Genomic DNA, 57671 nt, shown 5'->3' on the forward strand with positions numbered 1-57671 from the left:
CACGATGAATCTCCTCAAAGCGCTTGATCAGCATGGAAAAGCTCCACAGGTCGATTCCTGCTTCAGGTTCATCAAAAATGCTTACTTTATGAGACTTCGCTAAAACTGTGGCAATCTCAATTCGCTTCATTTCACCGCCGGAAAGGGTTCCATCCAGCTGACGGTTCAGGTAATCTTCGGAACAAAGTCCTACAGCTGAGAGAAGGTCACAGCTCTCTTTTTCCGTTAAATTCTTTCCTGCTGCAAGAGATAACATTCTTGCCACGGTCATACCTTTAAAGCGGGGTGGCTGCTGAAATGCATAGCCAATTCCCGCATTTGCACGATGATCAATATCGTATCCTGTAATGTTCTCATCATCCAGATAAATTTCTCCGCTGTCTGCTTTCTCAATGCCAGCCAGTACCTTGGCCAGGGTGGATTTTCCACCTCCATTTGGTCCGGTGATTACCAGCATTTCCCCATCCTGAACATCAAAACTGATGTGATTTACCAGACAGCGCTTTTTCCCCTCTTCATTCACTTCAAAAGTCAGGTTCTTTACTTTCAGCATATTCATACCTCTTCTGTTAATTTTACATTACTGCTCCAATTGTGCCCAAAATTCCAGAAAAAAATTGCTTTTGAGCAGTAACGATTTTATCTCTTCTTGGACTGTACTCCAAATAAAAAAAATTGTCAACCACGACCTTCACAGCAACGCGCTTCGCGACGCACAGAAACACGAACCTTTTTGTGACAGGCACAAGAAATAGCGTTTGCTACGCAAACTTAGTTCTCTGGTTTTCTGTAAACTTTATCCACCAAAAACACCTCGCAGAGCGTTGCAAATGAATAGTAACAAAACTATACCATATTGGAGCAACTTTGAATAGCGCTCAGAAAATAATAGTATTGAATTTTCTCTTCTTCTGGTTTATAATCGACATATGTCGAAAACAAGGAGGTGACATATATGCCCAGACCGCCCAGATGCCGCAGAATCTGCCAGGCACCCCAATATGAAACTTTTTCTCCTGAAGAATGTCCCAGAGAGTCGGAAGCTGTCACTCTGACTCTGGATGAATATGAGGTCATCCGTCTGGTAGATCTTGAGAAGAAAACTCACGAACAATGTGCTTCCCAGATGGACATTTCCCGGACAACTGTCACAGAAATTTATGAAACTGCCCGAAAAAAAATTGCCCGATGTATCGTCCTTGGACAGCGCCTTGTCATAGCCGGGGGAAATTACCGGCTCTGCGAAGGACGGGAGCATACGCGCTGCGGGAAATGCTGTTGCCAAAAGGAATCTAAACAGACTCCGCTTACCAGCTTAGACCTTTCACAGAAACTGCCAGCCGCTGACCGATTTAATAGTTCACTTCCCAAATCAAATTTACAAAATGAAGGAGATATCATTATGAAGATTGCAGTTACTTATGAAAATGGAGAAATTTTTCAGCACTTTGGACACACAGAAACATTCAAGATCTATGACATTGCAGATGGCAAGGTTGTAAGTGCCGAAGTAGTCGATACCAATGGAAGCGGTCACGGCGCACTGGCTGGATTCCTGGTTGCACATGGCGTAGATACCCTGATCTGCGGCGGTATTGGCGGCGGTGCCCAGAATGCACTTGCCCAGGCTGGAATCCGTCTTTTCGGCGGTGTCAGCGGCAACGCTGATGAAGCTGTAAACGCATTACTCGCAGGAAATCTTGGCTATAACCCCAATGTACATTGCGATCACCATGATCATGAAGCAGGTCACAGCTGTGGCGATCATGGCTGCGGAAGTCATTCCTGCCATTAATATCTGACACAGATTTAACCTAACGGTTAATCAGCTGTATTTATAAAAAAGACTGATATAACATACCGGACTCCAACAACCTCCTGAAGTACAGTATCATTTATATCAGTCTTTTTTATTATTTCTTCATGGCCACAAGCTCTCTTCGTGCAAACAATATCGCCAATGATAATGCCGCTGCATCTGCGATCGGTCCAGCATACATCACCCCGTCAATTCCCATTATTAATGAGAAAACAACGATCAATGGCAAAAGAAATAGCACCTGTCTGGTCAGGGACATGACGATTCCAAGCTTTGCTTTTCCGATAGATGTAAAAAATCCTGAGGACATTGGCTGAATTCCATTTGCAAAAGTCATAAACATAAATATCTTCAGATAGCGTTCTGCGAACTGGAAATAAAGGTCACTTCCGGTTCCGAAAATACTTACAATCTGGTGGGGAAATAACTGAAAACAAAGGAAAAATACAGTTGCAATCGCGGTACATGCAATCATGGAATAACGATATGCAAGTCTTACCCTGTCGTATTTTTTTGCTCCATAATTAAAGCCCCAGATTGGCTGACAGCCCTGTGAAATTCCAATACAAATCGCCATAAACACCTGGTTTACTTTTGAAATAACTCCTACACAGGCGATTGGAATATCACTTCCATAGACAGATAAACCGCCGTAATAACGTAAAATATTGTTCAGCACAATCTGAACAATTGCCATAGCAATCTGATTAATACAGGATGCCATTCCGAGAGAAATAATAGCTTTCAGGCACTCTGAAGAAGGCTTTAACATGCTCATCTCCAGATACATTTTACGAAATTTTCCAAAGTAGATAACCACTAAAATTCCGGAAACAACCTGTCCGATCACCGTTGCCCAGGCAGCACCCTTGATTCCCCAGCCAAACCCAAAGATGAAAAGGGGATCCAAAATTGTGTTGATAATGGCACCTGTAAGAACACAGGTCATAGAATATGTGGGACTTCTGTCTGCACGGACAATATGATTTCCTCCAATGGATAATGCATAAAAAGGAAGTCCCACAGCTGTGATCCCAAGATAATCCACCGCATAAGGCATAACATCTGTCGTTGCACCAAATAAGCTTAGGAGCGGACGCAAAAACAGAAATACTGCCACTGCCAGAATCACACCTGTGATTACCAGTGTGGAAAGCGCCGTTCCGGCTATGGAGCTTGCCTTCTTCTCTCTTCCGGCGCCCATTTCCAGGTTATAGTTAGACGCACCTCCAATTCCCAGAAGCAGTGCCAACGCCGTTGCAATAGTTGTTACAGGAAACGCAACATTAGTAGCAGCATTTCCCAGCATTCCAACGCCTTGGCCAATAAAAATCTGATCCACTATATTGTACAAAGCACTGACCAGCATGCTGATAATAGCCGGAATTGCAAATTTCCCGATCAAACCACCTACCGGAGCCGTTCCCAATGGATTTTGCTCCTGACTGATGTTTGTTTCTTCCAAAAAATCTCCTCCCCTGTTTAAAAGTATTTCTGTTTATTTCTCATAAATTCTGATATGAATCATAACAAATTCTGAAAAACGATTCAAGAATTTTATGCTCAAAAAGCCCAGCTGCATACACAACTGGGCTTTTTGTATGAATATGGTTATTATTTCGCTATCTGCAGGCGCACCGCCATATACTCTTTCCCCGGCAGCTTTACTCGGAACTTTCCTTTATGAATTCCTCCATCTGTAACAGTCATTTCCCAGGTATCGATTATTTCCACCTGATACTCTGTAGTATCATCAAAGTAGAAGTCTCGGAAGCCCGGTCGCATGAAGGAATAATAGTAAATAAAATAATCTTTCCTTGCCGGGAAACCGGCAGCACGGCAGGCAACCTCATCCCATTTGCAGGGCATAGGTTCCACACCAAGCCCCGGTGTTTCTTCCATGATTTTTGCAAGAAATCTGATACGATCCGGTGAGGTTCCGTGAAGAACACCGCCATGAGACCACCAGAGAATACGATCCGGGCTGAGATAGGTTTCACCGTGTCCCGGATATCCTCCACGGCAGAATGCCTCCCAGAATCTTCTTGTCATTTCCTCACCGCTGATATTTCCCCAGCCAAACTGAATGTTGCCCTCATAGCAGATTTCATCCAGCACTACCGGCTTATGGTATTTCTCGCGCCACTCATTTACCAGCTCGGAGGAACGGTATGTCTCCGTTCTCTGGATGCTGCAATGGGTAATCCAGGGCAGGTTATAATCATAATACGCTTTGCAGTTATGAATGGATCTGAGATGATGGTAAGGATCCTTCTCACAGATAATGCTGGCATATCTTTCCCAGTCAGAAAGAGTCTTCTCATGCATCAGATCATATTCATTAGCCAGGGACCACCATACATTTCGATATGCGGAAAAACGTGCCAGCACATACTTCCAGTAACGGTCATCATCCTCTGCTTTCATCATAGAGAATCCCCATCTGTCATACGGATGCATAACAATCAGATCTGCCTCGATTCCCAAATTCATAAGTGCCTGAATACACTTTTCAATATGTTGAAAATGGGCTGGATTGAATCTGGTAAAATCCCAGTCATTGCCCGGAGCACAGCCATTATATTCCGCGAAATTATTCTCATTTAACACAGAGCTGTCGCAGGGTGTTCCCTCATAAGGATAGGTAATCGGCTCATGAAGATTGTAGTCATAGTGCTTGGGAAAAATACAGAAACGGATCTTATTAAACGCATTTTCTTCCAGGGTTTTCAGTGTCTGTTTCTGTAATTCTTCATTCTGCAGATTCCATACATAGCAGGTAGTTCCGATGCAGTGATAGGGTGTTCCATCCTCATAGGAAAGATAATAGGTACCCGCAACACGAACCGGACCATGGTTGTCTGCTGAAGGAGAAGTTACAGTAAAACTACCAGTCATCATATTTCTGACAGCACATTTTTCTACTTCCTTCCCACCATAAGCAATTCCAAGCTTATGTTCAGGCGCTTCTTCATCCGGCACTTCTTCCCCCGCGTTAATATCAAAGGAAGCCTCAATTTCAAAAGTATACTTGTCTGTAAAAGACGGCATAAATCTTACTTTATAAGCACCATCTCCATCATAAAAACCATCTACCGTTTTCTTCTCATTTTTACAACAAAAAGTACCTTTAATCCACTGGTCACAAAATGGATTTCCCTCCTTTGGACCGCTTATGGTCACTTCAAAAATGCCCCATTTTTCTATTGTTTTTGCATAATTTAATTTCATTATTCTTATCTCCTTCTCCATTTTAGATTTCTTATATTTTATATATCTCTCTTTCAAAACTCCAAATACGCGCTGCGGATTTGTCTCGATATCACTGCTGCATCTGACATCTTATGAGGACGCAGACTTTGATTTACTGCCCATATAAATAAAAATCCCCCATGCTTTCTACTATCATAATACGTCAGAAAACATGGGGTTTGCAATGTTACTTTATTAAGAAAATGTATGAATTTTTTATCTGTCCAATGCGTGTTTGAAAAAGTCTCTAAATGCCTTTTTTATTGTTCTTTATGCGCTTTGAAAATCTCAAAATAATCAAAATCCGCATACCGTCTCACCCCCGTCATATCGTGACAGTACATTCCGAAGTGAGCACCGGTGAATCCATCGCTTTGCTCGTCGGTGAGAATGTTGGTGGGGACTTCAGCCAGTTCCTGATAGTCTTTTCCATCCAGGGAGTAGAAGAATTTTGCGTAAAGTCCTTCCTGGGTGGTGGTCACGCGCAGGTATACGGGGCCTTCTTCCGGGATGGAGATTGCAGGAATCACATCTTCTACATCAAAGTGATCGCTCTTTATCAGGCGCAGCTTTGCAGGCTTTTTCAAATCAAGTGTCTGGGAGCCAAACTCTTCCTCTCTGGTCTTTACCAAAAGGTAGAAATTGCCAGTATCATACATATAGGCAAGTCCTGCCATCTGCTCTCTGCAGGTCGGGGCAAACTCTACACAGGTTTCTACCTGAACATAGCGGTCCTGCTGCCGCCGCGCCACCAGACTTACGTTATAGCAGGAATTCAGGGATTCCTGACCGTAGAGGCGGAGATAGCCAGGACGTTCTGTCAGGCTGGTGTAGCTGTCATAGGGCTGGCGCAGGGAAGTATAACGCACATCTAAAAGCGCAGAGGTCTTCTTCACTGGCATACTTAACTTTTTATCACATTCTTCGTCCACAGCATTCTTCTCATTCAGATACTCTTTTGTTTTCGAAAGAATTTCAGCAATGTCCGCATTCTTTGCAGTTTCATTATTTCCAGCACTGTCTGCAATTTCTAAATCAAAGTCTTCTTTTCCATAATCCTTCCCCTCTTCCTCCGGGAAAAGACACTCCGGGATTCCAGCTGGCTCCTCTGTCTCCCACTGTCCAAATCTTCCACCGCAGGCCAGTCTTAACCAACCCTCTTTGTTCCATACCATTTTCTGAATTGCAGTCTCACGACCAAGCACGCACTGTCTGCTCCCCTTCGGCGGTCTTGCACAAAGATGTACCATATACCACTCCCCGTTTTGAGTGCATACAAGATCTGCATGTCCGCATTTCTGCAGTTTCTCTGGATTATCCACATCAGAGGTAAGTACCGGATTGCCTGGATCTTCCTCGTATGGTCCCCAGATGGAACGGGATCTCGCCATAGTTACCATATGCTCATATCCGGTTCCGCCTTCTGCCATCAGCAGATAATAATATTCTCCAATATGGTAAATATGTGGACCTTCTGTATAGCCGCGTCCGGTTCCCGGGAAAACATTCTTCGCCTCTCCCACCAGACATTCCTTCTCAGGGTCATACTGCTGCACCAGAATTCCCTTGAAATTATTGATCATATTCACAATGTACATTTTCCCATCTGTATCATGGAAAACAGATGGGTCAAAACCTGAGCTGTTCAGATAAACCGGCTCAGACCAGCCGCCACGGATGTCCTTTGATTTTACAAGATAATTATGGGTATTAAAAAGTCCTCCGGTACGGGTTTTCACGTCCGTATAAATCAGCCAGAAGTATTCCCCGTCCCAGGAAATATCCGGTGCCCATACGCCACAGGAATCACCCTCACCAACCATATTAAGCTGGCTCATTCTGTTCAGCGGCGATGGCAGCTGTTCATAATGCTTCAGATCTTTAGAATGATAGATTTTCACACCAGGCCACCATTCAAAGCTTGAATTTGCAATATAATAATCTTCTCCAACACGTATAATACTTGGATCCGGGCAAAATCCCGGAAGAATCGGGTTCTGAATCATGTTTTTGCTCCTTTATCTGTTTCATTTTACAAAATAAACTTAAAACACATTCTAAGTATAAGCTTTCTGAATTTTTTTGTACACACTTTATTTCAGAAAGATGTTTTTTACCGGTCAAACCAAAAAAGGACTGCAAAATTCCACGTATTCTGCAATCCTTTTCCTGTATTTACTTACCTCACAGCAGAAAAATCTTATTATAACGATTGCTTTTCTGCCTGTTTTTCCAGCAGCTCTGGCAGACACATTGGTTTCTTTCCTTCCAGCTCATCTGCCATATTCAATGCTAGTATATTCCAGTTAATAAAGCCACCATTCATAACTGGTTCTCCATTAAATGGATTGTAATACTCATGAAGACATCCTGTTTTCTCCAGGTCCTCTCCCAGAAGGCGCATGGTGCGCTTATACATAATTTCCGCCTCCATGCGGTATCCGTAGTTCAAAAGTCCGCGGAATACCCCATAGTTTGCAACCAGCCAGATCGGGCCAAGCCAGTTGGACGGGTTATTGGTAACAGACAGGTCAAACATTTTTTCATCCTTTGAAAGCGTGGTCAGACCAAAGTCAGAACCAAAGGTATCGGGATCAAAAATATGTTTCACCATGTCTGCCGCCTGCTCCTTCGTGACAATTCCTGCATACATGGGAATAAATCCGGACCATACACGAATCTTGATGGGCAGTGTTTTCCAGAAAACTCCAAGCCCCTGGTGGAACCAGTCGTATTTCCTTGTCTTAATATCCACATCAACTGAATAGAAGAAATGATCACGTTTGTCCCAGCATTCCTGCTGAATAGCACCGATCAGTGCCTCGCGCTTATCCAGAAGTCTCTTTGCCGCTTCCTCCTTGCCAAACTGTCTGTATAATCTGGCACCAGCTTCCAGTTCTACACACATAAAGCTGTTCAGATAAATATTGGCAGTGGAAAATGGCGGACGGCCAAAAGTAGCCGGATCATTGTCCATACCGATCATAATATCATCCTGCCATACATACAGTCCGCTGTTTTCATGAAAATAATAGTGATCATAACATTCAAAATACTTCGCCACGCCTGAAAGAAATTCTTCCGTCCAGGCATAATCACCAGTATAATCACTGATCAGGCACATCTGACTGCAAAGAAAGGGCTTATGCATATTCATAATCTTGCCTTCCTTATGCCTCATATTCAGATAAGGCTCCGGCCAGTCTGCCACCTCGATCATCATGGGAATATATCCATCTTCCAGCTGATGGTCGAAGAAATTGCGGATATTTCCCTGTGCATGCTCTATAATTCTTGGCTTCACAGACGGATCCTGGTAGGAATCCGCCAGATTCAGAAAGCCATATACGGACCAGTAGGTATCCCAGTCCCATACATTTCCATCGTAAACAGAGCCCGGATCAATAAACGGATAACGGATAAAGCTTCGCGGATTCTTAAGCACATCCTCCGTATGAGACATTACAAATTCTTTTAATTCCTGTCTATACTGCTCTGTCCTTTTATCTTCCATAAAATCAACCCTTTACAGCTCCGGCTGTCATACCTTCCATCAGTTTCTTATTCAGTGCCATGTACAGAATCAGAAGCGGGAATACACTCATGGATACAGAAGCGAAAATTGCCCCCCAGTTCTTGGATCCAAACTCATCAGAGAAGTACAGAAGTCCTGTCTGAACAGTCTTCAGCGCAGAATCACTAATGAATGTCATGGAAAACAGAAGGTCGTTCCATTTAAAGAAGAACTGAAGAACCAGTACGGTTACAATAGAGTTCTTCATAAGTGGTGTTACAATATGCCACATCAGTCTGTAAATACCACAGCCATCAATAACGGCTGCCTCCATAATATCATCCGGGAAGGAACGAAGATATCCCTGAACCAGATAAATGGACAGCGACAGACCAAATGCTATGTACGTAATGATCAGACATGTTCTGGTATTTAACAGGTTTGATCTGCTGTAAATCTGGAACAGCGGGATCAAAGCAATTGCTACCGGAATCATGATACCGAAACGGAAATACTGTGCAACTGCATTTCTGAATTTCCATTTCATCTTTGTTACAGCAAATCCTACAGTTACTGAGAAAAATACAATAAATACAAGTGCTACTAATGTAGTGATCAAACTGTTCTTAAAGAAGGTGGACATATGTCCCCTTGTCCATGCATCAGAATAGTTCTGGAAATAAAAGCCATCATTTAACGCATAAGCTGGCTTCTCACTCCACTCAGCCTGTTTCTTGAAGGATGCAGTAAGCATCCAGAATAACGGATAGATCTCAATTACGCAAAGAAGGAAAATTACAATTCCTCGAAAAGCTGCTTTTACTTTTTTCATAATATTTCCTCCTTTCAGTCTTTCACATCAAATCTGTTGATAACAAGAGATCCAACTACACAGATCAGGAAGATCACGATTGCGATAACGCTGGCGTAACCAACCTTATTATAAGTAAATGCAACGTCATACATATACATGGACAGTGATTTTGTTGCACTTCCAGGTCCGCCCTTTGTAAGAGCCATAGCAGACTCGAACATTTTTACAGTTCCGGAGAAGCTGAATACAAGGCTGGTAATTACCATTGGACGAAGAAGCGGAAGAAGAATGTTTTTAAATAACTGCCATCCACCGCAGCCGTCGATTCTGGCTGCTTCCAGGATATCATCAGAGATATCAAGGAGTGCTCCATAGAAAATTACGGAATAGAATCCCATGGCTACCCAGATATCCATTACGCACAATGCCCAGAGAGCTGTACTGGACTGGCCGATCCATGGCTGAACAAGGTTCGTAAAACCAAGAGAGTCAAGCAATGAGTTTAACAGACCATAATTTGGCTGAATCTCATAGATCTTTGCAAACAGCTGACCTACTGCAACAGTAGGAAGTACTACCGGGAAGAAAACCAGAGTTCTTACGATAGTTTTGCATCTTCTCAGCCAGAATTTAAACATCAGGGAAAGTAAAAGTCCCATTCCAACCTGGCCAACGGTTACTACCAATACATATTTACAGTTTACTGTCAATGCATTTAAGAAGTTCTTGTCTCTGAAAAGTCTTGCATAATTGTCAAATCCGGCAAATTCCCACTGAAGTCCCGGGCTGCCGCTGAAGAATGAATAATACAACGACCAGATAACCGGTACCATTACAATAATGGTGTAAATAATCAGTGCCGGAACTACGAAAAGGGATATCGCTTTCTTATTACCTAATACCTTGTTCATAAAATTCCTTCCTTTCTGTGTCAAAAACCATTAAAATTTCGAATTTTTTCAACAAAAATGGGAGTGTCTGCTGGCAAACACTCCCATTTGAAGTTCAAAGCTTATATTGCCAAAGCTGTTACTTACTGCATGTCATATACATCCTGGATGGACTGCATATATTCTTCGCCAGTCATTTCGCCGTTTAACAGAGGCTGTACATTTTCCTGAGCTGTCTTGGAGATTTCGCTAGGCATTTTTGCTTCCCACCATGCAAATCCTTCTGTGGATTTGTCAATCTCGTCAAGAACAAGCTTGGTGTAGTTATCCATATCATCTGCTGCAACATCATATGTGTAGCCTTTAACAGTTCCCTGATCTTCCATAGCTACGTTTCCGATGTTCTCCATGAAGTATTTCAAGAACCAGCCAGTAGCCTCATCATATTTGTCATTGTCAAGTGCAAGAATGTTACCACAGTTCATAGAGTAAGAAGTAGCGGAGCTGATGGACTCATCTGCAACCGGAATGTTGAAGAATCCGATTCCGTCCTCACCTGCCGGGTTCTGTGCATCATCTGTCAGATTCTGTGTAAACCAGGAACCATTGTAGAAGATAGCTGCTTTTCCACTCATCAGCATGGAACCAGCTGTGTTCATATCAACTGTTGTGATACCTTCTCCGAAGTATCCTTTCTCTGCCCACTCTGCAATCTTATCAGCTGCTGCAACAAGCTTCTCATCTGTATAAGGAACTTCGCCGTCAGCTGCTTTTGTCATAATGTCGTTTCCTGCGGTTCTTACTGCGTATGCATTGATCAGACGGGTTGCACCCCATTTGTCAGATCCGCCGGTTGTAAGAGGCTGGATACCTGCATCGGAAAGTTTCTGAAGAACCTCTTCAAACTCATCCCATGTAGTAGGAACTTCGCATCCTGCCTGCTCGAACAGGGCTTTGTTGTACCAGAAGCCTTCTACGTTCAGTCCAAGAGGAAGATCATAAAGATCATCTGTTCCGGATAATCCTTTCAGAAGCTCAACAGCACCGCTGTTTAAATAATCTGCTGTTCCGATCTCGTCAACAGCTTCTGTAATATTTTTAACCTTTCCGGAATCGATGAGAACGCTGAGCGGAGCACCTGCTTCGTAAGCGAACAGATCCGGAAGATCATTGGATGCTGCAAGTGTAGCAATTTTCTGCTGAAGGTTGTCAGAAGCAACCATCTCATATTCCCATGTAAAATTCGGGTTTACATTTTTCTGATAGTCTTCGCAGATTTTATTTAACAGCATACCATTGTCATTATCTTCTGCCCAGATGGTAAGGATTTTGATGTTTTTCTCAAGCTGCGGATCCTCTCCTGAGTAATCTGCTGCAAATGTAGGAACTGCAAACATGGTACTTGCTGTTAATGCTGCCATTAAAATAGCTAATGCTCTCTTTTTCATTATAAATTCCTCCAGAATTTTCAAAATTATTGAACTTTGTTATAATTTACTCTTGATAGCCATTTACTTTTCGGTCATGTTTAATTTGTTTCTTTGTATCCCCGGGAAATATCTTATGGTTATATAATACCATTGTTCTGTTTTTTTACCAGTGCCTAATTTTTTTGGTAATGTACAGTTTTTTTAGACTGTTTTTTATAAAAAATTACGCTTGTCCAGGCGTTCAATTGTGCCAAATATATAAAATGCACATATTCAGCAATTTGAATATGTGCATTTTTGCAAATTCTGTTTTTATCATTCTGCTTTCCACACGTTTCCCTTATACTCATTGGGAGTCATGCCCTCGTGTTTTTTAAAAATATCACAGAAATATCTGTAATTATTATATCCCACCATTTCACTGACTTCATTAACCTTATATCCATCCTGCAACAGCTTCTTCGCCTTTTTTATGCGAAGGTCCGTCAGATATTTCACATAAGATGTGCCAACCTCTGTTTTAAAAAGAACACTTAAGTAAGCCGTGCTCATTCCGGCTCTGTCTGCAAGCTCACTAAGTCCGATATCCTGATCATAATGCTCATCCAGATAAGTAAGAAGCTCCAGGATAACTCTGTGTTTGCTTCCGGTCTGGTCTGCGGTCAGATGCTTGCTGATATCAGACAGAACGCTTTCCCCATAGGCCTGTACTGCTTCTATGCTCTGACATTTTTCCATCTCCTGAAAAGAGACAAGGGACCCTCGTTCCACCTGCTTCTGACTTTCGATCAGTACATCGCTGAGCACACAGAGATGCTTGTAAAATTCCCTGCGAAAATCCTGCAACTCCGGGTAAAGTTCCTGCAGGCATCTGATTGCCTGCCGGCATTCTTCCCGAAATGCTGCAGCATCACAGTCTGTAATACATTTTACACTTCTCTCAAAAGTTCTTTCCAATTCCTGAAATTTCTCGCGATTAGCCTGTGCCTTACGATTATCCTCATGACGAGTCTTCGCCCATTCATCTTCAATTCTGGTAAGGGCTTTTTTCAGTTTGTCTGCTGTAACCGGCTTATCAATATAATCTTTTACGCCAAGAGTAAGCGCCCTCTGCGCATACACAAATTCAGAATAGCCACTGATCACAATAAAATATGTATCCGGACATTCTTCCTTCGCCGCCTCGATCACAGACAGACCATCCAGCCCCGGAATTCGGATATCCGTAATTACTACATCCGGTTTCTCACTTCGGATCACTTCCAGTCCCTGGATTCCGTCATAAGCAGCCCCTACTACCTCATAATCCAGCTTCAGGCGGGAAATTAAAGCCTTAATTCCCTGCACAACTATATATTCATCATCAATTACCACTAAGCGATACATGAAAATCCTCCTTGTATCTGCATTTCCCTATCCCTTATCTTACCGGAACCACAATCGTTACCTTCGTTCCATTGCCTGGACTGCTTTCAAATGTTACGCCGTATTTTTCCCCGTAATTCAACTTTATACGCTCTATTACATTGCGCACTCCATAACCGTTCTCCAGTCTGGACATATCGTCAATTCCCACACCATCATCTTCAATAGTGAAAATCATATTATTCTGCTCCTGCCAGCCGCGAAGGGAAATCTTTCCTTTTCCAATCTTCGGCTCCAGACCGTGATACATGGCATTTTCAATAAATGGCTGAAAAATAAAGGTAATCGTTTCACGCTGAAGAATTTCCCTTCTGATATCCACGAACAGTTCAAAACGATTATTGTAGCGCATATTCTGAAGCTTCATATAGCCCTGCATCCATTTCACAGAATCCGCAACTTTAATATATTTGCTTCCATTATTCAGCGCCAGCTTAAAGTTATCAGAAAGTGCTTCTACCATTTCTGCCATCTGGTCATCCCCATGCATGATTGCAACAAAGTACAGGGAATCCAGTGTATTATAAAGAAAATGGGGATTGATCTGGGACTGAAGCAAAAGCAGCTCTGCTTCCCGTTCATTCAGCTTCACCGCCATAAGATGCTCGGAAAGCTCCAGGTTCGTATTGACCATTTCCTTGAATTTCCGTCCGATCCGGCCAACTTCACTGTAGTCAAACTCTTCTGTAATGTGACGCTCTCCTTCCCCAACCTGTGCAATGGTATTTTCCAGCTGCTTCAGAGGATGGCTGATGGTTCTGGAAATGATTCGTGCCATGAGAAAGCCCACTACAAGAACACAGCCGGCTACCAGAAACGAGGTCAGACGGATATTTTTGCTCTCTTCACTGATCTCATTTTTCTCCACTACGTTTACAATATGCCAGCCTGTAGTAGAATTGGTGACAGAAGAAAACAGATACAGATGGTTCTCTCCCGGATTAGAATAGGATTGCATAATTGCATTCTCCCCTTCCTCATTTCCCACAAAATAAACCAGCTGATCATCCTCATCTACAACCATAAAGTTACTGGAATCAAAGCTTTCATTGCCCATAACAAAGGATTTTCCCAACAGTTTCTGGCTCAGTCCCACCACCATATAGCCCATTCCCTGTCCATCAGAGGGATTGATCATATATTTCGCATAAGAAAATCCTTTCTTTGTTCCTGCTTTTAAAATACTGTCACGGAAAAAAATTTCCTTTCCCTGCGCAGCCTTTGCCTGTTTCACCCAGCTTTCTTCCAGAATATCCTTATCACTATAATAATTATAGAAATCATAAGTACCCTGGTTCACATTGTTCAGCTGATACACATGACCATAAAGATCCGTAAATACTATATAATTCACCCACACCTGCTGACTTGCCATTTCATTTGCAATCACACGAAGCTTCACACGGTCTGTGGACGTAAACTTGCTGCCTCCGTATTCATTGCCTTTTTCCAAAATCTGCTGAAGAGCTTCATCATTCAGAAAGCTTCGCCCTACGTCTACAATGTTCTTCAGATTCATATCCATAACGCGGCTGGAATTCTTCAGTGTAGACTGATAAGATGCCCTGTAATTCTGTTCAATCGCATCAATAGAGGTTTTGTATACAATATTCATCAAAACGCCCACACCCAAAAGGGTGATAAGAAACATGGATAAAAAAATCTGATTCTGAATACTCAGCTGTCTCCACGCTTTCTGTATTCCTGAAGGTTCCTTTTTCTTTTCCATATTCTCATCACCCTTTCGCATTTTGCGTTATGATTACTGTTCAAATGCGATATGGTATGTACCGCTTCCCGCTTCGGCAGCCATATAGTCTGCTTCCCTGGTAAATGTCAGTCCATCGCTTTCCAGAACAGCTTTCGCCTGATCCAGACGGATCTCTGCTGTTGTATTTACCGGAATCTGAACAGTTAAAGTAATCTGTTTTCCCTGGACTTCCCATTTTACACCAACATCACCATAAATGCTATGATATTTTCCTGCAGTGTACTTCAGATTTCCACCAATGCGCGGATAGAGTATCGCATGTTTAAAGCCCGGATGTTCCGAATCCGCTTCAATTCCGGCCATTGCACGGTACATCCACTCACCAATAGCCCCATAAGCATAATGGTTAAAGGAGTTCATATCTGCACTCCACATGCTTCCGTCATCCTTCATGCCATCCCAGTGCTCCCAGATCGTAGTGGCACCTTTTTTCACCTGATACAGCCAGGATGGGAAGTCTTCCTTCAGAAGCAGGTCATAGGCTTCCTTCAGAGCGTGGTTCTGACTTAGTGCATGGCAGAAATACGGAGTTCCCACAAATCCGGTAACCAGATGACCGTTTTCTTTGTCCAGAAGGCGTTTCAGACCTTCTACCGTTTTTGTGATATATTTCTCAGGAGTCAGCTGGAAATACAGTGCCACAATATGTGCGGTCTGTGTCTGTGCTGTCATATTTCCTTCTGCGTCGAAGAAGGTCTCCTGGAATTTCTTTACGATCTTATGATAAAGCTCCCCATACTCTGCTGCCACATCCTCTTTTCCAAGGGCTTTCGCCATCTGGACAAAAAGTCCGGTAGAGTATGCATAATAGGCAGTACAGGTCAGATCATTTGGTGTGGCTCCAAAGTAGCTGCCTTCTTCTGCATCAAGAGCTACCCAATCGCCAAACTGCAGCTTATAGTTCCAGATATAATCAACAGCATGGGCACGCATGAAGTCAATCCATCCCTTCATGCTGTTGTACTGTTTTTTCAGAATATCTTTATCCCCATACATCAGATACATGGTCCATGGATTGATGATGGCCGCATCAGCCCAGGCTGCTGCAGAGTGAGGTCCCTGGCGGAGAAGCCAGTTTCCATCTGTACGGCCTTCCTCAATATTCGGAACAACATGTGGTACACCGCCCTCTGGTGTCTGATCAACCTCCAGATCATGGAGCCATTTCTTATAGAACGTATAGGTATTCATCAGATAAGTGGCTGTACGGCAGAAAATCTGCGCATCACCAGTCCAGCCCAGGCGCTCATCACGCTGCGGGCAGTCTGTAGGTACATCAAGGAAATTACTCTTCAGTCCCCACAGGAAATTGTGATGCAGCTGGTTCAGCAGCGGATTCGAACACTCCAGACTTCCGTTTGAAGCCATGTTGGAGTGAAGGGTGCAGGCTGTGAAATTCTCAGCTTTCGGCTCACCTGGATAGGAAACAATCAACGCATACTGAAATCCCATGTAAGTAAAAGTCGGATGCCAGGTAACTGTCTCTTCTCTTGCAAAAGTATATTTCATCGTTGCCTTGGCTGCACGAAGATTGTCCAGATATACATTTCCATCTTTATCCAGAACCTCGAAGCAGTGAAGCTCGATCACATCGCCCGGTTTTCCTGCTGCAGTTACTTCAATTCGTCCTGCCATATTCTGGGCAAAATCAATAACCGTATCTCCTGCCGGGGTTTTGAAAATACGTTTTGCAGGAATACGATCCATTACACGAACCTTTGCAGCGTACTGCGCGCGCATAACCTGTGTATCAAAGAATACAAGCTGAACCGGCTTCCAGTCGCCTTTTGTGGTTTCTGCCTTTGACCAGTCCGGAATCTCAAGGGCTGCATCATAAGTCTCACCATCATAGATTTCTGCAAATACCACCGGTGAATCGCAGCCTTTCCAGGATGGATCCGTATAAACAGATTCTGTTGTTCCATCGGTGTAGCGAATCAGAAGTTCCATAGTAAAAGCCGTCTGATCACCATAGTTGTTGCGGGCCTTTGTCAGTCCCATAACTCCTTTATACCAGCCTGGAGCCAGCATTGCTCCGGCACCGTTAATGCCCTTCTGCAGATATTCCGTTACATCATAGGTCTGATAGAGGAGATGTCTTCTATAGGATGTCCAGCCCGGTGTCATCTCGTCCTCACCAACTTTTTTGCCATTCAGGTAAAACTGATACAGGCCAAGGGCTGTGGTAAAGGCATAGGCTTCTTTTATATCTTTTTTGATTTCAAAGGTTCCTCTTACATAGGTTCCTTTGGAAACGTTCTTATAGGAATCGTCAGTTTCGGCGGATACAAAAGGAGCTTTCCATGCTGGTGCGCCTTCCTCCCACTCACCATTTTTTCCTGCAAGGGCAGTTACAAAGGATGCGGTTTCGCTCCAGTCCGTTTCTTCCTGACCATCACTGGCTTTTGCACGGACAAAATAGCGCTTGCCGCTCTCCAGAGAAGCACCTTCTGCATAAACATGTGCAGATTCCTCAGACTCTGTTTTTCCACTGTTATAGATCAGATCTGTAAAATCAGCGTCTTTTGCAATCTGAAGTTCGTAGGATTTCTGTTTTACATTTTTCTTATCGCTTACAAGCTCCCAGGCAAACTGGGGCATATGGGAAACACCAACCGGGGCTGTTTCATAATCCATATATATTTTCTTGATTGCCAACATTTGTTTTAACCCATCCTTTCTGACATATATTTCTTTGGTATATCGTAACTGTTCAGTACCTTCATGGTCACACACTTCGCAGAATAACATCTACTGAATAATTACGATCCAACACTTTATATTTTTAAATCGTATTTTAGCGTTTTCTCAGATTCAACATCTGTCTTGCCTCATCCGGAGTCGCTGGCTCCAGACCCATAGCGCGGATCAGATTTACCAGTTTCTCAACCACCTGCCAGTTGTACTCGGCATCTACACCTTCTGCCAGATAGTGGCTGTCTTCAAAACCAACTCGTACTACCGTTGCTCCCATAGCAATTGCAGCGGCCAGGAATGTCCAGTTATCACGTCCAAAGTGTGTAACGCCCCAAAGTGCATCAGATGGAACAAAGGAACGGAAAGCTGCCAGCATCTCCGGAGTAGGCTGCATGCCGCCTTTGTGACCAAATACTAGGTTAAACAGCATTGGATTCGCAAATGGCTGCTCAGATTTTACCACTGCCATATTATGTAACATTCCAATATCAAAAACTTCTGTTTCCGGAAGGATTCCTCTCTTATAAACAGCGTCTGCGCAGTAGCGGATATCATCAAAAGAATTAATATAAACTGCTTCGCCAAGGTTTGTACTTCCGCCATTGAGAGATGCGCTCTCTACCTTGGGATAATCAAGCGGATTGCAGCGTTCCTGGATATTCATATCCGAAACACCGCCTGTAGACGCCTGAACTACCACATCTGTCCGTTTCAGAATCTCATCAAAACACTCAGACATATAAGAAATGTCAGGTGTAAGGCTTCCGTCTGGTTTACGGCAGTGAAGGTGACACATAGCAGCACCAAGTTTTACGCTTTTCTCTACATCCTCTGCAAGCTTTACTGCATCCACACTGGTTCCTGCCTGTACAGGTGCCAGGGATATAATTACTTTTCTCATTATGTAAACCTCCTATTTAAGCGAACCTCTTTCTAATAGACATCTTCCTAACATACAGAGTCTCCGTAAGCTGTTCAAAACAGACTAAAAATTTACTTGTTATGTCATTAAAACTCTTACGTAATTGAAATTTGCCACTCGCGTAAACGAAGACCTGCAATCATGCTATTTTTCAGATCAATTCCTCTACAATTTCCTTCAACGTACTTACTTCACCCACATTTCCCGGGAAAATAATGTATGGCATTCCAGGGAATTTGCTTTCTTCGCCGGTCATCCATACCGGGATTCCCTTCTTCACCTGTCCCATAACACGGGCTTTCTTTACCCGAAGTGCTTTCGTTCCTACGTCAGATGAAGTGATTCCGCCTTTTGCAATGATAAATTTCGGCTTCACAGAAAGCTTTCCGATAATACTGGTCACTGCGTTGGAAATCTTTACAGAAATCTGCAGTTTCTCCTCCGGAGTCATATTCTCCGGCGCAAGAAGCTGTCTGCTTGTATAAATTACAACGGTTCTTCCAGACAGGATTTTCTCCTCTGCTGCCTTCACCGTTCTCTCTACCTCTTTCTTCAGACCATTTTCTTCGAATACGGTATTTACCTGAAATTCCATAAAATCAGCCTGTCCGTCCAGTTCTTTCAGACAGTTCAGCTGGTCTGTGGTCTTCTTTACATGGGAACCGATCAGAACGATTCCTCCGTTCTTCGTGTCACCCTCCAACTGCTCTCTTCCAAGAAGAGGCTGGTCAGAAATCCTTCCCATTACTTTGGTGAAAGCTGCTGCTGTTCTTGCCATGTAATGCTTTCCTTCTTTCATTGCAAGCACCAGTGCTGCGCAGAAAACTTTCAAATCTGCATAAGATACTGCATTGACGATAATTTTCGCCATATTCTGTGCGGACATCAGCTTCTCCTTGATTCCCTGCACATCCAGAGCATTCAGTTCGTCCAGAGAAATGGTGATACAGTCCTCTTTATGGTACTTTCCTTCTGTTTTTTCCTCTACGTATTCCGTAAGATTCGAGGATTTGTAGCCGAAGGTTTTGTCCCTGGCAAATTCCGTCATACCGGCTGGAACCAGGTTGTCCTGCTCTTTTACATAATGGATATTGCCCATTGTGTAGCGGCCGCCTTCTGGAAAAAACGGGCAGATGATCTCACCGTCAACAGCTGTGCTCCCTGCAGAAGCTCCATTGTCTGCTGCCGTTTTCTCTGGTCCGGCTGTATTCCCGTCAGCCAGGCCTTCCGCCAGAAGCTGTGTTTCCAACGGATAATGACCTCTTAAAGTGGAATCTCCACGGGAAATGATCATGAAATCCTGTCCCAGTTCCCCTGCCACCTTTGCAACACGTGCGGCAATATCCTGGTGTACCTTTGTGGTCTCTTCCACAGAAAAGCTGCGGGAATTGGTGAGGATAAAAAACATGGATTCTTTTTCCTCAAAGCCCTTGCGGATGGATTCTTCCTCCCAGTCCGTATAAACAGACACATCATGAACCGTCTGCACACCAGTAGGATCATCATCCAGCACTACTAATTTTTTATGAAAACCTTCCATTGCCTGGGAAAGAAGGGCTTCTGCTTTATCCGCATCTGTTTTGCTTCTTTCCTCGATGGTATGGAAAGGAATTACTTTGCATTCCATAATTTCTATAGCTCTCCATTCTGTTCGTTCAAAGTATAATAAGAAATTGAGTGACATTTGCTATTCCACCGCCATCGGATTCTGCACGGCAGGATTTTTTACATTCATATCCCAGGTTGTGATAACTCAATTGTTACTGTTCACTCCGTTCACAGTAACACGCTTCGCGATGCACAGAAGGACGAACCTTCTTGTGACAAGCACAAGAAGTAGCGTTTGCTGCGCAAACTTAACTCTCGGGTTTTCTGTGAACTTTGTTCACAAAAAACACCTCGCGGAATGTTACCAGTGAACAGTAACACTCAATTTGTTATACGGTATATGCGACAGGGAACCAGATCCTCATTTCTCCATAATCACGGTTATCCCATGCATAATACGGAATCAGACGTACATGCTTTCTGCTCATGCCATGATATTTCAACGGCTGATAAAGCGCATTTCTGTCAAATTCAGAGCGGTCAATGGCATATTCCTCAGTTTCAAGAGCCATCATTCTTCTTCCCTGGATTTCAAACTCCACAGGAGTAAACTCTGCATTCAGATCCAGGTAAACATCATCCAGATCCGCCGCATGGGTATCCACACTCTCGCAGCAGTATACCAATGGTCCCCGCTCGATTGCAGCCTGTCCCACAGTTTCTTCCACCATATTGTTTGCAACAGTATAGCGAACCTTCATATCCAGGCTCAGCTGCACATCCATATTCTGAGGATCTTCCACCAGAATATCAAGGTAAGTTCCAGCATCCTCTTTCGTCAGTTCACGGTCTGCACCAGCGCCCTTAATGGAACCGCCCGCTGACCATCCCGGAACACGAAGTCTTAAATGGACCGGGGCATTTATTTTCACATCTTTTGCTGTAAAGCGGATTGTTCCGTCAAACGGATAATCTGTAGACTGCACAAGTGTAAATTCGCCACCGTTTTCCAGCTTCACCTGCGCCTCACTTGCACCGTACATACCAGTCCATACACTGTTATCCGATGTCAGATATGCATATTCACTGGACTGTGCAATGGTTCTTGCCAGGTTTGGCGGACAGCAGTAGCTGAGAATATATTCACTTCTTGTAAGAGGCCAGATCAGCTTATAGTCAAGCTTTTGGGCACGTCTTAACATGTTTTCATAGAAAAATCTCTTACCATCCAGACTCAGTGCAGCCAGGTTGGTATTCAGCATCATTCGTTCCAGAATGTCGAAGTACTCTGCCTTTGGCTCCAGCTGGAACATGCGGTACGCCCAGAAAACGCCGCCCAGAGATGCACAGGTCTCATTGTATGCAGTAATATTTGGAAGCTGGTATTCATAGCCATATGCCTGATGAACAAGCTGATGGTCAAAAAAGTATCCATACGGAGAAGCGCCATTATACAAGGCTCCACATCCGCCTGTTATATAAAGCTTTTTATCCACAAGACTTCTCCATACCTTGTGGAGAACCTTAATATAATCCGGATCTTCCTCTTCCAGACAAAGATCCGCCACACCTGCATAGAGATAATTGGCACGAACTGCATGTCCAAGAATTTTCTCATGCTGCTTCAGAGGAATTTTATCCTGATTGTCATCCAAGCCGTTCTTTACGCTGTCACGAAGCGCGATTGCCTGCTTCGCAAGCTTCAGATAACGCTCTTCGCCAGTGGTACGATACATTTCCACAAGTCCCATATAATGGGAAGGGCAAACTGCAGTCTGAACCTCTCCTGTGCGTTCTGCCTCTTCATACAGATGCTCCAGATAATCTGCTGTTCTGGCTGCAATTGCAAGAAAGCTGTCCTTGCCTGTAATTCTTTTATGTACACAGGCCGCTGTAAACATATGTCCGAAGTTGTATACCTCGAAATCGTTAATATCTCCCATTCTGGAAACGCCGTTCCCGCTTCTTTCTCCAATGATCTGCTTGGTGGAAAGATAGCCGTCCGGCTGCTGTGCTCTTCCGATAAGATCAATATATTTTTCAATCTCATCCTTCAGAAGCTGGTTATCTGTCTGATAAGCCGTATAAATGGCAGATTCCATCCATTTATAAAAGTCTCCGTCTCCAAAAACAGTTCCGTCAAAATCTCCCTGCGCATCTCCGGCGCAGATTTTGAAGTTCTCTACTACATGGCTGATATCCTTGCTGTCAAACATGTGCTTCAGCTGAGGCACAGTGCTGTTCGCACAGGTATCAAAGCGTTCCTTCCAAAGACCGCCTGTCCATTTTACTTTCATCCCGTCCAACGCATGTACCTTCGCGTAAGGGGATCTGGTTGTATCTGTCAGCATGATTTTTCTCCTTTAATTGTGCAGTTTTGTTCTCTATATGATTAATCTTATAATCCTTTAGCCTTCAATGCAGCTGCAAGTGCCTGTGCACCAAAACGTGGGCTGGAAAGTACAGGTTTGCCAATTTTCTCATGAATTGCATCTTCTGCATATGCCATAGATCCCTGAGCCAAAAGAATCACATCTACCTGATCTGCGATTTCTTCTGCCTTTGCACAAAGAAGAGCTTTAAATTTATCCTGGTCTGCGCCGAATGCATCTACAAGTCCATCAACCAGTTCTACATGGCTGTTCATTTCTCTTGCAACACGGGAGACTGTATTCTTGGTAGGCTCCAGGGTAGTAGGAAGAGTTGCGAGTACGCCTACTCTCTTGCCAAGGCGAGCTGCTTCACGGCACATTTCCTCATCAATACGAACAATCGGGATGCCTGTGTAGCGTCCAATATTCTGTGCGGCATCTGCAACTTCTCCAACAGAAGAGCAGCAGTTTAAAATTGCATCTGCCCCGTCAGAAACAGCCTGCATGTACATTCCCACAAGGCGAGCTGCTGCACCTGCAGTTACATAACCATGCTCTCTTACCTCTGCAAGAATAGACGGATCCTGATAGTTGAGAATTTCCGGGGTATCTCCAAGATTTTTTCTGATTTCTTCGTTTACACACTCAATAAGTTCTGGTGTTGTGCTAGTATAAACAATTCCTAATTTCATTTCAAATGTCTCCTTCTTTTTCTGTTTTAACAATCTTCAAACCCTTCCGATTTTTGAATTTTCTATTTTCACTTGTAAATTATACCCATTAAAGCCTATAAATTCATACCATCTTTTTTTGTAATCTATACAAAAATTTTACGATTACAAAGCAGTCATCGTCAAGTCCAATTTCTTTATTTAGTGTCACATTTATTATTGTTATGACTGTTTACAAATCACTGCCACATCATAAGCAGCTAGCGATAATGTTTCGTTAATATCTTCTCCTGTGAGCAAATTCCTACCTGTTACATTCTTTATCAGCGATTTTTCTTTGCCATGATTCAGATAGAATTCATAGGTAGTGTCTTCTCCCTGACGTTGATGGTATTCCACTTCTCCCGGAAGATCCTTAACTGCAATTCCGGCATTAGCAAGCATTGTTTCAAACAGACTTCCCATTTCTTCAGGCGCAACTCTTGCTGCTATGTAATAGGCACGACCATTTTCTCCGGTATGAGTATCGCTTTCCCATTCTTTTACAGTTAATGCGGCACTTCCCTCATAGAAATCAGTTCCATAGGAAGCCAGGATCTGTGCATCCTGAACCCGTAAGATTTCTGCGTAATCATATACAGTCCATTTTTTTCCATCAAGAAAACACAAGCTGTTTCTATCAGAGGGATATAAGGTGTCAATTTCCTCACTAATCACTCCGAACAACTCTGCCAGTCCGTCTCCTGGAAAACCGCCAAGATAACACAAGGTATCTTTATCCACATATCCGGTAAAATAAGTGGCTAGAAGCTGACCGCCGTTTTTCACAAATTTCTGCAGGTTTTCTGCGGTTCCCGACTGGAGAAGATAAAGCATAGGTGCTACAACTACTTTATAATCACTAAGATCATCATTGGAACTAACCACATCCATTTCTACTCCCAGCTTCTGAAATTCTTTCCAGATTCCAATGCAGGTTTTTTCATAATTTTTTGTGTTTTCACTTAATGCTTTTACATCCTGGATTGCCCAACGGTTGTCCCAGTCAAATAACAGAGCTGTTTTTGCTTTTACCAGTGTTCCTGCTGCAGGGGCAATTTTTTTGAGCAAAGCACCAACCTCTGCCACCTCCCTGAAAATTCTGGTATCATCCTTTCCAAGGTGATCTACAACAGCTCCATGATACTGCTCAAAGGAGCCGCGGCCTTTTCTCCACTGAAAATACTGAGCAGTATCGGAACCACAGGCAATTGCCTGCATACACGCAAGCTTGTGAACGCCAGGTCTTTTTACTTTATTATACGGATGCCAGTTTACCAGCCCAGGTGCACTTTCCATCAGCATAAAGGGCTTGTCCTTTTTCAACCCGCGCATCACTGCGTGATGAAACCCATTTTCTGTCATAGTTTCATACAAGCTTTCATAATCATTGTTGTATTGTGGATAGCTGTCCCAGGAGATCACATCCAGAAACGGTGCCATTTTTCGGTAATCAAGACCATTGTAAAGCATCATAAAATTTGCTGTCACAGGGATATCCGGGGTAATCTCTTTGAGGACTTGAATTTCAGAATTCATAAAATCATTCATATTCCAGGTAGTAAATCGTTTCCACTCCAGGTTCAGCCCCATAATACTGCCTTCACCATTTGCAAATGGCGGCTCAATCTGATCAAAATCATTGTAACGATGACTCCAGAAGGTTGTCCACCATGCCTGATTTAATTTGTCGATTTCATGATCAAACTGCTCGCTCAGGTACTTCTGAAAACGCTCTACGCACAGAGGACAATAGCACTCTCCGCCTAACTCATTGGAAACATGCCACATAATAAGACCAGGATGCTGTCCGAATTTTTCAGCCAGCAGTTTGTCCATAAGTGCTGTTTTTTTGCGATATTCCGGTGAGGACATGCAGTGATTGTGACGCACCCCATGATGATTTCGCTGGCCGTTTTTTCCAACTCGCATTGCTTCCGGATACTTTTTATCCAACCATGCAGGTCTTGCGCCGGATGGTGTGGCAAGGATCGTATAAATGCCGTTTTCATATAAACTGTCCATAATTTTTTTCAGCCACTCGAAGTGAAATTCGCCTTCCCTAGGCTCATATACGGACCAGGAAAAAACGCCAAGTGTAACACAGTTCACACCTGCTTTTTTCATCATTCTGATATCTTCTTCCAGAATGTCAGGACGATCCAGCCACTGTTCCGGATTATAGTCTCCACCATGGACGAAACCATTTAACTTGGGAAATAAAATATTCTTTTCCATTTCAACACTTCTCCATTTTCTTCCAAACTATTCCTCAACTATGGTTACAAATACGTCTCCTGGCTGAATCGTATTCTTCCCGGTAAATTTCCGCTCATCAATAAGGCTTTTCAGTTTATCTGTTCCAAAATCAACTTCTGCCTCTTTACTGTTATGATTAATCACAAAAACAATTCTACCTTTATCGGATTTTCTGACTGTCAGCTCCACACCTTCATCTGCGGAATATACGCTTTCGATATTGCAGTCTTTACAAATTTTTTCCATCAGTTCTTCCAGAAATTTCTGTTCTGGCTGAGTTCCAATATAGTAAGCTTTTCCTTTTCCGAAAGTATTGCAGGTCACGCATGGAATTCCTGCATAAAAGTCATCTTCATAGGTTGCAAGAACTTCCGCACCACCTTCTGGATGAATAATATCACACAAAAAGTCACAGGAATATTCTTCTCTTGAAACCATATCCGCCTTTTCGATTTTCATATGATTTTGTTCATACGGGCGAAGAGCGTCCGTTTCTTCTACCCAGATTCCAAGCATGTCCTTTAATTTTCCTGGATAAGCACCGAATACGCAACGGTCATTTTCATCTGCAAGTCCAGACATAACTGTAGTAACCAGAGTTCCGCCATTTTTCACATATGCATTTAACTTTTCGCCAATATTATTTTTTTCCATATAAATCATAGGTGCTATAACGAGATCATATTTCTCCAGCTCTGCCTCAAATGGCAGAAAATCTACTCCGATATTCTGTCGATACAGGGTTTCATAATAAAGAGAAACTGTTTTTAGATAATCCATATCCTTAGACGGACCGCTGGAAAGTTCCAATGCCCACCAGTTGTTCCAGTCAAAAAGGATTCCTACCCTTGCAGGTGTCCTTCCATTCAAAAAAGTATCTCCTATATGCGCTAGCTCAGCTCCCAATACACTTGATTCCCTGAAAACTCTTGTATCCTCTCTTCCTGAATGGCTAATAATTGCCCCGTGGAATTTTTCCTGTCCGGCAACAGACTGTCTCATCTGGAAAAACAGGCAGGTATCTGCTCCATGCGCCATTGCCTGATAGGATAATCTTCTCACTTCACCAGGACGTTTTAGCAGATTATAAGGCTGCCAGTTCTGCTGATTTGGAGACTGCTCTGTTAGAACAAAAGACTGGCCTCCTTTTAAGCCTCGCATAATATCATGCTTCATTGCCACGAAATACGCCGGATCATCTGGCCACGGATAGTTATCCCATCCTACTATGTCCAATTTCTTAGTCATGGTAAATTGATCTAATTTCTTGATAAAACCGGACATATTTGTCTGAATAGGAATCTCCGGATTATATTTTTTCAGAATATCATATTCATTCTGGAAACATTCCGCTGTTGAATCTGTTACAAAGCGCATATAGTCTAACTGAATTGCCGGATTAAACCGATAATCATCATTTAATTCTGTAGGTAGTGTTACTTCTTCAAAGCTACTGACAATTCTTCCCCAGAACGTGGTGTGCCATCTTTTATTCAGTTCATCCACTGTTCCATAACGTTTTCTTAACCATACACGAAACTTTGCCTGACAGGTCGGACAGTAACAATAGGTTCCATATTCATTGGAAACATGCCACATCGCAAGTGCTGGATGATGGGCGTAACGCATAGCCATTTGCTCTGCAATTGCAGCTGCTCTTTCTCGATATTTCAAGCTGTTTACGCAGAAGAACACGCGCATTCCATGAGTTCTTTTTCTTCCTGCAATATCAACAGGAAGTACTTCTGGATATCTGGTGGACAGCCAGGCCGGTTGTGCAGTAGTTGGAGTAGCAAGGCATACATGAATACCGTTTTCCCAAATTTTATCAATGATTCGGTCCAACCATTCGAAATTATAAACACCCTCGTCTGGCTCAAGCTTTGCCCATGAAAAAACTGGAAGAGTTAATAAATTAATTCCAGCTTTTTTAAACAAACGCATATCCTCATCTATTGTCTGATCATCCCACTGGTCAGGATTATAATCTCCGCCATAATATATTCTGTCTGCTTTCTTCATCTTAATTTTCCTCTCATATTGTTTCTGTAATTTACAGCATTCTCATGTTCCGCAAACTTCAAGTTTAACAGCATTTCAAACTCATCTAATTAATATCGCATATACGTCTCTATCACCGGTGCTTCTGTAATTCCGGTCGCAGGTATCTGCAAATGAGTGGATGCACCATCTTTCAACTTCCAGACAAGAGTAGTATCCACTTTTATTTCAAGATGATTTTCACCGTCCAGAAGTGCATCTGTAACCTCCACTTTCGCAGGGAAGCCAGCCAAATAGCCCACATCTTCTCCGTTTAATTTCACTCTCAGGCAATCCGCCGCTTCCGGGAATTTCAAGCTATAATGCTCTCCTTCGTTCTTCTTCCAGGTGAAGCTTCCTGTATATAGGTAGCTTCCCGTATAAGCAGGGAAATAGCCCCTTCCGTTCATGTTTGGAAGCTCTTTATCTGCTTTTAGCTGCAGAGTTTTTCCTTCTTTGGTTGTTACTTTCCACGGAATATAGAGGGTAGTCTGTTTCTCAAGACAAAGTATATCAGGCTCAATTTTTTGTCCTTCTTCTTTAATATGCTCTATTGATTCCAGGCACAAAAAGCAGCTCTCTCCAGGCTCCAGACTTCCCGGAATCTGATACGCATATCCTTCAGCCTGTGCCGGATAAGACTTCAAATCAAAGCTTTTAGCGCGATTAAACCAGGAATCATAAAGGGTCAGTCCATCCAATTTTTCAGCCTGTACAAGCAAAGCAAAATCAGCTCTTCTGAACACGCTTTCGTTAAATAGCATTGCGCAAAGCCCTTCCTCTGTCTGGTTCACGATCATACGAAGATCCTGAAGGTTTTCGGAAATTGTTCCCTGACCGTTATCTGTAACTGCAAGTTTACGCATCCTATGCTTTTCACTTTCTGCCACAGCTTTTTGGGCCAGATTATCTAATGTTACAATTTCCACCCACTTAGAAAATACTTCTGGCAGTTCTGTTCCTTTGGTAGTTTTTTCAGGCAATTTATCAATTATGTAAACCTTTAATTTATTTTTCTGATTGGCTTCTATAAACTGTACTACACGCTCATCCAAACACTGCACATATGGAATAATCAGACTTGCGTAGGTCTTGTCCAGAATCTTCAGAACTCCATTTTCTACAATAGCTTCTGCAAAAATATCTGCCGGAATCACATCATAATCCAGCTGTTTTTCCATAAGGGCACGGCCTGGTTTCTGGAAGTACATTGCTTCGCCGCACCACTCGCTTTCTCCGTGATAAAGGATTGCCGCATCTGCCAGATGGGTTCCACTGCTGAGAAAATGGGCACTCCTGTTCATGTATTGCATGAGCCAGGTGAAACACTCAAATCCCGGATTATTACCGCCTGCATAAAAATGCGGCGGACAATCAGGATCTGGATATTTCATGGAAAAAGCATGTGGCGTGAACTCATTAATTCCTCTTACAAGCATATGGTTAGTCAGCCATTTCATAAAGGAATTACCTTCTGCCCATCCATAGTTTCCGAAGATTTCACACAGCGCACGGTCTTTTTTGTTTTTCTGAATATGAGCTGCCGAGCTTCCTAATTTGGCCAGTCCGAAATGGAAAAATTCGCCGTCGCGGTCTCCTGCAATCCATTGATGAACCGGTTGTGTAAATCCCGGTACAATCTGATGATGAACAACATCAATGCCAGCCATATGCTGTCCTTCCATTTCCCTGAAATAATGTCCGATGCTGCAGCCCATCCGTGCATGTGCATTGTCATCTTCAATAATATGTCCGATATATTCTACACCATGTACCTGACACCAGCTTCCAATCTGACCGCTGAAGCAGGTATGTACCAAATGGGTCATTGCATCCATATATTCTGTACGAACCTTTGTGGTTTTTTCTTCAGAATCGTACCACAATGCAGGAAGATTGGTGAGAAATTCCTCTTTCCAGGTCTCTGTTAGTTTTCTTTCCAGCTCATCGCTCCAAGGCAATCTGATATCTTTCTGGCCTAACATGTTGTCAAAGGGATAGCCTTTTACGTTGCCAAGCTCTGGCTCATCAGAGAAGAAGCCAGCAATCACATTTCCGAAATATTTACTGTAGCGAGCGTAATGCTTTTCATAAACTTCATCCAACAATACCTTGACAGATGAGGAATCGATCAGATTCATATAATGATCTCTTCCGCCCCCGGTTCTGGTGGTAAATAAGATAAAAAGGCGATAAGCTCCTTCCGGAAGATCAAAGTACACAAAACCGTTTTCCATGGTATCTGTAAGATCCAAAATGTCGCTTCCTCTTACTGCCAAGGTCTGTCCATCTGGCTTTGGTACTGCCAGAATTCCCAGTAGTCTTCCATCTGAAGGAATAAAATTTTCCACCAGGACTGCACCGCTGCGGCAGGGACCCATAATGTCCATATGTCGCTCTCCAAGGTACAGCTTTGACTTTTCCGGGTGCTTTTCAAATCCGCCGTTAGCATATCCGGTTGGAAACTTTTTGTCATCCAGAATCCAGAGACGAAGCCCTCTTTTTTCAGCTTCTGCACAAATAAAATCCAGATTTTCCCACCACTTAGGACCACAGAAATCCGGATGTGGTCTGGATTCCAGACACACCTCACGGATACCGCATTTCTCTATTTTATCCAGCTCTTTTCCGATTGTTTCATTATCTTCCCCTTTCATCCAAAGGAATGGCAAAATGTGGCTGGTACACTTTCCCTGAAGCAAAGCTTGTAAATGTTTCATACGATCTCCTGTTTCTTTTGTATCATAATATTGGTTCGTTTATGTGCGATTATTTTTGTCAGAATCAGGTCAAAATTTCTTATTTGCTGCTACGCATATGGTTCTGTATTCACCGTATGCACTAGTTGGATCTCCCTCTTTCCAAGGGCAGGTTGCACAGTAAAAGTGATACAATGTGTCATCTTTTTTTACAATAGATGCCTTATGAACATGACCGCTGTAATAAGTTCCCTCCGGGCCAAAAGAGAGGATTGGTTCCCTTACTTTTTCCCAGTGAAGGAGATCAGCAGACAGGGCCAGTCCTTCCTGGGCGTGACTGTGTCCATCCTCATAAATCTTGCCATAGCCAAAGTAAAAATTTACCCAAATATCCCCATCCTTCACAATATATGGATCAGATACAAAGCGCTCATCCCAGGATTCCCGGTTTACCTTCATCACTGGATTTCCTTCATATCTTTCCCAGTGAAGAAGATCCTTTGAGGTTGCAACACCTGTCTGTTCCGTCCAGCGTTCTTCTTTGTCTTTTGCATTATAAAACATGTACCAAATGTCATTATTGCGGATAATGCAGGCTTTATAGAGTCCGCCTGCTTCCCAGTCGGCACCGTCTTTCCAGGAGAAGCAAGGCTTATCCGGAAAGTGCCAGTCCAGCAGCTCTTCGTCTTCTGTCCACGCCAGACCAATTTCAGCGGGGCCATTTTCATAGCCTGTGGAAGGATAAGAATGATAAACCATCCAATATTTTCCATCTACTTTTCCAAGCTTTGGAATCTGATTAAAATCATCACTTTCTTTAATCATCCAGGTGGCTGCACCGCCAATGCGATCCCAACGGTCGGAATCCAGATTTCGTTTGAGAATTACGCCTTTATGCTCCCAGTGAAGAAGATCATCACTGGTTGCTAAGGCTGACTGATATCCTTTGCCGTCGAAGCCTGTATACAACATATAATACTTGTTCTGATGCCAGAAAACAAATGGAATATCTACTGCTTTTTCATCAAATGCACCAAGAATTCCGGATCCATGAAGTACTGGTTTTTCATAACGGTAAGGAGTCAGATACTTCTGTATTTTCGGGTCTGTTAATTCGATCATTTTATGTATTCTCCTGTTTTATAATCTATTATTTATCAACCTGGCATGTTTTAGTGACTGTGCACAGCTTCATCTTAACAGTGCCACAGGTGCCATCTCTCATAACAAGCGGGGGCTTTCTCACATTTCCCCAGGATATATGCGGGTAGGAAAAATCCTGGTTTATCATCAGCTTAACGGGCTCTGTATGATTCCTTCCAAGTACTCGCAAATAGTCCAGAACTATGTAACAATCCGTGGCGTCTTCTGCTTTTTCCCCGCACACCTCAATACGAATCGTATGCTCTCCATAAGGCAGGTCTTTAATAGAAAAAATCGGCAAATGATAGCACTTATCGTAACCTGCAGAGCAGCAGGAGAAATCAACTCCGGCACTTCTCTGGCTGATATGGGATGCTTTCTTTTCCCCGTCTATATATACGTCTGCCATACCAAACGCAGGATCCTGAGGGCCGTACCATAGGATTCCGGTGCCCTGAAATTTACAGGTAAATGCGGCGCCTTTTTCCCTGCTCCACATCTCCGTTCCGTGGTCACTTTCCTTCTTATCCGTTACCTGATACCAGGTTCCGGTATAGGCAATTCGCGAATCAGATTCCAGAATTTTTTCTTCTTTCGGATCGAGCACTTCCAAACGGATATTAGCTTTGGAGACTTCCCGACTTTCATTCTGATCGGACTTCTTTTTGGCACCGAATATTTTCAGCATTCCGATTTTATCAGCATCTTTTTCCCTATTAAATGCATCCTGTATTTTAGTTCGGTTCTCATTATAAACATACGCTTCTGCAATATCCTCTTTGGTACTTTTGAAATCATTACTTCCATGATATTCTCCATCATAACGCCCAAAAAGAATATCATCTCGCATGTCTTCTCCCCAGGAAGTCACTGGCATTTCACCCCAGATATTGGATCTGGTAAAGCGCTTTGCAGTTCCCTGATTTCGTGAAATATGGTCCGTGGGATAAAGAGAAATTCGTCCCTCCTGATCTGGATCCAGATTTCTTCTCCAGGATAAAGTGTCCACAGATGGATCCAGAATATATGCTATTCCAAGCTCATCCAGCCCGCCGCAATCTACACCTACACGAAGCTTTATCTGCTTGGGGAGATGCTTTTCCAGGTGAAGAATCTCATATGTTGTGTAGAAGGTTCCGTCATTTTGAATCTCTATTATCCACTCTATAGATAGCGTTTTTTCATATCCGCCCTGAATTCGAACTTCTACAAAATTCTGTTTTTCTTTCACCGCAAAAGAGGTCATATACCAGGCTCCAAGCTTCAGGTATGGTACATTTAATATTGGACCGCCAACCAGAATTTTATTATTCCGCCTTGCCCAGCCGCCGGTCAGAAGACCAGTCTTAACATTGAAAGAAAACTTAAAATCATTTCCCGTTATGAAAACTTCCTGGTTTTCTTTATGAATCTTTAAAGCTTTTATATTTTCTGTTTCATCTGCACTTAACTCAAACAGCGGAGCTTCCACATAATCTCGGGAAAACACCTTCATTTCATCTATCTGGCAGTCATTTCCGTCCAGAAATTTCAGTGTCACCGGAGACTGATCCTCTGCATTTTCCAGTGATAGTAAAACCTTAATTACCTTTCCCGGCGCACATTCCGGAAGCTTCCAGATACCGCTTTCATCACCGCATTTCCACTTCACTTTGACCTCATTTAAATTAGTGTGACAGAACCGATTTTCTATAATCAACAGAACCTTTTTCTCCTGAGCCTTTACTTCGCTGTGAATAACTTTAATTGGAGAATAGGCTTTTCTGGTCATGTAAAACTCCGGTTTCTTTCTTCTCCAGACATCAATAATTCCCCATTCCATCTGTCCGTTCCCACCATCATAAAGATCCGTTTCATCGATTCCAGCCCAGATTGCACCGCCAAGAGCACCCTCTGTATTCCAGATATTATCCCAGAAAATACGGATGCTTTCGCCCCAGTAGCTTCTGATGTTTGGATCTCTTCGCATCTCCTCACGGTTGTAGCAGGCTACATGCACATATTCGTCATGAAGCACAGGCATATCTTTTCCAGGTGCACCTCCCACACTTAAATTGTCCTTTTTTCCTGCCAGATCAGCATTATATTCAGAGTAATGAATGCTCCAGATATCCGGCATTTCATGTTCTTCCCGAATAGTCATTGGATAGCTGAATTTTGTCATTCTGGTAGGATCCTTCAAATGCGCAAAGCGATTAAGAAGATCAAAGTTATGACCTCCAAAGGACTCATTACAAAGAGACCAGATAATTACGCAAGGATGATTGTAATCCCTCGCCATTGTTTCTGCAAAATGACTGAGATAACGGTTTGTTTCCTTAGGATCGCGCTGTGTATAGGGCAATGTCCTTGCAATAAATGCCAGTGCCAGTTCATCCTCCACATAAATTCCATGCTCATCACACTGGTCAAGAAAATATTCGCTTGGCGGATAATGGGAGGTTCGAATATAGTTGCAGTTTGCTTCTTTAAACAATGCTACATCCTGTTCAATCAGCTCATTGGTCAATGCACGTCCATTTCTTGGACTGATTTCATGGCGGCACACACCGCGTAATTTCACCTCGTTATGGTTTACAAATAGACGATTACCCTTGCGTTCCAGCTTTCTAAGTCCTACCTTTTTGTTTATCTGTTCCAGTGGTTCCCAGGTACCAGAGATAGAATCTAATTTATATAATATAAGTTCAAATCTGTATAGTCTTGGGTGCTCTGCATCCCAGAGAACCGGGTTGGCTACGTACAGCTGATCGGTGTAATAGCCTTTTATTTTATTGTCTAAAACCAGAGATTTCTCCTTTGTTTTTATACCGTTTGGATCATATAAAGCAAACTCAGCTTTATATACAGCAGCACTAGCAAGCCGACCTTTTTCCTTCCCGGCAGCCATTTCCGCAGACCGTATTTTCCCCTTCCCATCTATGCTTTCAGGCATATTTGCCAGGTCTATATCCACCCGCAGACTGCAGGTTTCCATGTCCTCATCAAACAATGGTGACAAGTAAAGTGCGTTCACATAAGCTTCCGGCAATACATACAGCCAGCTGCTGTGAAGCATCCCGCCATGGCTATAGGCACTGACAATATCTGATTCTTCATCCACATCGATAGCAAGTGAAAGCGTCTGTTTTCCACATACTTCCTCCGTAATGTCCACATTCCATGTAATAAATCCGTTTTCATGATATGCCACCTGTTTTCCATCCACATAGACTGTAGCAAAACCATTAATCCCCTGAAATTTCAGCACAATACGACTTTGTTCCTCTCTCTTTGGAAGCTGTATCTCCCTCTCATATCTGTAGTGCTGTGATAATCCCTTTTTGTGAAGAATTCCCATGTCAAAGGGCACCTGAACCTGTTGTACTGCACCATCTTTTTTGTCTGTTACTTTCCAGCTTCCATCCAGGCAGATTACTGAATTTTCTGCCGCTTTACTCCATTTTGGAAGGGGAATCACTCTTGGCATAGAATAATTTTTTAATTCATCTATAGTCATATTCATTTGTCTTCCTCCAACAGCATTTGTATTCTGAAAGACTCCCGCACGCCTGGAATCAGCTTTACATCAGGTCTTCGAACGCAGCCTCGTACCATTCTGGGATAATTAAAGTCTACTGCAATATTCATTTTGAATCCACCTGTATAACTGCTTCCTTCCAATACTGCATAATCAATCGAAGTGTATGTATTCTGCGCTTTTGCTTCTTTTGTTCCGGTTACCTCTATGCGAAGTGTATGTTTTTTTTCTTCCAGTCCATGTACCTCTGCCAGTATCTGTCTATAGCGTTTTTCATAGCCTCTGCTCATTCCCGGAAAATCCACTTTCGGTGGGTACTGACTCACATCTTTCTTCCAGAGTTCTCCGTCCAAATATACGTTACACATCCCATATAAAATATCCCATGGTCCATAAACAGTGATTCCTGTCCCTGTAAAACTCAGTTCCGCGTAATCTCCTGCTGTATTGCTTAATGTTTCAGATCCGTTAAGATTTCCACAGTAATCTTCCATTTTTATCCAATTACCTACATAATTTATTCGCGGATCCAAATTATTTACAATAGCTCCTTCTGTTAATTCAGGTGCCGGTTCTAACCGAACCTTACACCCCTGAGAAACCATTCGTACTCTATCCGGTTCTGTTACATAATAAGCTCCACCCTTCTCTCCTAAGCCATCACTTGAAATGCCGATTTCTGCTTTCACACGGTGTGACATATGGCGGAATAGTTTCTGAACTTCATATGCAGTTTCTAGTATTCCATTCTGAAAAAGAGTAAGATAAAAACAAATATCAAGGGTATTTTCATAGGTTCCGCTTATCTTTATCTGTACATTTTCCGCCTCATCCACAGAACAAATTTCAAGGCTTCTCCCTATCCATTTCCCAAGTAAGAATCCTGCTGTATTCAAAAACGGGCCGCCTTTTATCAGTACTTTTTTTCCTTGTTTTTGTATAAGCCCAGCTTCCTTTAATAGACATTTTTTTCTGGAAAAAATATAAAAAATATTGTCATTTTCTATGTGAAGGGCATCTTCTGTCCACTGAATTTTCCAGTTTATATTATGGATTTCATTCTGCCTTCTGAAACAATTTATCTTTGTTTCCACCACAGAATTCTCATTTTCCAACTCCGCATATGCTTCTTTTGAAGCTGCTCCATATGCATTTTTCAAGTGATAATATTCTGGCTTCGGATTATGATTCGCGTCCAGAATTCCCCATTCATAATCCATCAGCCCTTCAAAGCTGCCGTCCTCATCCACGCCAGCCAGCACTGCTCCACCGAGGCACCCTGGAGTCCGAGCTGATTTTTCTACAAAAGTACGAATACTTTTTCCCCAGAAATCACGGATTCCAGGATCTCTTTGAATTTCATCCCGGTTATGGCATACTACCGGTGACCAGACCTCGTGAAGTACAGGCACTGGATAGTCTGCATCTGCAATCATATATCCAATCTCATTTTCTGCCCCGGGTGTGTGAAAAATCACCATCTGATCATATGTCTTGTCAAAAGGAAGTCGCCAGTCAATATCATGAACCGGCCATACATCCATCTGTGGTTCTTCTTCTGGAATGGACATTGGCAAATGGAAGGTCATCAGGCGAATATCATCCAGTTCCCTGATGCGGTCACGAATGATTCCAAAATTTACTCCCCATGCGCAATCATGTCCCAGTGACCAGAGAAGCACACTGGTATGGCTTCCATTTGCAAGCAATTCTTTTGCTGCTGTTTCAAATTCTTTTTGCATATGTGGCAGCTCACTGATGTTTTTTGGGGTCTGTCCCAGTTCATAAAAAGGAGCTGTATTTTCCACCCAGAAGCCCATTTCATCACACAGCTCCAACATTTTTTCACTGAATGGATAGTAAATACTGCGGATAAAATTAACGTGTGCTGCCTTAAATAATTCCAGATCACGACGCAAAACCGTCTCCCAATTTTCCATCTTAAAATCTGGTTCACGGTAACAGATTCCCAGCAGCTTTACAGGCTTATGATTCCAAAAAACCTGCTGATTTTTCCGCTTCAAAGAACGAAATCCAAGCTTTTGTCCATGCCTTATATAGGTCTTCTCATTATTCTTATCTGATAACTCAAGCACTATATTCACCTGGTACAAAGCCGGATCTTCAGGTGTCCAGCACTGTACTCCCTGGCATTTAAATACAGCTATTTTCACCCTGGCAGTGTCTTGTCTGAGCTCACCTTTTTCTTTCAAAAGGACATTATTTTTATCTCTGATTTCCAGAAAGACTGCAGCATTTTCTTCATTTGTGCTCCCTCTGTATTTTATGATTAATTCCATCTGTCCCTCTGGATTTTCTACCGTATCCAGCCATATCAGCTCCTGTTTTCTCATTGCTTATTCCCCCGACACTCTGCGTTGTTACGCTTATAAATTAATGTTTCATATCCTTAGGTTTCCAGAATTTCTACCCGCGACAGAATTCCAAATGGTTTTAATTCCCAGCCTTCTATCCACTCAGATCCGCTTGTTCTGTAAGAATCCGGTCCATACCATTTAAATTCATCATTGCTATTATGAAGTGTTCCGAAACTATTAAAACGATTTCCGTATACTTTGATTTCTAACCTGTGAATGCCTGCTTCCAGCTCACCAACTTCAAGCTCATGCGGTGAAAATGCAATTAATCCTCTGGGCTTTTTATCCAATATTACCTGCATAACCGGAGCTGAAAAATGAGGTACTCTTATACAGATCTTCTGATTTTTCTTAAGCTCAAACTTCATAACATACACTATGTTTCCACCGTAAAATGGCATCCTCTGTCTGGTAATATCTCCAAAATACAAATGAGACAGCTTACTGGTAATACAGGCAAATGTCCCACTGACCTGCACCCCAAAATCTCCTAATATAAAAATGTTTTCCAGATTTGTTTTTCTCCCGTAAGGAATTTTCAAAAGCAACTTGTTTTTTCCTTTTTTCAAATTATGCATTGGTACTTTTTTTATAAAAGAATCCACAAAAAATCCACCATCTGTCTGCTTACAAGCTACTCCATTAAAATAAATTTCAGCTTTTTCCGGACATTCCATAGCAAGCGCAAAATTTTCTACATCTATCTCTGAATAAAGCTCATACTGCAGTTCCACCACATGATTTTCCGGAGCATTCTTGATTCTCCAAGGCTGTGTATAAGCATCCTGACGATGTGGAAAATGAAGAAGGGTGCGAATCTGATTATCCAGTCTGAGAATTTCCTGCTCTGGCTGCCACTCTGCTCCATCCAGTCTCCAGCTGCATTTATCAAGAAGCAGAACATTTGGTTCTTCCAGCAAATAGCTTTCCGGTTCATAAATGGTAAGCAAATTTTTCTTTCTGCAAGTATCACTGTTACGTGGCGGAGCTGCTGCCACCAGACCATAGGTTCCATGATTAATACCCGTTTTTATAGCAAAGCTTCCGGAAGGTTTTTCTTTTTTCCTATGTAAAGAAGCTGTTGTTTCTGCTTTTACCGGAATCAGTTTCCACAGCAGACTGTCTTCTCCATATATGGTCAGCGTTACCACCGTATCACCTTTTTTCTGACAGGTTTCCACTGGGCAAATGCTTCCGTCAAGTGCATAATAACTCTCAATTTCAAAGCTTCCCCGAATCCGTATGATCATCTGCTCCCCCTGATCTGCGCGGTTTCTTTTTCTGTTTACATGACACACAAATAACCATCTGCAGTCATGGTCCTGGCGCATCTGATAAAACAGATTGTCACTTCGCCTGCCATTCTGCAGACGAATTTCAATATCCCGGCAGTCTTCTGTAATATCCAGAAGTGCCTTTCTCTGAAACGGAATCTGCTCCACTTTCTGAGCAAATCGTCTCGCCTTATCTCCCGGGACTCCATCAATCAGCATGGGAATGCTGCCAAGAAAAACAACTCTTCCTCCATTTTTTACAAAACTATTTAAAATAGCAAGCGTACTGCTTCGAATCGTTTGCAGATTTGGAAGAATGACCATTTCATACGGTAATTGTTCTCCATCTGGATATTGTTCCGGCATCAGAGATTCTGAAAGAAAATCAAAATCCACCAGGCCAAATAACAACCATTGAATCACATTTTTAAAGTCTTCATCCATCTGCTCTCGAATCTCACCAGTTTGCACTGTATTTCCATATGCAGCCCAATAAGACTCGATCGGGTGCACCACAGCCACCCGCACCAGTGCTTTTCCTCTGGTCAGTGCAGTGTTTACTCTTTCAAAATAATTTTCTATATAGGAGTACTGCTCCCACCAGGGGGACTGATAGTTGATGGATGCGGGCCAGTCACGTTTCGCTTCCCCTTCCATGGACATGAACGCCAGATGAGGAACCCTTATCGTAACCCCAAGCGCAGTCTGCCAGTCTCCCTGCAGCTTATGCCCTTTAAAATCAAAATCCCAATGTGTTACTCCGTATAGCTCACTTACAACGCCCTCTCTGCCATTTTGTCTGGCAACGCTTACCGCCTGTTTGATTGTGGAATATTCCGGGTCTCCGCAGAGAATATCCACACCTGGAAGCTGCTGTTTTCGATAGCAGCGCATTGCTTCTCCAAGGCGCAGTGTCTGAGAGTATAAGGTTGGTTCTGACATGTAATGTCCTGTCATGGCAATATTATGAGCTTCACACCAATCTGCAATGGTATCACAGTAAGCAGACACAAAGCGTTCTGTAAGATGGTCATGATACAGCAAACGGTGTACACTGTACGCTCCATAAGTTGCCCCTGGCAGTTCCCACAAAAGCTCAGGAACAACTTCCAGAAGATTTACTCCATATTTCTCTTTATAGGTATCTCCCAGGTCATCTGTAAAGGAAAGGGTAATATCTTCCTCACAATCTCCGTTGTAAAATACCATACTTCCTTTCATCTGCGGTTCGTCTGTAAAAATGGCTGGGATGGACTTTCCAAATTCATCTCCCAGTGTCTCATAATAACGTTCATGAGTCACTTCTATAAACCGTTCTACTGCTTTTTTATTCAATACATCCACATAAGTCTGGTCGTTAAACCATGGACTTTCCGGCATTAATTCTATGTAAGCCAACCACAGTTTTCCCTGTTCCTGTTCTTCTTTTTTACTGTTGTATAAGGGACATGGACCATCTATTTTTTTATAAGATTTCAGAAATCCTTCCTGAATCAACACACGATAGGCACACACATAATAACCTGCAGGCTTTTTTCCATTGGCTGCTTCTCTTTGAAATTCTTCCCGGGAAGCACACATATTTTCCTTGCGTTCCCTGGTAAGAAGCAGATATCTGGCACGGTAATCCACATTCTCTGTGACGATTCCCCCTGCTGCTCCGGAAGGAAAACGATCCTCATCATACAGCCAGCAAAGCATGTTTCTCTTTTTCATTTCCTCATCCGTATAACGCACCAGATTCAGAAATTCTTCTCCCAGATAGTCCGTTTCAAGACCAGTTCTGGCATGCAGATGGGCGCCTCCAAATCCCATTTTTTCAAAGCAGTCCAGCTGACTGTCAATCAGCTCTTTTGTAATTTTACAGTTCCAGGCCCAGAAGGGAGTTCCCCTATATTCACTGGTTGGATTTTGAAATAATTCTTTCGTAAGCACAGGTTCTGTATTCTTTTTATATAATGTTTTCTCAGAATTCATACTCATAATATCCGCTTCCCACAGTCATGATTTCCTTCCCATCCGGTGATTCCAAATGCGCTGTAAGTCCCGGCGGAATCTGGCAGCAAACCCTGGTTTTCTCATTTTCCTTTTTCCACTTTACATTGATTTTTCCATACGGATGCATGGTCCAGGCATTTACCCAGTCCACGGCTTTTTCCAGGTGTGGCTGAATTCGGATTTCTTCAAATGAAAGCCCGTCGCGAACCAGTTCCATCCCTCCAAGAGATCCATAAAACCACTCTTCAATACTTCCCAGCATCAGGTGATTCTGGGAACCGTGAATGTTTCCAGGCTCTGGTCCGTCCCATTCCTCAGTAAGGGTTGTTGCTCCATTTACGACCTGATAGCCGTATCCTGGTTTATCTGTAATATTCGTCATCTCATTGAGCACATCTGACATGCCATATTTCATCAGTGCAGCAATCAAAAACGGATGTCCCACATCACCAGCTGTGATGGCATAGCCTCTTTTTACCACGTCATCCTTCAGCTGCGAAACCACTTTATCCTGATACTCCTCCGGCACCAGTCCCACGATCAGGCTCATGGCCTGTGCCGCCTGACTGCCGTTTGCATAACGTCCGGTCTGGTCATCCAGAAACTGCAGATTGTATTCCTCAAATACCAGTTTCATTTTCTTCTGATACGCTTCTGCAACCTCTTTTTTCCCGAGAAGCTGTGCTATTTTTGCCATAATCTGAAGGTCATAATAATAAATACAAGTCGCCACAACGGGAACCGGAGTGTTCTGGGAATGCGGGGTGCAAGGACCAATATCCAGCCAGTCTCCAAGCCCGTGATGAAGCACTTCATGGTGTGTTTTAGACGAAAGATACTCCACATATTTCTTCATTACCGGAAAATATTTTTCCAGCAATGGAAGATCTCCGTAGCGTTTATATGCATACCAGGGAGCCAGCACACAGGCACTTCCCCACTCAGGTGAATCCAGAAATCCCTTATGCCACTTATCAAATCCAGTCACATATTCCGGGCAAATATCCGGTATCAAACCATTCTCCCGTTGGGAATCTGCCATGTCTCCTTCAATTTTTGCATACAGATTATGCACATCCAGATTATACATAATGGAAGGTCCGATCAGGTGTGTCTGCTCCAGCCAGCCCAGCTTTTCCCTGTGCGGGCAATCTGTAAAATAGCTTTTTGTATTGCTTTTGATTGCCTGTAAAACAATCTCATGTATCTGATTAAACAGGGTATTCGAACAGGAAAAATCTCCCGCCTGGTCGATATCCGGATAAATAAATTCCCCCTGTAAAGTGATTTCTTTTTCTGGAACAGCACCTGTTATCTCCACATAACGGAACCCTGTATACGTAAAATCCGGTGCAAATTCCTGTTCTTTTTTGTCATTTAAAATGTATGTCCAGGCGTAATCTTTTCCTGTTACAGACTGATCAATCCGTCCGTTTTCATCTAACTTTTCTGCAGTTTTCAGCACCACCTTCTGTCCTGCTCTGCTGCCATCTGTTTTCAGGAAAATCCTTGCCCACCCGGAAAAATTTTTTCCCAGATCATACTGCCATACCCCTGTTTCCACTTCTCTCACATCAACCGGTTGATAGATTTCTTTTATCTTTAATGGTTCCATTGGTGCTGGTTTCAGTTCCCCTAAAGGTGGTTCCACACACACGGCAGCTTCCCAGATTTCCGACGCTTCTGATGTTAAATATTCCCTTGTCCACCGTCTTCCATCGAAATCCTCTCCACCGTAAATACAGCAGAATTCAATCGGACTTTTGGCTCTTTTCCAGGATTCATCTGTCACCACATATTCCCGTTTTCCATCCTCATAAACCAGCTCCAGCTGGCACAGAAGCTTGGCCTTTCCGTAGGAACGCTGGAAATACACATAACGTCCTCCCGGAACATTGAACATACAATCCCCCAGCTTTACCAGAATTACGTTCTCTGTATTTTCCCCTTCTGCAAAATATTCCGTCACATCATATGCCGTATAAAAGCAGGTCCTTCGAAAATCTGTCCAGCCCGGTTCCATTACATGATCAGACACTCTTTCTCCATTAATCCAGCACTCAAAAGCCCCCATTCCACACACATAAAGCTTGGCTAGCTTCACCGCCTTTTTACAGCCAAATTTCTTCCGGTACAGGTGATATTCATGGTCCTTTGTCTCGCCAATGAACTTCCCTTTCCAGTCCTCGCGATTATAATAGGCTGTCTCAAAGGAGCTCTCTTCGTCTGCAGTTATCACACCCTCATCGCTGGAAAATATACAGCTTACATGCCAGGTCATTCTTTTTCCTGACTGAAGCTCCTTTCCTTCATACTGAATTCCAGCCATCCGGGAAGCTTCTACAGTTCCGCTGTCCCAAACAGAATTTCCCTGCTCATCCCAGACCTGCACCCGATAGCTTTCCTGGCGCACATTCCTTTTTTCTGTCTCAACTCTCCAGCCAAATACAGGTTTTTTACTTCCTACCAGGATATTTTCCCGGCGATTATCTGTCATCAGATCGTACAGTTTCATTGCATATTCCTCCCTCTTTATGAATAATTTATTATAAAATTTACCTGATATATTTTGAATGGAAAAAACGTATATCTCCTATGTAGATTTTTCATATCCAGGCCTTAAAATTTTTTATGTATAGAGAAAGGATTCCTGATACCGGAATCCTTTCTCTATACCTTATTTCATTTAATCTGGATATACAATTGCCTTGCTGCATACCTTTTTACTCTGCTTTATTCTTAAGATACTCTTCAATTTGCTCTTTGTAAGCATCTATCACCTTTTCAAGCCCAGCCCCCTCAGCCTGGTCATTGAACTCCTGAAGAGTTGCATCTACATCTTCTATAAGACCAAGATCCAGAAGTGGTACATATTTTGTTTTTGCATTATTCAAATTAGAAAGTTCATTTTTTATACTGGAATCATCAAGTGTAAATCCTGTTAAAGATACACTCTCCTGTTTTGCTTTCCACTCTTTTGTAAGCTCAACCTCATCTACGAACTTGTCTTCTCTATCTCTTTCATACATGCTGTTCTTGAATGGCCAGGAAAGTGCAGAGCCAAATGGATAAGCAGTCTCACGGTCACCAGCTCTCCATGTCTTATGGCTTGTGTCTGCATCTGCTTCCCCATCTGGATTGATCCAGTTCTCGCCTTCAATTCCAAGTCTTACCAGGTTATAGCATTCTTCATCAAATTTCAGAAGATCAATTGCCATGAACGCTCTTTCCTGATTCTTGGAAGATGCCAGGACAGCAGCACCGTCACCTGTATAGGAACCAAGAAATTTTCTCTTATCCAGGTTGAAATCATAAATCTCAGGTTTCCAGTCCGGATGGCTTTTCTCTACTTCGCTTGCAACAGCTCCGCAGGTACCAAGGTTCCAAATCAGAGACGCACTTGTTCCATTTGTAAATGCGTCTCTTGGGCTTGTGTTGTTTGCAACTGCATTTTTGGACCAAAAGCCTTTATCAGACCACTCTTTCATTTTTGCAGCCCACTCTTTGTACTCATCTGTCTCATAAAGCCATACTACGTTATCTGCACCAGCTTCCTCATCTGCTCTGTAGTAGAACAGCTTATCATCTGTTCCATTTAATCCTAAGATATTATAGTTATTATCCAGCATCATAACACGCATCTGCTCATTGTTCTGGGATGCTGCATATGGAAAAATGCCCTGTTCATTTTCAGCTACTGCCTCATAATATTTCTCAAGATCGTCAAAGTTTTCCAGTTTGTCAATGTTGTATTTCTCGCGAAGGTCACCACGGATCAAAACTGTATTTCCAATTACTGCAGCATTATTTGCAGGAACAAAATATGCCTTTCCGCCAACCTGTGCCTGCTCAAATGCAATCTCCGGCTCGTTTTCCTTCGTAAGAGGCATATATTTTTCCAGAACCTCATCGGAAACCTCAGCAAACGCTCCCTTAGTAGCTTCTGTGGTATATCCTGCCCAGCTGGATGCGTAGATAATGTCGATTGCCTCTCCTGAAGCAATTGTCAGAGAATATTTCTGTGCGTAGTCGCTGAGAGACATATGCTTTACTGTCAAAGTAGCATTAATCTTTTCTTCCAATTTCTCATTAATCTTCCCCAAAACCTTCTGCTCATCCTCGGCTTCATCACCAATTACATACATAACAAGCTCAACCTTATCTGATACATCCTGTCCGTTGTACTCTTTTGCAGAAGAGGTTTCTGTATCTTTAGCGTCCTCAGAAGAAGTATTCTCTTCTGTCTCCTCTGCATTTGCCTCCGTTTTGGCTTCTTCTTTTGTTTCTTCCTTCTGTCCGCAACCTGCAAAGGTACTCATTCCCATAGCTGCTGTCAGGGCAATCGCCGCTGCTCTTTTCCACTTTCTCATTTTTGTTTTTTCCTTCCTTTATAATTTAATTTTTTTGTTTTCTTAATTATTGATATCACCCCTTGACTGCTCCAACAGTCAAGCCTTTTACAAAATATTTCTGTACAAATGGATACAGTAAAATGATCGGTCCGGTTACAACCACAGTCAATGCCATTTTCATAGATTCAACTGGGACTACATCCATATTCATTCCCGTTTCATCCATAATCCTGCGCATTTCCTGGGCACTTCCAACCAACTTATACAGCAGGTACTGCAAACTATATAAATTTTCATCTGTGATAAACAGCATGCTGTTATACCAGTCGTTCCAGTAAGTCAGCGCTGTAAAAAGTCCAATTGTTGCGATAACAGGTTTTGCAAGAGGCAGGATTAACTGAACAAAAATTCGAAAGTCTCCTGCCCCGTCAATTTTCCCCGATTCTGTAATCTCAAATGGAATTCCCGCCATAAACCCTTTTACCAGTAAAATATTCCACACAGAAACCATAGTCGGCAGAATCAGTGCCAGTAAAGAATTTCCAAGCTTCAGATATTTGATACACAAAATGTACCATGGGACCAATCCACCGCTGAACAATGTTGTGAAGAAAAAGTAAAATGAGAACTTATTTCGCCACGGAAAATCCTTTCTTTGTAAAACATATCCTGTCATTGTGTTAATAAAAATACCGCCGATTGTTCCAACTACTGTAACAACTGTTGTCACGCCATAAGCCCGAAATACAGAAGCCGGATTTTTAAAAATAGAAGCATAGCTTTCCAGTGTAAAATCCCCCGGAATCAACCCATATCCATGTTGGATAATGTAACTTTCACTTGAAAAGGAAGAGGCAATAATAATTAGAAACGGGATTAGGCAAAGAATTGCAAAGCCAGTAATCAGTGTGTATCCAACTGCCCGGAAGGTCTTTTCTTCTATAGACATTCTTTTCCATGTATGCATCGTAGTTCTTCCTTTCTAAAACAGAGCGTAATCCGGTTCTGTTCTTTTTATAATTCCATTTACTACCATAATAGTTACGAAACACAATACCGACTGATACAAACCAACTGCTGCTGTTTTTCCCACATCTCCGTCTGTGATCAACGATCGGAATACATAAGTATCAATTACATCTGTGGCATCAAAAAGTGCTCCGTTGTTTCCAATGAGCTGATAAAACAGATCTAGACTTCCCTTGAAAATCTTTCCAATTGCAAGAAGCGACATTGTAATGATGGTCGGCTTAATACTTGGAATCGTCACGTAAAGGATTCTCTGAAAAATGTTCGCCCCATCAATCTGAGCTGCTTCTATAAGCGAAGAATCCACCCCGGCAATGGATGCAAGATAAACAACCATTCCGTATCCAACACCTTTCCACGCAGAAAATCCTGTGATAATGAATTTCCACCAGCCAGCCTTTGCATATACATTTACACTTTCCATTCCAAGAAGATTCAGCAGTGCATTTAAACCACCGTTTTCATAGTTAAAAAGGCTGTATGCAATAGCACTTACAATTACCCAGGAAATAAAATATGGCAGAAAGATTACAGACTGTAAGGTTTTCTTTACTACCTTATTTACCATTTCGCTAAGCACGATTGCAAATCCAACCTCTAATGTGGTATTTACAATCAGAAATGCCAGGTTATACAACACTGTGTTTCTGGTAACATTCAGCGCATCCCCAGACTGAAAGAAAAATTTGAAGTTATCCCATCCCACAAACGGACTTCCAAAAATTCCAAGGTCGTAACGAAACTGCTTGAAAGCCAGAATCACACCGCCCATTGGAATATAAGCAAATATAAAAACCAACACCACTGCCGGCATAAGCATAAGCAGCAACGTACGGCTTTTTTTCATCTGCTGAAAAAAACCAATTTTACTCTTTGGATAGCTTCTCTTTGGTACAACTTTTTTCATTTCTACTCCATCCCCTTTTCTTGATGATATGATTATAGCAAAACCAACTCTCTCCAAAAATCGTAAGATATTACCATTTTATCGTATTATTTTATGCTGATGTACTTAAAAGTCTAAAATTCCACCATTCACCAAACTGCAACAGAAAAAGGAAGGCAGAAATCTGCATCTGCCTTCCTTTTTCTGTTCAATATTTATTAGAAAAGAATTCCTACAATACTTCTTTGCCCAGGTGAATTTCCACCATAGTCCCTTTGCCCGGTTCCGTATGATAAACCAGTCCGGCTTTTTCCCCGTATAAGATTTTCAGCCGTTTATGAATATTATAAATACCAAATCCACTGCCCCTTACTGAACTTCCATGACCTGTAAGAATTTTCTGCACCTGCTCCGGCTCCATACCGATCCCATCGTCTTCCAGATAAAGAATGGTCTCATCACCTTTACATTCCCCCGTAATTCGGATTATTCCTTCATCCGTTTTTTCCAGAATTCCATGAAGAATAGAATTTTCAATCAGCGGCTGAAGAGTGATCTTGGGTATGGACCGTGTCAGAACCTCTTCTGAAAAATCCGTAACAAGCTCAATGGTGCCCTCGAACCTGTAATTCTGAATACTCACATAAGCCTTGGAATGCACAATCTCATCTTCCACTGTCACAATTTCTTTCCCTCTATTCAGTGTCAGCTTATAAAATCTGGCAAGTTCTGTAACCACCTTATCAATATCCTCGTTCCTGCCGCTATAGCTGAACCACTTAATCATATCCAGAGTGTTATACAAAAAATGAGGATTGATCTGTGACTGCAGTGCTTTTAATTCTGCTGTCTTCGCCTGTTTACCGAGCTCGTATTTCTCATCCATTAGATTACGGGTTCCTCGAACCATTTCATTAAATGCCCTGTATAGGCTTCCTATTTCATCCTCTCCTGTATCTTCCTGAATCACTTCCAGATTCCCTTGTTGTACTTTCTGCATATGAGCTGCTAATTTTTCCACTCTGCTGGTAACAGAGTTTGCAATCACATAAATCAGTATTCCAACCAGAATCAGGGCAACGAGCGCCATCAAAATATATTTCTTCTGACTGCTGTAGACCTCCTGCATCACTCCTCTGTATGGAATCACAGTCACCATTACCCAGCCTGAATGATAGAGATAATTTTCAGAAATCAGATATTTCTGTCCCTCTGCTTCTACTTCCTTCATCTCATACGTATCATTCAGGTAGGCCTCCACTGCTGCCTCAAAGTCCGGCTTTACCATTGGATATTCCAATTCCTTGGACGATGCGATTACCTGTCCGCTGCTGTTGATAAGGCATGTCACACTATCTGGCGTAGGATCTGCTTTTAGAAGCATCTCCTGAATATTCTTTTTTCCAAAATCCACCCGCACATATCCAGTCACCTTCTGATAATCCACAATGCTTTTGATTTTCTGAACAAAAGCCAAAACCGGCTGACTGCTTGTATCTTCCAGCTCCTCACTGGAAAATGCACCCACATCTGCTGTACTATTTTGAAGCTCCTGCAGCCATTTCTGAGAAGAAACCTCTTCTACACTGAACAGATTGATCTTATCCGCTGAATACATGTGATCTCCATCCACATACAAGCGCACCCGCTGGATTTCTTCCCGGCTCTGGTAAGAGGTAAGTCTCTCTTTAATCTCTAGCATATCCCAGTATTCCTGTTTGATTTCCTGACGGCTGCTGTTGCTGGTAATTTCACGGATTCGGCTATCATTAGCAATCTGTGACAGACCATCCAACAGCTGAGAAAATTTATAATTCATAAAATCTCGTGTCTGAGAAATTCCATGCTCGGCAGAATACATGATTTTTGTCCGCAGATTATTACTGAAAACAGAAAACGCAAGTGCTGTCAAAGATACCATAAAAACAAGAATCAGCAAACAGTAAATCCACAAAAGCTTTGTTTTTAATTTGCTCTGCCTCCACAGCTTACTTATTGTCTTCATAACAGTCTCCGCTTCCACCTGTTGATGACAGTTTTATAATTTCTTTTTTGTATTCCGCCGGAGTAATACCTTCGCATTTCTTAAATACCTTTATAAAATAATTGCAGTCGCTATATCCTGTAAGCAATGCAGCCTCTTTCACCTTATAGTTTTCCTTCTGAAGATATTTCTTCGCCTGCTCTACCCGATATTCCATAATATAATTAGTAAGCGTGGTATTGGTCTCTTTTTTGAACGTGCTGCAAAGATAAGGACTGGTCAGTTCAAGCTTTTGAGCAATAGTTGCAAGGGACAGATCCGGTTCCCGAAAATGGCAGGAAACATAATACTTGATTTTGTCAGAAATTAATAATTTCTGCCCAGTCTGCACCTTACTGTCAAAATAGCTTTGCAGCTGCTCCACCACCAATGCTTCTAGCTGCGTCAAAAACTTCATTTCTCTTATAGAATCCCGGATATTCTCCCTGTTTTCCCGTTTTTCTCCAAAATCATCCAGTCCATTTGGAGTCTGGAAAAGAACATCTAACATTCTCGCAAAGAAATCCTTTACCTCATAAATAAAACTATCCGGATTTTCCCGCAGCCTGCTTACAATTCCTGTAACAAAATCCACAGTGCTCTCAAAGTCCTCATGTTTCACCAGCCTAGTAAACTGCTGCAGTTCTTCTTCTCCTAATTTATAAGCTCCTTCTTGTAGCCTTTCATAAACCAGGCGGCAGTTTTTCTCATAATAAAACGTCGTCATCAGGAGTGCCACTCCATCATTATAGGACTGGTAAATATGAAGTACATCTTCAACTAAGCTTCCTGCTGCCAAAACGTAAAAACAGTCTTCCTCCAAAATTTCTCCCAAAGTATCAGCAATCTGCTTCTGACGCTCTACTGATTTTTCTCCATTCATTTCATTCAGACCAACATAAACCAATAGAAGATTTTCATCTTTTCGCCCAATACAGGTGGCAATCCCGGCATTTTCCAGACCAGTTGCCAACTTCCCTGCAATCTTTTTTTGGAGATTGATCTCACCTTCGGAATTTTCATTTGTATATCCCAGAATTTCAATGAGACATACAAAATAGTCCTTTTTTCCAAATAATCCGGGAAAAGCGGCGTATACTTCTGACTCTCTATGCCAACTGCCAAAGCTTTTTTTCGTCAGATCCATCATCAGCTGGTTTTTGTAAGCATCCATGCTCTTTTTCAGCCGATCTGCCAGCTCTTCGCTTTCCTGTTTCTTCAGTTTCATTTCCTCCTGAAGCAGAACTGCTTTGGCAATAGCATCGGACAGTTCGTCCAGATTCATCGGCTTTTCCACATAACTGATAGCTTTCAATGCAATTGCGGACTTCAAATATTCTTTATCAGAATAACCACTCATAAATATAATGCAGCAGTCAAGCAGTTCTCTCCGGATTGCAAATGCCATTTCAACTCCATCCATGCAGGGCATCCTCACATCTGTCAGAACAATATCTGGCTTAAATTTGCGTGACAGCTCCAGACCCGCATAGCCATTTTTGGCAGTCCTTAATTCTGTAATTCTCAGTTTTTTCCAGGATATCCGGGCACAGATTCCTTCTCTCACATGTGCCTCATCATCCACCAATAATAACTTCATTTTTTCTCAACCTTTTCTCAAAACATTTACTTTGTTTTTCCAATATCCTTATCATAGCAGACTTTCCCACATGTGAAAAGCCCTCCCCAGCGAAAACACATAACCTGTGCCTTTCCGCTGAAGAGGGCTTCTCTTTATGAAAGCAGAATTTTTAAAGCTTTATTGTTTGTCTTATTTAACAGTTTTCTCATTCAGAGTTTCAAGGATTTCATCAAAGTCTTCATCTGTCTGGCTCTTGATGTCATCAATGTAATCTTCCCATGCATCGTCATCATTAATGTCGTTCTCACCTGTGATAAACTGAAGCGCAAGCTCTTTTACTCGTGTCTCGCAGGTTCCGCCATATCCAAGCTCTGCTTTTGCAGAAGACTCTTCAGCAGTCAGATAAGTAACCGGTGCTCTGTCGTATGGGGAAACAGAATCCTCTCCGCCGTTGGCATCAGACTCAACCCAGTATTTTCCTTCATAGTAACCTTTTTCAGCATTCCACCATGGCTCCGGATTACAAGCAACCTCAAGCATTGCGTTGAAATCAAGCGGGTTAAATGGAATACCGGTTCTGCAAACGCTAGAAGAGGTAAGTCCATACTCAGCGGATTTTGTTGCAGGTGTTGCATCGTTCAAAATATCATCTACGAAAGTCTTAGTTTCATCAGTTTCTGTATAGGTTTCGCCTTCAACACCCCAGTTCATAAGGTTTACCATCTCATCAGAATACTGATAGTCAATCATTGCTACTGCATATTCCGGATGCTCGGTTTCTGCACTGATATAAATACCCATATTTGCATTCAGAGATTTTGCAGCCTGTCTGGAACCCCATTTCCAGGCAGTACCATACTCTGTATTCTCCGGAAGATATGCAAGCCCCCATTCCATATTTTCATCTGTCTTAGCAGCATTCCAGCTCGCTACAGATCCAGACCAAAGTGTCGGGCAAATACCGCCAACATTTGTGGTAGCTTTTGTCTGACCCTGATTGAAGTCTGCTGTTGCAAACTCAGGATCAATATATCCTGCCTCATATAAGCTGTTCAGATATTTCAGGCACTCACGGAAGTTATCCTCAATCGGTCCGAATACCCATTCCTCACCGTTGTAGTACAGGCAATCCCATGTGTGGAAAATTCCAACAAATCCACGGTACAGGGAGTAATCCTTTGTGTTGTTGATAATAACATAATCAAGATCAAGTGATCCATCGTCAATCTTTGCCTGCATGTCAGAGCAAAGCTGTGTAAACTCATCCAGTGTAGCAGCCGGCTGCCAGCCGTTTTCCTTAAGAAGGTCAAAACGATACGCAAATGCTGTGAAGGACTGTGCTCCCTGGATATCATCCGGGTTATAGAAGCCGTCCATAAAGTAATACATGGATCCGTCCTCATTCTTTGCGAAATCCTCGCCACCGTTTGTCTCTTTCATATATTCCGGATAGTAAACCATATAATCGGAATAATCAGCAAGATTTAATAAGGTTCCGTCCTCGCCGTACTCATTGACAGCTGATCCCTTTGTTACAGTGGCAATATCCGGAACTGAACCGGACTGAAGTACAACCAGCTCATTTGCCGTATAGTCCGTTGCAGGTGTTCTTGTCCATGTGATGTCAAGCTTGCAGCCAAGGTAATTTTCCATAGCCTCCTGCCATTTTTCCTGAACCAGTGTTCCATCAGAAGACTGCTGATAATCTGCGATGCTTACTTCCAGATGTAAGGTTCCGTCCTCAAGCTCCGGAAGCTCAATGCCGTTATCTGCAGCTGTTGCTTTTGGTGCTGAATCCTCTGCCCATACAGCAGTTGTTCCTATGGTTGTGAAAAGTCCTGCAGCCATTGCTACTGACATTCCCATAGCGGTAAGTCTTTTGGTGGTTTCTCTCTTCATAATTTCCTCCATTTTCTTTTGTAGACATTGTTGAATAGTAAACGTGTGTCTTTTATTTATAAGGAAAGCTGTCCCCCAGCTTCCATATAATCTGAATATCAGCCCTTAACAGCTCCTACCTGTACGCCCTGTGCAAAGTATTTCTGGATGAACGGATATACCAGAAGGATTGGTCCTATGGTTGCGATTACGCAGGCATACTGTACATTCAGACTGTTTAGGTTACCATTACTGATCATCTGCTGTGCATCACTCATGTTTGCAGTACCGGATGTAAATACAATTTTTCTAAGAAGCATCTGAATCGGCTGTTTTGCAGGATCCTTAATGTAAAGAAGTGCTTCATAGTAGCTGTTCCATACGCCAACAACGGAAAACAGACCGAAGGTTGCGTACAATGCTTTTGAAAGGGGCACATAAATCTTTGTAAGAATCTGGAACTCACTGGCTCCGTCAATTCGGGCGGCTTCCCTGATCTCCGGGGAAATTCCCTGATAGAACGAACGATAAATGAAAATATTATAAGCACTTACCGCATTTGGCAAAATCAGTGACCACCAGCTGTCATACAAGCCCAGATTCTGAATCAACAGGTAAGCAGGAACTGTACCACCACTGAAAAACATAGTGATCAGCAGGATAATGGACAATGGTTTTCTCAGTACGAATTCCGGTGCCATCATAACGTAAGCCATAAGAGAATTCAAAACCAGGCTGACAATCATAGTTCCCACTGCAATTACAATCGTATTCCAGTAAGCTCCCAGTATATTCTCATCCTTGAATAAGGCTTTGTATCCGTCCAGATGAAATTCCTTTGGAAAGAAGGTAACCTGACCGGTTGTGATCATGCGGTTGCTAGACAGTGAAGTGGCAATTACATTCAGGAACGGATATAGAAATATAATCGCTACAATGATCATGAACACAATGAGGAACACGTCAAATGCTCTGCTGCCAATATGTATTTTGTTATTCTGTTTTTTTGCTTTTCCAAATGACATGAATTTTTCCTCCTACCACAAACTGTTTTCCGGGTTGATTTTTCTGGTAATCATGTTTGCTCCAAATACCAGAGCAAAACCAATGACTGAAATAAACAGGTTTACGGCTGTTGCATACGAGAATTTACCTTCCACGATACCTTTCTGGTAAACAAAGGTTCCGATTACTTCCAGCTGACTTCTGTTTGTGTCGTTCTGCATCAGAAGGATCTTGGTATAATCACTGTTCAGCACATTTCCAAGATTCATGATCAGAAGAATCGTAGTAGTTGGCTTAATAGTCGGCCAGATAATATTTTTGATTTTCTGCCAGCGGTTTGCACCGTCAATATTTGCTACATCATACAAGGTTACATCTACATTGGATAATGCAGACAAATACATGATGGAACTCCATCCTACTGTCTGCCATACCTGCGAACCGAGATATAAAGGAAGGAAATACTGACTTCCATTATTCATATCCACTCTCGCCATTCCCAAAAGATTTCTTATATCGTTGAAAAGTCCGCTGGTAGAACCAAATCCATTTAACATAGAGCAGATAACTACTACAGAAAGGAAATGAGGAATATAGGAAATTGTCTGTACTGCACTTTTAAATACCTTTCCTCTTAACTCATTCAGCAGAATAGCAAAGATAATTGCCGCCGGAAACGTAAATAACAAATTCAGAACTCCAATTTTCAGCGTATTCCATATAATCTGTCCACTGTTTACATTTTTAAAGAATTTGATAAAATTTTTCAGTACAGGCTCCAGCCAGTTACTGTCCCAGACACCTTTTGATGCTTTATAATTCTTAAATGCGATCAGAATTCCATACATTGGAACATATTTGAAAATGATCAGCATGATCAGCGGTGCCAGTGCCATAATGCAAAGGGCTTTCTGTTTCCATAGCAGTTGCCAGAATGTTTTTTTCTTTGCCGCATATGGAATGGATGTGGTGTTTGACCTTTTCGCCATATTTCTCTCTCCTTCCGGTCTTGTGTTTCTGATGTAATTATTGTATTGTATAAATCGCAGTGTTTGAATGGAAGATTCATAATTTTTTCATGTATATTTTACATTTTTTTCAGAGTTTTTCCGCTAAACATGGAATATTCTCAGGTTTGTCCAATAATTTTCCATGACACCCTGTAAAGAATTTATTGTAAAATATGATTAAGAAAGGACAGGCATTATATATGAAAAAGCACAAAACAATCCTGCTTCCCCTTGGACGGCAGTTTTCTATTATCTTAGTATTATTTATTGTCTGCACGGCAGGCATTACACTATACAACACTCAGGATTACGTTCGGGTACAGACCGACTTTCTTAGCAGCAGTCTGGACTCTTATTCCTCGCAGCTTGCCAAAAATACCCAGGAAGCCTACGATAGCTACGAAAACATATGCTATAGCGTTGCATACAGCTCTGTAGTTCAGGATTTTCTCAGCAGTAAGAACAGGCAGAGTTCCTATGAAGCTTATCAGGAGCTGCGAACACAGCTGGAAAACACCTTCCTTCTGAATCCATATATTTCTGATATTGCAGTTTACGGACAGGATGGTACCTTTGCCTCCCTTGGAGGATCTGCTTTCAGCTACAAGCCCTTTGCCGATAAGCTTGAGGAAACCTCGTTTCCCTACTGCACCGTTGGCACCTCCTTAATAAACGGAACCAACTGCCATATCCTTGCCATGCCGATCTGTACCTTAGGTACCGGACAGAGCCAGCGCCTTGGCATCCTTTTTCTGGCCATTGACATTAATCATCTGCTTAGCAACTCTATGACCAATATGAATAGCCAGAAGCTTTATGAACCGGAAATCCTGTTTGCAAATGCACAGCAAGAGCTGATTTATGGAACAAGAAGCCTTTACCGTACCGTTCTTAGCACCCCCGCACCTCAGTCTGAAACAGACACCTACGAAGTAAAAGCAAACAGCTCCCCGGTAACCTATATCGCAAAATGCTATTCCTTTCGCAAGCTTGGGCTTTCCCTTTATGTGCTTGTAGACAAAAGTCAGCTAACCAGCCAGATCCAAACTATTTCCCAGCGTCAGTTTCTCGCTACAGGTGCTATACTTCTGCTGGTTTTCCTCTTTGTAACCTTCCTTTACAAGCCATTTTTGGATTCGCTGAAACAGCTGATCGATTTTATGAAAAGTATTTCCGCCGGAAACAGAAAAGCAATCAGAAAAGGTGCCCAGATTCATCAGGGCTTAATTGGGTCTACTGAAATCAACGATATTTTTAACGCATTTAACGAAATGCTGATCAAAACCGAAGAACTGAATCATACCATTTTTGATTCCTATACCAGAATGTATGAATTGGAAGCCAACAACCGCAAAACAGAAATTGCATTTCTGCGAAGCCAGATTAATCCGCACTTTCTTTACAATACGCTTACCATGATCTGCGGTATGGCTGCAGAAGGCATGACTGATAAGATTATTCTGGTTACAGGTGCACTTTCCCAGATTTTTCGATACAGCATTAAAGGGAACGACTTGGTTTCTCTGCGGGAAGAGCTGGAAATCGTAAAATCTTATCTGATGATCCAAAAGGAACGCTTCGCAGACCGCTTCACCATTGAATATAATTTTTCTGATGATGCCTATGACTGCCTGATACCCAAAATGGTCATCCAGCCACTGGTAGAAAATGCAATTGTCCATGGACTGGAAAAAAGTCTGAAACCCGGTTCTATTCTGATCGGTGCCGGACGAAATCCCCGGCACGGTTATCTGGCCATCTGGATTTTTGATACCGGTGTGGGAATGCCTCCGGAAAAATTACAGGAACTGCGCCATTCCATTGCGGCTTCCGTTCATGACAAAACCGGAGATGCTTCTGCTGATCTGGCAAAAATGGATGCGCAAAATCACGACAGCATCGGAATTCTAAATGTCAATAGCCGTATGGTGCTTTATTATGGAGCTGACTACACTCTTCTCATTGACTCTGAGGAAGGTGTGGGAACTAATATTCAGCTGCGGGTCCCTTATCAGACAAATGATTTTCACAAACATCACAACAGTTCACCCCTTCATCAGGGCATCTAAAGGAGAATATTTATATGTATCAGGCAATTGTAATTGACGATGAAAAATGGGTTGTAAAAAGTCTGATTGCTACCATCAAAAATCAGGACTATTTTGAAATCACCACAGAATTTTATGACGGCCTTTCCGGTCTTGAATATATCCGTATTCATCAACCGGCCCTTGCATTTGTGGATGTAAGACTTCCTGGCATGGGTGGACTAGAAATTCTGCAGGCAGCTCATGCGGAAGGCTTATCAACTCTTTTCATTATGATAAGCGGACATGCTGAATTTGCATATGCTCAGAAAGCAATGTTTCACAATGCGATCGGATACTGTCTAAAGCCATTTTCCAGAAGTGAGCTTATGGATTCCATGCAAAAGGCTTATCAGCTTCTTCAGGAGCAGGAACAAAAAGCAGAAAATCAAGAAGTTTCTTTGGAAGAGCAGCCAAACATTTTTCATCCTCAGCATCTTGTTTCTTCCCACAAATCTGTGCAGATGATGATTGATTATACAGAAAAGCATTATCAGGAAGATATTTCCATACAAAATCTTGCAGAATACTGCAGTATCAATCCTAATTATGCCAGTCAGATTTTTCGTCAGGAAACAGGAGGAACCTTTGTCAGCTATCTGACCAGTCTGCGGATTGAACATGCTGCATGGCTTCTTGCACACAGTGACCAAACCGTATTTGCCATTGCCACTCAGGTTGGCTACAGTGACTATTTTTATTTTGCAAAGGTGTTCAAAAAAGTAAAAGGATGCACACCTACCGCTTATCGAAAGGATTCTGAAGAACATGTGTGATCTTATTTCTAAACAGTTATTGGGGGTTTCCATTGCAGCCGCTTTGATTTTCACAGCCACCGGCTGTGATTCCTCTTCAACTACTACAAAAATCAGCCGTCAGGCACTTCCTGAATCCATTCAGAATCTGTCCTTTGATAAACATTTAAATATCAGTGTTGGCTATTGGAATATTGAAGAGATGGAAAAAGCAGCCGAACCAGACGCTATGACTCAGTATATTGAAGATTTATTTAATATTACGCTGGAACCGATGGCTGTAACCTGGTCAAATTACAAAGAGCGTTATCAGATTTTGAGTGCTACCGGAAGCCTTCCTGATGTTTTTGCCACATTAACACTTTCTTCCAACGACAATAATGACTCCGCAACCTTTTCTGATTTTATCAATACCGGAGTCATCCGTGCTCTGCCTGAGGATCTGACAGACTATCCGCGCCTGAATGAGGTTTTGAATTCTGTATCCTATACCCGATATACAAATGGCAAGTATTATGCCATTCCCCGTGTTTCCTTTCTGGATCCAGTTCTTGGTGCTACAGATGCTGCTATGCTGGTTCGCCGGGAC

At 42.4% G+C, this 57671-nt stretch carries 35 protein-coding genes (2 of these 35 running past the window's edge); 4 read left to right on the top strand and 31 right to left on the bottom strand.

All coding sequences use genetic code 11. From position 1 onward, the window contains the following. A protein-coding gene (locus tag PGQ38_RS00695) for an ABC transporter ATP-binding protein (RefSeq protein WP_148461484.1) crosses the window boundary here: on the bottom strand, nucleotides 1-553 show its 5' portion. 179 nt of this gene lie to the left of the window's left edge; 553 of the gene's 732 nt are visible here — the first part of the coding sequence; its start codon is at nucleotides 551-553; its stop codon lies beyond the left edge, outside the window. 402 nt (nucleotides 554-955) lie between these two features. On the opposite strand from PGQ38_RS00695, the gene PGQ38_RS00700 reads away from it, so the two are divergent. Further along, the gene (locus PGQ38_RS00700) at nucleotides 956-1795 is read left to right on the top strand and encodes a DUF134 domain-containing protein (RefSeq protein ID WP_226855082.1); all 840 of its coding nucleotides are present in this window, start codon (nucleotides 956-958) and stop codon (nucleotides 1793-1795) included. 118 nt (nucleotides 1796-1913) lie between these two features. Here the strand turns inward: PGQ38_RS00700 and PGQ38_RS00705 are convergent, their stop codons facing one another. From PGQ38_RS00705 to PGQ38_RS00850, 30 genes are all read right to left on the bottom strand, one after another. Then, nucleotides 1914-3284 (bottom strand): MATE family efflux transporter, encoded by a 1371-nt coding sequence (locus tag PGQ38_RS00705; protein ID WP_226855083.1) that lies wholly within the window; start codon nucleotides 3282-3284, stop codon nucleotides 1914-1916. 149 nt (nucleotides 3285-3433) lie between these two features. Next, a complete protein-coding gene (locus tag PGQ38_RS00710) occupies nucleotides 3434-5050 on the bottom strand; it encodes a DUF5605 domain-containing protein (RefSeq protein WP_226855084.1) in 1617 nt (538 codons plus the stop codon). Between the two features lie 281 nt (nucleotides 5051-5331). Then, complete coding sequence (locus PGQ38_RS00715; RefSeq protein WP_270430527.1) at nucleotides 5332-7077, bottom strand: glycoside hydrolase family 43 protein; 1746 nt, start codon at nucleotides 7075-7077, stop codon at nucleotides 5332-5334. A gap of 197 nt (nucleotides 7078-7274) precedes the next feature. Then, the gene (locus tag PGQ38_RS00720; protein ID WP_270430528.1) at nucleotides 7275-8585 is read right to left on the bottom strand and encodes an MGH1-like glycoside hydrolase domain-containing protein; all 1311 of its coding nucleotides are present in this window, start codon (nucleotides 8583-8585) and stop codon (nucleotides 7275-7277) included. A gap of 4 nt (nucleotides 8586-8589) precedes the next feature. Next, nucleotides 8590-9417 carry a carbohydrate ABC transporter permease gene (locus tag PGQ38_RS00725; RefSeq protein WP_118577667.1) on the bottom strand — a complete coding sequence of 276 codons (828 nt, stop codon included), beginning with the start codon at nucleotides 9415-9417 and terminating at the stop codon, nucleotides 8590-8592. 14 nt (nucleotides 9418-9431) lie between these two features. Continuing rightward, nucleotides 9432-10310, bottom strand: a complete 879-nt coding sequence (locus PGQ38_RS00730) for a carbohydrate ABC transporter permease (protein ID WP_118577668.1) — start codon at nucleotides 10308-10310, stop codon at nucleotides 9432-9434. A gap of 122 nt (nucleotides 10311-10432) precedes the next feature. Then, on the bottom strand, nucleotides 10433-11737 hold the full coding sequence (locus tag PGQ38_RS00735; RefSeq protein ID WP_148461477.1) for an ABC transporter substrate-binding protein: 1305 nt from the start codon (nucleotides 11735-11737) through the stop codon (nucleotides 10433-10435). 297 nt (nucleotides 11738-12034) lie between these two features. Next, complete coding sequence (locus tag PGQ38_RS00740) at nucleotides 12035-13105, bottom strand: response regulator (protein ID WP_270430531.1); 1071 nt, start codon at nucleotides 13103-13105, stop codon at nucleotides 12035-12037. Nucleotides 13106-13139: 34 nt separating this feature from the next. Next, on the bottom strand, nucleotides 13140-14873 hold the full coding sequence (locus tag PGQ38_RS00745) for a sensor histidine kinase (RefSeq protein WP_173734801.1): 1734 nt from the start codon (nucleotides 14871-14873) through the stop codon (nucleotides 13140-13142). A 33-nt stretch (nucleotides 14874-14906) separates the two neighbouring features. Beyond that, nucleotides 14907-17552, bottom strand: coding sequence for an alpha-L-rhamnosidase (locus PGQ38_RS00750; protein ID WP_270430532.1), 2646 nt, complete (start codon nucleotides 17550-17552; stop codon nucleotides 14907-14909). 160 nt (nucleotides 17553-17712) lie between these two features. After that, a complete protein-coding gene (locus PGQ38_RS00755) occupies nucleotides 17713-18513 on the bottom strand; it encodes a beta-keto acid cleavage family enzyme (protein WP_148461474.1) in 801 nt (266 codons plus the stop codon). Nucleotides 18514-18685: 172 nt separating this feature from the next. Continuing rightward, entirely contained in the window at nucleotides 18686-20161 is a 1476-nt protein-coding gene (locus tag PGQ38_RS00760; RefSeq protein WP_270430535.1) for a four-carbon acid sugar kinase family protein, read from the bottom strand. A gap of 310 nt (nucleotides 20162-20471) precedes the next feature. Beyond that, nucleotides 20472-22433 carry a glycoside hydrolase family 127 protein gene (locus PGQ38_RS00765; protein ID WP_148461471.1) on the bottom strand — a complete coding sequence of 654 codons (1962 nt, stop codon included), beginning with the start codon at nucleotides 22431-22433 and terminating at the stop codon, nucleotides 20472-20474. Between the two features lie 47 nt (nucleotides 22434-22480). Continuing rightward, nucleotides 22481-23146 (bottom strand): aspartate/glutamate racemase family protein, encoded by a 666-nt coding sequence (locus PGQ38_RS00770; protein WP_117849481.1) that lies wholly within the window; start codon nucleotides 23144-23146, stop codon nucleotides 22481-22483. Between the two features lie 201 nt (nucleotides 23147-23347). Next, a complete protein-coding gene (locus PGQ38_RS00775; RefSeq protein ID WP_148461470.1) occupies nucleotides 23348-25402 on the bottom strand; it encodes a beta-galactosidase in 2055 nt (684 codons plus the stop codon). Nucleotides 25403-25429: 27 nt separating this feature from the next. Next, a complete protein-coding gene (locus PGQ38_RS00780) occupies nucleotides 25430-27445 on the bottom strand; it encodes a beta-galactosidase (RefSeq protein ID WP_148461469.1) in 2016 nt (671 codons plus the stop codon). Between the two features lie 89 nt (nucleotides 27446-27534). Continuing rightward, on the bottom strand, nucleotides 27535-30183 hold the full coding sequence (locus tag PGQ38_RS00785) for a hypothetical protein (RefSeq protein WP_148461468.1): 2649 nt from the start codon (nucleotides 30181-30183) through the stop codon (nucleotides 27535-27537). Nucleotides 30184-30252: 69 nt separating this feature from the next. Then, on the bottom strand, nucleotides 30253-31284 hold the full coding sequence (locus tag PGQ38_RS00790; protein WP_148461467.1) for a glycoside hydrolase family protein: 1032 nt from the start codon (nucleotides 31282-31284) through the stop codon (nucleotides 30253-30255). 28 nt (nucleotides 31285-31312) lie between these two features. Next, nucleotides 31313-34810 carry a glycoside hydrolase family 2 protein gene (locus PGQ38_RS00795; RefSeq protein ID WP_270430537.1) on the bottom strand — a complete coding sequence of 1166 codons (3498 nt, stop codon included), beginning with the start codon at nucleotides 34808-34810 and terminating at the stop codon, nucleotides 31313-31315. Next, the gene (locus tag PGQ38_RS00800; protein WP_270430539.1) at nucleotides 34807-37179 is read right to left on the bottom strand and encodes a glycoside hydrolase family 2 TIM barrel-domain containing protein; all 2373 of its coding nucleotides are present in this window, start codon (nucleotides 37177-37179) and stop codon (nucleotides 34807-34809) included. Before PGQ38_RS00800 ends, PGQ38_RS00795 begins: the two co-directional genes overlap by 4 nt. A gap of 56 nt (nucleotides 37180-37235) precedes the next feature. Continuing rightward, nucleotides 37236-40460: a type 1 glutamine amidotransferase family protein gene (locus PGQ38_RS00805; RefSeq protein ID WP_270430541.1), complete on the bottom strand. Its 3225-nt coding sequence runs from the start codon at nucleotides 40458-40460 to the stop codon at nucleotides 37236-37238. Beyond that, complete coding sequence (locus PGQ38_RS00810) at nucleotides 40444-42990, bottom strand: alpha-L-rhamnosidase (RefSeq protein WP_173734808.1); 2547 nt, start codon at nucleotides 42988-42990, stop codon at nucleotides 40444-40446. Before PGQ38_RS00810 ends, PGQ38_RS00805 begins: the two co-directional genes overlap by 17 nt. Before the next feature lie 208 nt (nucleotides 42991-43198). Next, entirely contained in the window at nucleotides 43199-44845 is a 1647-nt protein-coding gene (locus tag PGQ38_RS00815; protein WP_173734809.1) for an ABC transporter substrate-binding protein, read from the bottom strand. 55 nt (nucleotides 44846-44900) lie between these two features. Then, on the bottom strand, nucleotides 44901-45794 hold the full coding sequence (locus tag PGQ38_RS00820; RefSeq protein ID WP_227199079.1) for a carbohydrate ABC transporter permease: 894 nt from the start codon (nucleotides 45792-45794) through the stop codon (nucleotides 44901-44903). Nucleotides 45795-45809: 15 nt separating this feature from the next. Continuing rightward, a complete protein-coding gene (locus tag PGQ38_RS00825; RefSeq protein WP_173734810.1) occupies nucleotides 45810-46763 on the bottom strand; it encodes an ABC transporter permease in 954 nt (317 codons plus the stop codon). A gap of 211 nt (nucleotides 46764-46974) precedes the next feature. Beyond that, a complete protein-coding gene (locus PGQ38_RS00830; RefSeq protein ID WP_270430544.1) occupies nucleotides 46975-48747 on the bottom strand; it encodes a cache domain-containing sensor histidine kinase in 1773 nt (590 codons plus the stop codon). Beyond that, complete coding sequence (locus tag PGQ38_RS00835) at nucleotides 48731-50365, bottom strand: response regulator transcription factor (RefSeq protein ID WP_173734812.1); 1635 nt, start codon at nucleotides 50363-50365, stop codon at nucleotides 48731-48733. The genes PGQ38_RS00830 and PGQ38_RS00835 overlap by 17 nt, the downstream gene beginning before the upstream one ends. Nucleotides 50366-50536: 171 nt before the next feature. Further along, nucleotides 50537-52246: a type 2 periplasmic-binding domain-containing protein gene (locus PGQ38_RS00840; protein ID WP_270430546.1), complete on the bottom strand. Its 1710-nt coding sequence runs from the start codon at nucleotides 52244-52246 to the stop codon at nucleotides 50537-50539. A 98-nt stretch (nucleotides 52247-52344) separates the two neighbouring features. Further along, a complete protein-coding gene (locus tag PGQ38_RS00845; RefSeq protein ID WP_227199076.1) occupies nucleotides 52345-53250 on the bottom strand; it encodes a carbohydrate ABC transporter permease in 906 nt (301 codons plus the stop codon). A 12-nt stretch (nucleotides 53251-53262) separates the two neighbouring features. Beyond that, complete coding sequence (locus tag PGQ38_RS00850; RefSeq protein WP_148461461.1) at nucleotides 53263-54219, bottom strand: ABC transporter permease; 957 nt, start codon at nucleotides 54217-54219, stop codon at nucleotides 53263-53265. 221 nt (nucleotides 54220-54440) lie between these two features. Between PGQ38_RS00850 and PGQ38_RS00855 the strand changes: the two genes are divergently transcribed. The 3 genes in view from PGQ38_RS00855 to PGQ38_RS00865 are tightly spaced (at most 14 nt apart) and all read left to right on the top strand, a layout consistent with a single transcriptional unit that may run on beyond the window. Then, nucleotides 54441-56309: a sensor histidine kinase gene (locus PGQ38_RS00855; protein WP_173734815.1), complete on the top strand. Its 1869-nt coding sequence runs from the start codon at nucleotides 54441-54443 to the stop codon at nucleotides 56307-56309. A gap of 14 nt (nucleotides 56310-56323) precedes the next feature. After that, the gene (locus PGQ38_RS00860; protein ID WP_148461459.1) at nucleotides 56324-57103 is read left to right on the top strand and encodes a response regulator transcription factor; all 780 of its coding nucleotides are present in this window, start codon (nucleotides 56324-56326) and stop codon (nucleotides 57101-57103) included. Beyond that, nucleotides 57096-57671 carry the 5' portion of a type 2 periplasmic-binding domain-containing protein gene (locus PGQ38_RS00865; protein ID WP_148461458.1) on the top strand. 1077 nt of this gene lie beyond the right edge of the window, so the window shows 576 of its 1653 coding nt (coding positions 1-576); it begins with the start codon at nucleotides 57096-57098; the stop codon falls past the right edge of the window. Before PGQ38_RS00860 ends, PGQ38_RS00865 begins: the two co-directional genes overlap by 8 nt.

Origin of the sequence: Blautia faecis (assembly GCF_027662325.1) — a bacterium.
GTDB lineage: Bacteria > Bacillota > Clostridia > Lachnospirales > Lachnospiraceae > Blautia_A > Blautia_A faecis.

Coding starts and splice junctions, on each gene's coding strand:
- PGQ38_RS00700 (WP_226855082.1), top strand. CDS start 956: ATGCCCAGACCGCCCAGATGCCGCAGAATCTGCCAGGCACCCCAATAT.
- PGQ38_RS00710 (WP_226855084.1), bottom strand. CDS start 5,050: ATGAAATTAAATTATGCAAAAACAATAGAAAAATGGGGCATTTTTGAA.
- PGQ38_RS00715 (WP_270430527.1), bottom strand. CDS start 7,077: ATGATTCAGAACCCGATTCTTCCGGGATTTTGCCCGGATCCAAGTATT.
- PGQ38_RS00720 (WP_270430528.1), bottom strand. CDS start 8,585: ATGGAAGATAAAAGGACAGAGCAGTATAGACAGGAATTAAAAGAATTT.
- PGQ38_RS00725 (WP_118577667.1), bottom strand. CDS start 9,417: ATGAAAAAAGTAAAAGCAGCTTTTCGAGGAATTGTAATTTTCCTTCTT.
- PGQ38_RS00730 (WP_118577668.1), bottom strand. CDS start 10,310: ATGAACAAGGTATTAGGTAATAAGAAAGCGATATCCCTTTTCGTAGTT.
- PGQ38_RS00735 (WP_148461477.1), bottom strand. CDS start 11,737: ATGAAAAAGAGAGCATTAGCTATTTTAATGGCAGCATTAACAGCAAGT.
- PGQ38_RS00740 (WP_270430531.1), bottom strand. CDS start 13,105: ATGTATCGCTTAGTGGTAATTGATGATGAATATATAGTTGTGCAGGGA.
- PGQ38_RS00745 (WP_173734801.1), bottom strand. CDS start 14,873: ATGGAAAAGAAAAAGGAACCTTCAGGAATACAGAAAGCGTGGAGACAG.
- PGQ38_RS00750 (WP_270430532.1), bottom strand. CDS start 17,552: ATGGATTATGAAACAGCCCCGGTTGGTGTTTCCCATATGCCCCAGTTT.
- PGQ38_RS00755 (WP_148461474.1), bottom strand. CDS start 18,513: ATGAGAAAAGTAATTATATCCCTGGCACCTGTACAGGCAGGAACCAGT.
- PGQ38_RS00760 (WP_270430535.1), bottom strand. CDS start 20,161: ATGGAATGCAAAGTAATTCCTTTCCATACCATCGAGGAAAGAAGCAAA.
- PGQ38_RS00765 (WP_148461471.1), bottom strand. CDS start 22,433: ATGCTGACAGATACAACCAGATCCCCTTACGCGAAGGTACATGCGTTG.
- PGQ38_RS00770 (WP_117849481.1), bottom strand. CDS start 23,146: ATGAAATTAGGAATTGTTTATACTAGCACAACACCAGAACTTATTGAG.
- PGQ38_RS00775 (WP_148461470.1), bottom strand. CDS start 25,402: ATGGAAAAGAATATTTTATTTCCCAAGTTAAATGGTTTCGTCCATGGT.
- PGQ38_RS00780 (WP_148461469.1), bottom strand. CDS start 27,445: ATGAAGAAAGCAGACAGAATATATTATGGCGGAGATTATAATCCTGAC.
- PGQ38_RS00785 (WP_148461468.1), bottom strand. CDS start 30,183: ATGAAACATTTACAAGCTTTGCTTCAGGGAAAGTGTACCAGCCACATT.
- PGQ38_RS00790 (WP_148461467.1), bottom strand. CDS start 31,284: ATGATCGAATTAACAGACCCGAAAATACAGAAGTATCTGACTCCTTAC.
- PGQ38_RS00795 (WP_270430537.1), bottom strand. CDS start 34,810: ATGAATATGACTATAGATGAATTAAAAAATTATTCTATGCCAAGAGTG.
- PGQ38_RS00800 (WP_270430539.1), bottom strand. CDS start 37,179: ATGAGAAAACAGGAGCTGATATGGCTGGATACGGTAGAAAATCCAGAG.
- PGQ38_RS00805 (WP_270430541.1), bottom strand. CDS start 40,460: ATGAGTATGAATTCTGAGAAAACATTATATAAAAAGAATACAGAACCT.
- PGQ38_RS00810 (WP_173734808.1), bottom strand. CDS start 42,990: ATGAAACTGTACGATCTGATGACAGATAATCGCCGGGAAAATATCCTG.
- PGQ38_RS00815 (WP_173734809.1), bottom strand. CDS start 44,845: ATGAGAAAGTGGAAAAGAGCAGCGGCGATTGCCCTGACAGCAGCTATG.
- PGQ38_RS00820 (WP_227199079.1), bottom strand. CDS start 45,794: ATGCATACATGGAAAAGAATGTCTATAGAAGAAAAGACCTTCCGGGCA.
- PGQ38_RS00825 (WP_173734810.1), bottom strand. CDS start 46,763: ATGAAAAAAGTTGTACCAAAGAGAAGCTATCCAAAGAGTAAAATTGGT.
- PGQ38_RS00830 (WP_270430544.1), bottom strand. CDS start 48,747: ATGAAGACAATAAGTAAGCTGTGGAGGCAGAGCAAATTAAAAACAAAG.
- PGQ38_RS00835 (WP_173734812.1), bottom strand. CDS start 50,365: ATGAAGTTATTATTGGTGGATGATGAGGCACATGTGAGAGAAGGAATC.
- PGQ38_RS00840 (WP_270430546.1), bottom strand. CDS start 52,246: ATGAAGAGAGAAACCACCAAAAGACTTACCGCTATGGGAATGTCAGTA.
- PGQ38_RS00845 (WP_227199076.1), bottom strand. CDS start 53,250: ATGTCATTTGGAAAAGCAAAAAAACAGAATAACAAAATACATATTGGC.
- PGQ38_RS00850 (WP_148461461.1), bottom strand. CDS start 54,219: ATGGCGAAAAGGTCAAACACCACATCCATTCCATATGCGGCAAAGAAA.
- PGQ38_RS00855 (WP_173734815.1), top strand. CDS start 54,441: ATGAAAAAGCACAAAACAATCCTGCTTCCCCTTGGACGGCAGTTTTCT.
- PGQ38_RS00860 (WP_148461459.1), top strand. CDS start 56,324: ATGTATCAGGCAATTGTAATTGACGATGAAAAATGGGTTGTAAAAAGT.